55 protein-coding genes and 3 pseudogenes (1 of these 58 cut by a window edge) are annotated in these 55771 nt (G+C 59.1%); 32 read left to right on the top strand and 26 right to left on the bottom strand.

Annotated features, from left to right (window positions below):
* The 8 genes from AC2FNU_RS05220 to AC2FNU_RS05185 all read left to right on the top strand — a co-directional run.
* Positions 1–220: the 3' portion of a TRAP transporter small permease gene (locus AC2FNU_RS05220; RefSeq protein ID WP_496785701.1), read on the top strand. 251 nt of this gene lie to the left of the window's left edge; 220 of the gene's 471 nt are visible here — the last part of the coding sequence; its start codon lies beyond the left edge, outside the window; the stop codon is at positions 218–220.
* Entirely contained in the window at positions 220–1497 is a 1278-nt protein-coding gene (locus tag AC2FNU_RS05215) for a TRAP transporter large permease (protein ID WP_496785680.1), read from the top strand. Before AC2FNU_RS05220 ends, AC2FNU_RS05215 begins: the two co-directional genes overlap by 1 nt.
* Positions 1498–1522: 25 nt before the next feature.
* Complete coding sequence (locus AC2FNU_RS05210) at positions 1523–2488, top strand: TRAP transporter substrate-binding protein (protein WP_496785678.1); 966 nt, start codon at positions 1523–1525, stop codon at positions 2486–2488.
* Positions 2489–2564: 76 nt separating this feature from the next.
* Positions 2565–3764 (top strand): CaiB/BaiF CoA transferase family protein, encoded by a 1200-nt coding sequence (locus AC2FNU_RS05205; RefSeq protein ID WP_496785676.1) that lies wholly within the window; start codon positions 2565–2567, stop codon positions 3762–3764.
* Entirely contained in the window at positions 3764–4618 is an 855-nt protein-coding gene (locus AC2FNU_RS05200; RefSeq protein ID WP_496785674.1) for an HpcH/HpaI aldolase/citrate lyase family protein, read from the top strand. The genes AC2FNU_RS05205 and AC2FNU_RS05200 overlap by 1 nt, the downstream gene beginning before the upstream one ends.
* 9 nt (positions 4619–4627) lie before the next feature.
* Positions 4628–5335 (top strand): GntR family transcriptional regulator, encoded by a 708-nt coding sequence (locus tag AC2FNU_RS05195; RefSeq protein WP_496785672.1) that lies wholly within the window; start codon positions 4628–4630, stop codon positions 5333–5335.
* A gap of 10 nt (positions 5336–5345) precedes the next feature.
* Positions 5346–7637 carry a molybdopterin-dependent oxidoreductase gene (locus AC2FNU_RS05190; RefSeq protein WP_496785670.1) on the top strand — a complete coding sequence of 764 codons (2292 nt, stop codon included), beginning with the start codon at positions 5346–5348 and terminating at the stop codon, positions 7635–7637.
* A 199-nt stretch (positions 7638–7836) separates the two neighbouring features.
* Complete coding sequence (locus tag AC2FNU_RS05185; RefSeq protein ID WP_496785668.1) at positions 7837–8583, top strand: hypothetical protein; 747 nt, start codon at positions 7837–7839, stop codon at positions 8581–8583.
* Positions 8584–8701: 118 nt separating this feature from the next.
* Here the strand turns inward: AC2FNU_RS05185 and AC2FNU_RS05180 are convergent, their stop codons facing one another.
* From AC2FNU_RS05180 to AC2FNU_RS05170, 3 genes are all read right to left on the bottom strand, one after another.
* Positions 8702–8929 carry a hypothetical protein gene (locus tag AC2FNU_RS05180; protein WP_496785666.1) on the bottom strand — a complete coding sequence of 76 codons (228 nt, stop codon included), beginning with the start codon at positions 8927–8929 and terminating at the stop codon, positions 8702–8704.
* 168 nt (positions 8930–9097) lie between these two features.
* A complete protein-coding gene (locus AC2FNU_RS05175; RefSeq protein ID WP_093994222.1) occupies positions 9098–9355 on the bottom strand; it encodes a helix-turn-helix domain-containing protein in 258 nt (85 codons plus the stop codon).
* Positions 9356–9479: 124 nt separating this feature from the next.
* Positions 9480–9740 (bottom strand): hypothetical protein, encoded by a 261-nt coding sequence (locus AC2FNU_RS05170; RefSeq protein WP_496785699.1) that lies wholly within the window; start codon positions 9738–9740, stop codon positions 9480–9482.
* A gap of 203 nt (positions 9741–9943) precedes the next feature.
* Between AC2FNU_RS05170 and AC2FNU_RS05165 the strand changes: the two genes are divergently transcribed.
* Genes AC2FNU_RS05165 through AC2FNU_RS05095 form a run of 15 tightly spaced genes read left to right on the top strand, consistent with a single transcriptional unit; the run spans position 9944 to position 21426 of the window.
* A complete protein-coding gene (locus AC2FNU_RS05165) occupies positions 9944–10297 on the top strand; it encodes a hypothetical protein (RefSeq protein WP_496785664.1) in 354 nt (117 codons plus the stop codon).
* A 43-nt stretch (positions 10298–10340) separates the two neighbouring features.
* Positions 10341–10955: a lytic transglycosylase domain-containing protein gene (locus AC2FNU_RS05160; RefSeq protein ID WP_496785663.1), complete on the top strand. Its 615-nt coding sequence runs from the start codon at positions 10341–10343 to the stop codon at positions 10953–10955.
* Positions 10952–11245 (top strand): TrbC/VirB2 family protein, encoded by a 294-nt coding sequence (locus AC2FNU_RS05155; protein ID WP_496785661.1) that lies wholly within the window; start codon positions 10952–10954, stop codon positions 11243–11245. The genes AC2FNU_RS05160 and AC2FNU_RS05155 overlap by 4 nt, the downstream gene beginning before the upstream one ends.
* A complete protein-coding gene (locus tag AC2FNU_RS05150; protein WP_008327373.1) occupies positions 11238–11516 on the top strand; it encodes a VirB3 family type IV secretion system protein in 279 nt (92 codons plus the stop codon). Before AC2FNU_RS05155 ends, AC2FNU_RS05150 begins: the two co-directional genes overlap by 8 nt.
* The gene (locus AC2FNU_RS05145; protein WP_496785658.1) at positions 11506–13881 is read left to right on the top strand and encodes a VirB4 family type IV secretion/conjugal transfer ATPase; all 2376 of its coding nucleotides are present in this window, start codon (positions 11506–11508) and stop codon (positions 13879–13881) included. Before AC2FNU_RS05150 ends, AC2FNU_RS05145 begins: the two co-directional genes overlap by 11 nt.
* Complete coding sequence (locus AC2FNU_RS05140) at positions 13878–14045, top strand: hypothetical protein (RefSeq protein ID WP_496785655.1); 168 nt, start codon at positions 13878–13880, stop codon at positions 14043–14045. Before AC2FNU_RS05145 ends, AC2FNU_RS05140 begins: the two co-directional genes overlap by 4 nt.
* Positions 14035–15189 (top strand): lytic transglycosylase domain-containing protein, encoded by a 1155-nt coding sequence (locus tag AC2FNU_RS05135; RefSeq protein WP_496785652.1) that lies wholly within the window; start codon positions 14035–14037, stop codon positions 15187–15189. Before AC2FNU_RS05140 ends, AC2FNU_RS05135 begins: the two co-directional genes overlap by 11 nt.
* Positions 15189–15998, top strand: coding sequence for a type IV secretion system protein (locus AC2FNU_RS05130; RefSeq protein WP_496785697.1), 810 nt, complete (start codon positions 15189–15191; stop codon positions 15996–15998). The genes AC2FNU_RS05135 and AC2FNU_RS05130 overlap by 1 nt, the downstream gene beginning before the upstream one ends.
* Before the next feature lie 16 nt (positions 15999–16014).
* Positions 16015–16668 carry a VirB8 family type IV secretion system protein gene (locus tag AC2FNU_RS05125; protein WP_496785650.1) on the top strand — a complete coding sequence of 218 codons (654 nt, stop codon included), beginning with the start codon at positions 16015–16017 and terminating at the stop codon, positions 16666–16668.
* Positions 16669–16673: 5 nt separating this feature from the next.
* The gene (locus AC2FNU_RS05120) at positions 16674–17369 is read left to right on the top strand and encodes a TrbG/VirB9 family P-type conjugative transfer protein (RefSeq protein ID WP_496785695.1); all 696 of its coding nucleotides are present in this window, start codon (positions 16674–16676) and stop codon (positions 17367–17369) included.
* Complete coding sequence (locus AC2FNU_RS05115; RefSeq protein ID WP_496785648.1) at positions 17366–18745, top strand: TraB/TrbI/VirB10 family type IV secretion system protein; 1380 nt, start codon at positions 17366–17368, stop codon at positions 18743–18745. The genes AC2FNU_RS05120 and AC2FNU_RS05115 overlap by 4 nt, the downstream gene beginning before the upstream one ends.
* Before the next feature lie 4 nt (positions 18746–18749).
* Positions 18750–19736 carry an ATPase, T2SS/T4P/T4SS family gene (locus tag AC2FNU_RS05110; RefSeq protein ID WP_496785647.1) on the top strand — a complete coding sequence of 329 codons (987 nt, stop codon included), beginning with the start codon at positions 18750–18752 and terminating at the stop codon, positions 19734–19736.
* Positions 19733–19927, top strand: a complete 195-nt coding sequence (locus tag AC2FNU_RS05105) for a DUF4177 domain-containing protein (RefSeq protein ID WP_496785645.1) — start codon at positions 19733–19735, stop codon at positions 19925–19927. Before AC2FNU_RS05110 ends, AC2FNU_RS05105 begins: the two co-directional genes overlap by 4 nt.
* On the top strand, positions 19924–20337 hold the full coding sequence (locus tag AC2FNU_RS05100; RefSeq protein ID WP_496785642.1) for a hypothetical protein: 414 nt from the start codon (positions 19924–19926) through the stop codon (positions 20335–20337). The genes AC2FNU_RS05105 and AC2FNU_RS05100 overlap by 4 nt, the downstream gene beginning before the upstream one ends.
* A 12-nt stretch (positions 20338–20349) precedes the next feature.
* On the top strand, positions 20350–21426 hold the full coding sequence (locus AC2FNU_RS05095) for a TrbL/VirB6 family protein (RefSeq protein ID WP_496785638.1): 1077 nt from the start codon (positions 20350–20352) through the stop codon (positions 21424–21426).
* Between the two features lie 56 nt (positions 21427–21482).
* Here the strand turns inward: AC2FNU_RS05095 and AC2FNU_RS05090 are convergent, their stop codons facing one another.
* The 10 genes from AC2FNU_RS05090 to AC2FNU_RS05045 all read right to left on the bottom strand — a co-directional run bounded on the left by AC2FNU_RS05090 (position 21483) and on the right by AC2FNU_RS05045 (position 37440).
* Positions 21483–23486, bottom strand: a complete 2004-nt coding sequence (locus tag AC2FNU_RS05090) for an ATP-binding protein (protein WP_496785636.1) — start codon at positions 23484–23486, stop codon at positions 21483–21485.
* Positions 23483–27568: an Eco57I restriction-modification methylase domain-containing protein gene (locus tag AC2FNU_RS05085; protein WP_496785633.1), complete on the bottom strand. Its 4086-nt coding sequence runs from the start codon at positions 27566–27568 to the stop codon at positions 23483–23485. The genes AC2FNU_RS05090 and AC2FNU_RS05085 overlap by 4 nt, the downstream gene beginning before the upstream one ends.
* 102 nt (positions 27569–27670) lie before the next feature.
* The gene (locus AC2FNU_RS05080; RefSeq protein WP_496785693.1) at positions 27671–29674 is read right to left on the bottom strand and encodes a type IV secretory system conjugative DNA transfer family protein; all 2004 of its coding nucleotides are present in this window, start codon (positions 29672–29674) and stop codon (positions 27671–27673) included.
* Between the two features lie 8 nt (positions 29675–29682).
* The gene (locus AC2FNU_RS05075) at positions 29683–32016 is read right to left on the bottom strand and encodes a relaxase/mobilization nuclease domain-containing protein (RefSeq protein WP_496785629.1); all 2334 of its coding nucleotides are present in this window, start codon (positions 32014–32016) and stop codon (positions 29683–29685) included.
* Positions 32003–32596: a transposase gene (locus tag AC2FNU_RS05070; protein ID WP_496785626.1), complete on the bottom strand. Its 594-nt coding sequence runs from the start codon at positions 32594–32596 to the stop codon at positions 32003–32005. The genes AC2FNU_RS05075 and AC2FNU_RS05070 overlap by 14 nt, the downstream gene beginning before the upstream one ends.
* Positions 32597–33158: 562 nt before the next feature.
* On the bottom strand, positions 33159–33365 hold the full coding sequence (locus AC2FNU_RS05065) for a hypothetical protein (protein ID WP_007120662.1): 207 nt from the start codon (positions 33363–33365) through the stop codon (positions 33159–33161).
* A gap of 201 nt (positions 33366–33566) precedes the next feature.
* Complete coding sequence (locus AC2FNU_RS05060; RefSeq protein ID WP_496785619.1) at positions 33567–33749, bottom strand: hypothetical protein; 183 nt, start codon at positions 33747–33749, stop codon at positions 33567–33569.
* 111 nt (positions 33750–33860) lie between these two features.
* Positions 33861–34877, bottom strand: coding sequence for a nucleotidyltransferase family protein (locus AC2FNU_RS05055; RefSeq protein WP_496785614.1), 1017 nt, complete (start codon positions 34875–34877; stop codon positions 33861–33863).
* Between the two features lie 133 nt (positions 34878–35010).
* Positions 35011–35940, bottom strand: coding sequence for a DUF2493 domain-containing protein (locus AC2FNU_RS05050; protein WP_496785612.1), 930 nt, complete (start codon positions 35938–35940; stop codon positions 35011–35013).
* Positions 35941–36498: 558 nt separating this feature from the next.
* Complete coding sequence (locus tag AC2FNU_RS05045; protein ID WP_496785610.1) at positions 36499–37440, bottom strand: ImmA/IrrE family metallo-endopeptidase; 942 nt, start codon at positions 37438–37440, stop codon at positions 36499–36501.
* Positions 37441–37571: 131 nt separating this feature from the next.
* Here AC2FNU_RS05045 and AC2FNU_RS05040 point away from each other — a divergent pair, with 131 nt between their 5' ends.
* Both AC2FNU_RS05040 and AC2FNU_RS05035 read left to right on the top strand, forming a co-directional pair.
* Complete coding sequence (locus AC2FNU_RS05040) at positions 37572–38456, top strand: hypothetical protein (RefSeq protein ID WP_496785607.1); 885 nt, start codon at positions 37572–37574, stop codon at positions 38454–38456.
* Between the two features lie 14 nt (positions 38457–38470).
* A complete protein-coding gene (locus tag AC2FNU_RS05035) occupies positions 38471–38686 on the top strand; it encodes a hypothetical protein (protein WP_496785603.1) in 216 nt (71 codons plus the stop codon).
* Between the two features lie 286 nt (positions 38687–38972).
* Here the strand turns inward: AC2FNU_RS05035 and AC2FNU_RS05030 are convergent, their stop codons facing one another.
* The 6 genes and pseudogenes from AC2FNU_RS05030 to AC2FNU_RS05005 form a co-directional block, all read right to left on the bottom strand.
* Positions 38973–39701: a DUF736 family protein gene (locus tag AC2FNU_RS05030; protein ID WP_496785602.1), complete on the bottom strand. Its 729-nt coding sequence runs from the start codon at positions 39699–39701 to the stop codon at positions 38973–38975.
* 124 nt (positions 39702–39825) lie between these two features.
* Positions 39826–40131: a hypothetical protein gene (locus AC2FNU_RS05025; protein ID WP_496785600.1), complete on the bottom strand. Its 306-nt coding sequence runs from the start codon at positions 40129–40131 to the stop codon at positions 39826–39828.
* A complete protein-coding gene (locus AC2FNU_RS05020; RefSeq protein ID WP_496785598.1) occupies positions 40128–40793 on the bottom strand; it encodes a DUF6927 domain-containing protein in 666 nt (221 codons plus the stop codon). Before AC2FNU_RS05020 ends, AC2FNU_RS05025 begins: the two co-directional genes overlap by 4 nt.
* Entirely contained in the window at positions 40793–41386 is a 594-nt protein-coding gene (locus AC2FNU_RS05015; protein WP_496785597.1) for a regulator, read from the bottom strand. The genes AC2FNU_RS05020 and AC2FNU_RS05015 overlap by 1 nt, the downstream gene beginning before the upstream one ends.
* Before the next feature lie 74 nt (positions 41387–41460).
* On the bottom strand, positions 41461–43443 hold the full coding sequence (locus tag AC2FNU_RS05010) for a ParB/RepB/Spo0J family partition protein (protein WP_496785596.1): 1983 nt from the start codon (positions 43441–43443) through the stop codon (positions 41461–41463).
* Positions 43444–43598: 155 nt separating this feature from the next.
* Positions 43599–43703: pseudogene (locus AC2FNU_RS05005) on the bottom strand (DUF3768 domain-containing protein); the annotation flags it as partial.
* 66 nt (positions 43704–43769) lie between these two features.
* Between AC2FNU_RS05005 and AC2FNU_RS05000 the strand changes: the two are divergent.
* Positions 43770–44909, top strand: coding sequence for an IS110 family RNA-guided transposase (locus AC2FNU_RS05000; protein WP_496785593.1), 1140 nt, complete (start codon positions 43770–43772; stop codon positions 44907–44909).
* A 335-nt stretch (positions 44910–45244) separates the two neighbouring features.
* Here AC2FNU_RS05000 and AC2FNU_RS04995 read toward each other — a convergent pair.
* Both AC2FNU_RS04995 and AC2FNU_RS04990 read right to left on the bottom strand, forming a co-directional pair.
* Positions 45245–45541, bottom strand: a pseudogene (locus AC2FNU_RS04995) (DUF3768 domain-containing protein); the annotation flags it as partial.
* Positions 45542–45610: 69 nt separating this feature from the next.
* The gene (locus tag AC2FNU_RS04990) at positions 45611–46549 is read right to left on the bottom strand and encodes an ArdC family protein (protein WP_496785589.1); all 939 of its coding nucleotides are present in this window, start codon (positions 46547–46549) and stop codon (positions 45611–45613) included.
* A gap of 470 nt (positions 46550–47019) precedes the next feature.
* Between AC2FNU_RS04990 and AC2FNU_RS04985 the strand changes: the two genes are divergently transcribed.
* The gene (locus AC2FNU_RS04985) at positions 47020–47370 is read left to right on the top strand and encodes an MbcA/ParS/Xre antitoxin family protein (RefSeq protein ID WP_496785584.1); all 351 of its coding nucleotides are present in this window, start codon (positions 47020–47022) and stop codon (positions 47368–47370) included.
* Complete coding sequence (locus AC2FNU_RS04980) at positions 47370–47903, top strand: RES family NAD+ phosphorylase (RefSeq protein WP_496785581.1); 534 nt, start codon at positions 47370–47372, stop codon at positions 47901–47903. Before AC2FNU_RS04985 ends, AC2FNU_RS04980 begins: the two co-directional genes overlap by 1 nt.
* A 153-nt stretch (positions 47904–48056) precedes the next feature.
* Here AC2FNU_RS04980 and repC read toward each other — a convergent pair whose 3' ends face one another.
* The 4 genes from repC to AC2FNU_RS04960 form a co-directional block, all read right to left on the bottom strand.
* Entirely contained in the window at positions 48057–49112 is a 1056-nt protein-coding gene (repC, locus tag AC2FNU_RS04975) for a plasmid replication protein RepC (RefSeq protein ID WP_496785579.1), read from the bottom strand.
* A 238-nt stretch (positions 49113–49350) separates the two neighbouring features.
* Positions 49351–50319 carry a plasmid partitioning protein RepB gene (gene repB, locus AC2FNU_RS04970; protein WP_496785577.1) on the bottom strand — a complete coding sequence of 323 codons (969 nt, stop codon included), beginning with the start codon at positions 50317–50319 and terminating at the stop codon, positions 49351–49353.
* On the bottom strand, positions 50319–51518 hold the full coding sequence (repA, locus tag AC2FNU_RS04965; RefSeq protein ID WP_496785576.1) for a plasmid partitioning protein RepA: 1200 nt from the start codon (positions 51516–51518) through the stop codon (positions 50319–50321). Before repA ends, repB begins: the two co-directional genes overlap by 1 nt.
* 342 nt (positions 51519–51860) lie before the next feature.
* Entirely contained in the window at positions 51861–52769 is a 909-nt protein-coding gene (locus AC2FNU_RS04960) for a recombinase family protein (RefSeq protein WP_496785575.1), read from the bottom strand.
* A gap of 125 nt (positions 52770–52894) precedes the next feature.
* Between AC2FNU_RS04960 and AC2FNU_RS04955 the strand changes: the two genes are divergently transcribed.
* Together AC2FNU_RS04955 and AC2FNU_RS04950 are read left to right on the top strand one after the other, a co-directional pair.
* On the top strand, positions 52895–53152 hold the full coding sequence (locus AC2FNU_RS04955; RefSeq protein WP_496785573.1) for a type II toxin-antitoxin system ParD family antitoxin: 258 nt from the start codon (positions 52895–52897) through the stop codon (positions 53150–53152).
* A complete protein-coding gene (locus AC2FNU_RS04950; protein WP_496785571.1) occupies positions 53149–53484 on the top strand; it encodes a type II toxin-antitoxin system RelE/ParE family toxin in 336 nt (111 codons plus the stop codon). The genes AC2FNU_RS04955 and AC2FNU_RS04950 overlap by 4 nt, the downstream gene beginning before the upstream one ends.
* Before the next feature lie 6 nt (positions 53485–53490).
* On the opposite strand, the pseudogene AC2FNU_RS04945 reads toward AC2FNU_RS04950, so the two are convergent.
* A pseudogene (locus AC2FNU_RS04945) lies at positions 53491–53931 on the bottom strand (tyrosine-type recombinase/integrase); the annotation flags it as partial.
* Positions 53932–54013: 82 nt separating this feature from the next.
* On the opposite strand from AC2FNU_RS04945, the gene AC2FNU_RS04940 reads away from it, so the two are divergent.
* Positions 54014–55447 carry an ISKra4 family transposase gene (locus tag AC2FNU_RS04940; RefSeq protein WP_496785569.1) on the top strand — a complete coding sequence of 478 codons (1434 nt, stop codon included), beginning with the start codon at positions 54014–54016 and terminating at the stop codon, positions 55445–55447.
* Positions 55448–55471: 24 nt separating this feature from the next.
* Complete coding sequence (locus tag AC2FNU_RS04935; RefSeq protein ID WP_496785692.1) at positions 55472–55693, top strand: TnsB C-terminal domain-containing protein; 222 nt, start codon at positions 55472–55474, stop codon at positions 55691–55693.
* The last annotated feature ends 78 nt before the right edge of the window (positions 55694–55771 follow it).

Raw genomic sequence — 55771 nt, 5'->3', positions numbered from 1 at the left:
ACGGGTCGGCGCCGCGCTTATCCGCCTGGCGCTGGTAATTATTTTTGCTGGCATCCTTCTGGTCTACGGTTATCAAATGGCGATCCTCGGGCTGAAGAAGAACGTGGTCGGCCTCGATATTCCTCAGGGCCTGATCCAGGCGGTTGTGCCGATTTCAGCAGCGGGCATGCTGCTTTTCACCATCGAGCTTTTCGTCAAACGCGACTGGGGCCGTTTCTGATGGAGCTTTGGGTTCTCTTCGGCGTTCTGGTTTTCACGCTTTTCATCGGGCTGCCGCTGCCATTTTCCATGGGGATCGCCTCTGTGGCCGCGATCATGGTTATGGATCTGAACATTCCGCTGACAATCATCCCGCAACGGATGGTGGCGGGGATCGACAACTTTGCGTTCATGGCGATCCCGTTCTTCCTGCTGGTCGGCGAATTGATGAACACGTCCGGCATCACTCAGAGAATCATCAACCTGTCCAATGCGCTGGTAGGGCACATTGCGGGCGGGCTTGCGCAGGTGAACGTCGTCTCCTCCATGTTCTTTGGCGGGATGTCAGGGTCGTCCACGGCTGATACTGCCTCCATCGGGTCGATCCTCATCCCGGCCATGAAGAAGGAAGGCTATGACGCGGATTTCTCGGTTGCACTTACAGCGACGTCATCCTGTTGCGGACCGCTGATCCCGCCGTCCATCGGCATGATCCTGTATGGCGTGATCGCCAATGTGTCGGTGACAAAAATGTTTCTGGCGGGCTATTTGCCGGGTCTGATGCTGGGTCTTGGTCTCCTTCTGACCAGCTATGTTATCTCCAAGCGCCGGGGGTATCCGACACATCCGCGCGCGACCTTGCCTCAAATTTTCACCGCGTTCACCCAAAGCGTCTGGGCCGCCGCATTGCCGTTCCTGATTATCGGCGGGCTGCTCAGCGGTATCTTCTCTGTGACAGAGGCAGCCTGCGTTGCGGTTGTCTACACGCTTTTCGTCGGACTTGTCGTTTATCGCGAACTCAGGTTTACCGACCTGCCGCGCGTCTTCATGATCGCAACGGTGAAATGTGGGACAATGATGTCCGTTGCCGCCGCCGCATTGATTTTTGCTTGGGTTCTGACCGTGATGGAAGTGCCCCAGGCGCTCGCCGCTGCGATTCTGACGGTGTCCGACAACAAGTATGTCATCCTGATGCTTCTGAACGTGTTCTTTCTGATCATCGGCACGTTCATGGAGCCAAAGGCCTCGATGTTGATCCTGTTGCCAGTCCTGCTGCCGGTTATCCCCCAGTTCGACATCGATCTGATCCATTTCGGCATCATTTTCATCTTTAACGCATTGATCGGACTGATCACCCCGCCGGTCGGGCTAGTCCTGAACCTTGCGGCAAAGATCGGCGGGGTCAGCATCGACAAAGCGTCCATCGCGGCCCTGCCTTTTCTGGGTACGATGCTGCTGATCCTGATGGTCATCACCTATATGCCGGCGCTCATCCTGTGGCTGCCCGGCATGCTTTGAACGTTCAATACTAGGGAGGAAAACTATGAAACACGTTCTCAACTTCGCTGCCGGTGCTGCCATTGCGGCCTTGACGGCGCTGCCCGCTCTGGCGGAAACGAAACTGAAACTGGCGCATGTCGCCGACCCATCGCATCCGGTGAATGCCGCAGCATTAACCTTTGCCCGGGTGGCAGCAGACCTTTCGGATGGCGACATTCAGGTCAGCGTGTTTCCCAACAGCCAGCTTGGCAAGGCGTCTGAGGCGATGGAAGGGATCCAGCTTGGCACGGTAGATATCTCGATTGATGCGCTTGGCGCACTGTCTGCCTATCACCCGGCGGCTGGCATCGACAGCATGCCTTATGCTTTCAACGATGGTGACCATTACATGGCAGTTTGGGACGGACCCGTCGGCAAGGAAATCAAAGAGGTTTTCGCCTCGGAAACCAACTTCCGCATTATGGGTCATATGTTCCGGGGCACGCGTGAGCTGACCTCTAATGTCGAGGTGCGTTCGATGGAAGACCTTGCGGGTCTGAAGATGCGTGTGACCCCAATCAAGGAACGGCTGGAAACGTGGAAGGCCTTCGGGGCGGCACCAACGCCCATGGCATGGTCAGAAGTGTTTACTTCGCTTCAGCAGGGCGTGATCGACGCCCAGGAAAACCCGGTGGCGGTCGCGCTGTCCCAAAAGCTGTATGAGGTGCAGAAATACCTGATCCTGACCTCGCACATGGCCAACGGCTTCACTTTCATCATGAATGAAGAGAAATTCCAGGCCATGACGATGCAAAACCAACTGGCCCTGCGGGGTGCCGCGCTCGCCGCTGCGGCCGAGTTCAGCGCCAAGGTTGAAGCTGACCGCGAGACGACAATTGCCAAACTTAAGGACCTTGGCATGGAAGTGATCGAGATCGACCAGGCGCCATTCCGCGAGAAGGCCGTTGAGGTTGTGGCGCTCTTCCCGGAATTGGCACCCTGGTACGAAAAACTCCAGGCTGCACAGTAAACGCTGGAAGAGGACGCCGCATCTTGGCGCGGCGTCCGACCCTGCCACCTGAACGAACAGCATGGAGACATTCGCAATGGCGGAATATCAACCGGATGCGACAGGCGCGCTCAATGGTGTGCGCGTGGTAGACATGACGCGGCTGGCGGCGGGCAACATGCTGACCCACATGCTGGCCGATTTCGGTGCCGAGGTGATCAAGATCGAACGACCTGGTGTCGGAGATGACCTGCGCAGGTTCGGCAAGGCGGAGGTCTGGTGGAAGGAATACGCCCGATCCAAGAAGAGCCTGTCGCTCAACATCAAATCCGATGAGGGCAAAGAGCTTTTTCTGGCTCTTATCGACACAGCGGATGTGCTGGTTGAGAATTTCGTACCCGGTACTCTCGAAAAATGGGGGCTTGGTCCGGATGTCCTCATGACGCGAAGGCCAGAGCTTGTCGTCGTTCGGCTTTCGGGATGGGGCCAGACCGGACCCTACGCCCACAAACCGGGCTTCGGCACCCTGATCGAAGGGCTGTCCGGCTTTGCTGCTATGACCGGTTTTGCGGATCGCCCGCCGTTGCTTCCGCCACTGGCTCTGGCTGATATGGTTGCCGGCACGGCGGGTTTCGGGGCCGTCACGACAGCGCTCTATGCCCGACTGAACGGCAAGGCACAGGGGCAGATCATCGACCTGTCGCTCTTTGAACCGCTCTTCAGCGTATTGGGACCTTGGGTTGCAAACTACGCCGTAACCGGCAAGGTGCCCCTGCGCGAAGGCAACCGGAGCGAGGTCGCAGCGCCGCGCAACGTTTATACCACGTCTGACGGGCGCTATCTAGCGCTTTCGGCCTCTATGCAATCCATGTGGGAAAAGCTCGCCACTGCAATCGGTCGAGGGGACCTCATCGACGACCCGCGCTACCTGACCAATCTGGACCGTGTGAAACATGCCGATGATCTTGATCACATCATCGGTCAGTTCATCGCTGAGAAATCGCTTGACGATAACATGACGTTTTTTGAAGCTGCCGGCTTAACAGTCGGCCCGATCTGCGACCCATCGCAACTGGTCGATCACGAATACATCCGCGGACGCGGCGTAATCGAAGACTACCCAGATCCCGATTTCGGTACTGTCCCCCTGCACACACCCTTCCCACGGCTGAGCAAGACGCCCGGTACCGTGCGTGCGCCCGCGCCCGTGATCGGCCAGCATAACGATGAATTCATCGCCGAGTTGAAACTGTCGGAGAAAGGCCTGGACTGGCTCAAGAAGGCGGGGGTTGCCTGATGTGGCGGGCAGCGCTGTTTATTCCGGCGACCGAGCCGCGATTCCTTGAAAAAGCGGCGGAGCGCGGTGCAGATGCCATCGTTCTTGACCTGGAAGCAAGCGTTGTCGCGGCCCGGAAGACAGAGGCGCGCGAAGCGCTTGAACGGGCCGTCGCGGTGCTGGAAGGCAAAGGCTTGGATATCCTGGTGCGCATCAACATGGGCTGGCGATCGCCCTTTCTCGACATCGAGGCGGCGACGCTGGACAGTGTCGCGGCCATTCTGGTGCCCGACGTGCGCGACGCCACTATTCTAAGGGCCATCGCCGGCCATTTGAACGAGCTGGAAGTCGAGCGCGGGCGCGCCGCCCCGCCCATTGGCCTTGTTCCCCTGATCGAAAGTGCCGAGGGCGTCGAGAACGCTATCGACATCTGCCGGGCTCCCCGCGTCTGCGCGACAGCCCTCGGCATCGAGGATTTCCTGGCGGACATGGCGGCTTTGCCAGATCCCGCGCTCTTGGATAACTTTGCGATGCGCGTGGCATCCGCTGCGCGCGCGGCGGGTATAAGCCCGCTGGGTGTTCCGGAAAGCCTTGCCAATCTGAGCGATCTGGACCGATTTGCCGATGCCGTGGCGCGCGCTAGACGATATGGGTTCGAAGGCGGTTTTGCCGTGCATCCCAAACAGGTCGACGCCCTGAATGCAGGTTTTGCGCCCACGGACGACGAAATCGCCGAGGCCCGCAAGATCATCGAGGCCTCGGACCGCTCGGATGCGGCGGGGATCGGCGCTTTTCAGATGGGTGGCCGCATGATTGACCTGCCGATCGTGCTGCGCGCCAAACGCTTGTTGGAAAAAGCAGAACAAAGCGACTAGTTTATGGCCATGACAGAGATGAAACTGGACGTCCCACGTTCAACCCCGTTACAGGATGCCCCCAAGGCGTCGATGAAGGCGATTGCCTACGACGCGCTCAAAGGCAAAATCCTGACAAATGTCTTTGCCGCCGGTGATTTTATCGACGACGTAGCGGAAGCTGCTGGACTGGGCATGAGCAAGACGCCGGTGCGTGAGGCTTTGCTTTTGCTTGAGGCTGAAGGCCTGGTGGAAGTTCTGCCGCGTCGCGGTATCCGCGTGGTTCCCATCTCTTTGCGGGACATGGAAGAAATCTATCAACTTCTGACAGCGCTGGAGGTGGCCGCCGTCGAAATGATCGTTGCACGCAAACTGTCGCGGGCCCAATTGCGGCCATTAACAGAGGCCTGCGCGGCGATGAGAGACGCGCTTGAAACGGATGCCGGCAATGAGGCTGACGAGGCATTTCACCGCAACATCCTGATCCTTTCCGGCAATCGGCATTTGACCGAAACGGGTTTGCGATACCGTGAAAGGGTTCAGCGCGGGCATCTGATCGCCATGCGCCTGCTGGACAAACCAAGCCTTGAGCTGTCCGCAAAGCGCCACGAAGAATTTGTCGCGTGCTTGCTGTCGGATACGCCCGAAAACGCAGTTGGGCTTCATCGCAAACAGCGGTTTAGGGGAGGGGAACGCGTGCTGGACATCCTTCGAAGTTCCGGGTTGAAGGCCCTGTAGGTGCGCTGAGATGCGATATACCGCAGCGCATTGGGGAACCTATGAAATCCAGGGGCGGGGCGATGACCAACGGCTACACCCTGTTACTGGTGATCCCAACCCATCTGTCATTGGACGCGGCTGGCTGAGTGGTGCTTTTGACCCGAATGTGCGGGTATACAACCCCTCTGTTCGCAAGGGATGGTTGGAGAAACGCGACAGAAACCGCTGGGGCGATGACGCGTTTGTCGAGGTTTCCTGGGATATTGCCCTAGACCTTGTGGCCGATGAACTGAAACGGGCGCGGCGCGACTACGGCAATCAGGCGATCTTCGCGGGTTCCTATGGCTGGGCTAGTGCCGGTCGGTTTCATCACGCTCAATCACAGCTCCGCAGGTTCATGAACCTGATCGGCGGCTACACCGGCGCACGCACGACCTATTCCCATGCCGCCGCGGAAGTCCTGTTTCCATACATCACCGGGTTCTCGAATTCTCAGCTACAAGAGCAGATGACATCCTGGCCAGAGATTGCGGACCACTGCGAGTTGATGCTCTGCTTTGGCGGCATCTCCGGGCGGACAGCACAAATTGCCTCTGCCGGAACCAGTGCGCATGAGGTGGAATCCGAACTCGGTCGAGCTCTTGCAAATGGTATGAAAGTCATCGGCGTTTCACCGGACAAGCGCGACTTTGAGGACATGCCCGGAACCCGCTGGGTCCCGATCCGTCCGGGGACGGATGTCGCGTTCATGTTGGCGGTCGCCTACGAGATCTATGCTGCTGGCCAGCATGATACAGCCTTTCTGGAGCGTTATACAGCGGGGTGGCAGACGTTCGAGGCCTATCTGACCGGAACGTCGGACGGGCAACCGAAATCCGCCGATTGGGCCGCACCCATCACGGATGTAGAGGCCAAGGTAATTCGTGAAATCGCCGCGCAGTTGCCGGTACGTCGAACCATGGTGTCGCTGCCCTGGGGGCTTCAGAGAGCCCACCACGGAGAGCAGCCCATCTGGATGGCATTGAGCCTCGCAGCGATGCTGGGACAGATCGGTCAACCGGGAACCGGCTTCGGATTTGGGTATGGCTCGGTTACACCGGTTGGGCGCGCCGCGCGTTTTCTTTCATGGCCTTCGGTGCCGCAGGGCCAAAACCCGGTAAACGATGTGATCCCGGTCGCGCGCATCGCAGACGCGCTGCTACACCCCGGCGACCCTTATACCTTTGACGGCGGTACCCATATCTATCCTGATCTAAAGCTGGTTTACTGGGCCGGTGGCAACCCGTTCCACCACCATCAGGATCTGTTCCGCCTCGAAAGTGCCTGGCAGCGACCCGAAACAATCATCGTGCACGAGCACAGTTGGACAGCGACCGCGCGGCGGGCAGATATCGTCCTGCCGGCCACCACGCCATTAGAACGTAGCGACATCATGATGAACCGGCGCGATCCGGCGCTGGTCTACATGTCGCCCTTGCGCGCGCCATTGGGCGAGGCGCAGGACGATCATGAGATTTTCGCCTCTCTCGCCGATCGTTTTGACCTGAGAGACAGATTTATCGACGGACGTAGTCAGCAAGAGTGGTTGCGCTGGCTTTGGTCCAGCGCAGAAGGGGTCGCCAGGGATGCAGGATTTGATCTGCCCGGATTCGAAGCCTTTCGTGAAACCGGGATTTTCCTTGTTCCCAAGGGCACCGGACGTCGCGTTTTGTTCGAAGACTATGTTTCGGACCCGGATAGCAATCCCCTGAATACTCAAAGCGGTCGGTTGCAGATCGCCTCGCCCGAAATCGCGGCAATGGGTCTGCCGGACTGCCCCGGACACCCGGTGTGGCGTTCACCGGTTGAGGGTGCCGAAGATGTTGGGCGCGGTATGCTCCACCTCATTTCACCGCAACCGCGTTCGCGCCTCCATGGACAGCTAGATACCGGCGCAACGTCCCGTTCGGCCAAGATCGCAGGCCGCGAAGCCTGCCGGCTCCATCCGGCAACCGCCCGGCGCTTGGGGATTGCTGACGGGGATATTGTGCTTCTCGAAAATTCACGCGGTGCCTGTCTTGCGGGTGCTTTTCTGGATGATTGCCTCCGCGAGGATTGCGTCAGTCTGCCCACAGGTGCCTGGTTTGATCCGCAGGACGTGGCAGGCCGCCGGATTGATGTACACGGCAATCCGAACGTCCTGACAATTGATCTTGGCGCTTCTGGCCTTTCGCAAGGGAACATAGCGCACACCGCAACGGTCAATGTCAGTCGATTTCGTGGGCCATCGATTGACAAAAGTGTTCACATGCGGCCAAAAACCGCAAGACCCGACAACTGATCAGCACGACCTTGCCACATTCGTCAATTAAGTATGCTAATGGGATACACCCCAAGATATTTGCCGTACAACGGACTCTCGCATTCCGGCGAAAGCAATCTCTTAGTTTAACATAAACTTCATTATGCGCCGACATACTTAGTGTTGTGATAGTATATTATCGTATGTATGCTGAACTCTATCACAGAGGGCCCTCAGTATGCACCATCTACTCAAGAAACTCCTCCCCTCGGTCGCAGTCGCTTTGACTGTGACAAGTTCTTCGCTGCCGATGCCCGCCCGCGCGCAGACATACCCGATCGATTGCGCGATCCTCCTGTGCCTGTCTGGTGGCTGGCCTGCTTCCGTGCCATGCGCCAGAGCCCGCGCCGAATTCATCCGACGCATTACGCCTTGGCCGGTGGAACCCCCGCTTCAAATCTGGCGCTGTCCTATGGGCGCGTCCTTTGAGACAGCTCCAGCAGCAAACAGTGCTGACCGCATCTTTGAAGCGTTCTTCCAGAGCAACAGCACTGGACCGCGACAATCCTTTACAGCGCACGATACCGCTGATCCATTTATGGCTGCTTGGCGCATTCCAGAAACACCTAGTGACTTCGTTCCTGCCGACCAGGCCCTTCGGCTCATTCAAGATCGCGCGGACATCGATATCAGCGGACCTGAGTTCAACTTCGTACGATCCATCCGAGTCTTCGATGTCCGGTATGCGCGACAGCATGAATCCGGACGTGACGGCGACTGCAACCGTAGCGCCACCGTGGTCCTCGGCACATACGGAACCCAAGGCGATTTCGCCTGGCAGAGGTCTTCCATCACCGCCCTACCCTCCGCCCATATCGGCCTCGAACGCTGGGGCCAGAATTGCCCCGGTATCTATCATCGATCCGTCTTCGTCGATTGGCGCGACTACGAGGGCAACTACGGCTTTGAGCAGGTGAACTACTGACCTGCCACCGCATTGGCTTGTCACGGAACTCGGCTTCTTTGACTTGTACGACGGCACCGCGTACCCGTCGCGGTCCACAAGCAAATTGGCATTTCGGCAAACACTGAGGGTTCTCACCTCACCCGCCCCCGTCTCTTCCGATCTGCGTGAGCGCGTCGAAGTCAATTTCCTGTTTCTGTTCCGCCGTGAGATCCGGCCGGATTTCCGACACCGGCTGGGGCCCGTGGACGTCCCACATCACCGCATGCCCGCCTGTACTCCAGCGATAAACCCAACCAACAATGCTGCACCCATCGGTCCCGATCAGATTGGCGATCGCGACGCCCTCACCTTTATCATCGTTCACTTTCTACTGACTTCCTGCACTATGGCGCTGAATTTGCGGCATGGTGTCACAAAGCGCTCACTCGCGCCGTAGGCCGCACGTGGTAGATGTTGGCTAACTGCTCTTCATTGAGGTAGCTGGTCTCACGCGGGGACATCCAAAGCGGAGCGTCCCAAAATTGCATTGTTTTCAAATCTTGTGGTCGGGCTCCGTGGCGGCTTCGACGATCGCCAGAACCTCCGATAAGTCGAAGCCAAGCGCCCGGGACAATACGATGAACTCGACAACGTCGATCCGTCGCTGGCCACTTTCAATGCGCGCCACGAGAGACTGATGACAGTCGAGCCTGTCCGCCAAGTCTTTCTGCCCCAGACCCGCGTGTTTTCGGGCCTCGACCAAAGACTGACAAAGGGCCAGATGCCCGGTACTCCAGATTGTTTTCGACACGCGTCACATACCTTTTGTGACGTCGCTAGCGGATGAAATCTGTTATCTAAAAAGTAGATATTTGAGGGTGTTATCGGCGTCTGGTTTCCGTCGGGTGCAATCCTGATGCACACCCAATCGCCCATCAATCCCCCACCAGTTCCAGAAACCGCCCGTAGTCCTGACTGACTTCGCGGGCTTCCTCAAAAGCCCGCGCACGCTCCTGCTCGAGGCAGCGGAAGTAGTCCTGAATGTCTGTGATGTAGACCTCAAAGTCCCGCCGGATGATGTCGGCATAATCCTTGGCCGCTTGCGAATCGCTTGGAACGAAAGGTCGAACCGGGACGAGGCAGGATTCGGCCTGGCTTGCGACCGGAGCGAGCATCAGAAAGGCCGCAGCCTGCATCGTCACCCATCGGCTCAACCGCAGGTTTCTGAAACCCCTATTTTCCTTGATAGACGCCAATGGCCGTGCCTAGAGTTTGAGTAACCGAGATACAGCCGTATCTGCCGCCTTATATCTTGCGGTTATTAATATACTATCGTAACTCTGGGCTTCAAGTGGGAATGCCCGGACGTTGCGCCCATTGAGAAAGCGTGAGCCGGGCCATGAACTGGGACATCGAAGCACCAAATGTGGTTACGGAAGCACGTTTCCGCGAACTCGTGGAAAGTGGCTATAGCGCTGAAATCCTGTGCCAGGAATCGGCACACAAGAAGGGCCCGAGTTATTACGGGGTCTGGATCATGCGTGTCGTGTCAGACGAGGGCGTGGAAAAGCTGTTGGTCACGGCCCGCACCCGGACAACCTATAACGACATCAAGATCCGCGAATTCAAAACCATCACCGGCGTGGTTTCCTTCCTCATCGGGATCGGCTTCTCCCATGCCGATGTGCCGCTCGAAGAAGGCCAGCGGACGACACACAAGCTGGCTGCGACGGACAGGGGCGGCAGCAAGTAGTCTCCTCCTTTTCTGGTATCTCGCGGGTCCAGCCACAGCCCAGATGGTTCTGGTCATGGAGAGCGATGGCTCTCTGAGCCCTTCTCGCTCTCAGGACAGCTTTGCCCGAAACTACAATGACGGCATCGGCCAGGGTTCGGCGTCAGATAATCTGTCGATCTTTGGTGAGCGAGATGCTGAGCCAGAAGACATCCAATTGGCAGCCCTGTCGCGGCCAGCTACCCTGCCCCGCGCCGATGTTCTGGCGGCCATAGAGGCCACGGCTCTTCGTTACGCCGGTCATCCTGCACTGCGCCGCGCTGATCTCTCAGTCCGAGACTGGCTGACCCTCTATCGCGCCAATATCGAGGTCGAGAGCGCCTACCGGCAGGATGCTGTCTCAAGCGCGGGCGCCATCGGCCTCGGTCAATTGATGCCTGCAACGGCGCGCGATCTCGGCGTTGACCCGCGCGATCCACTTCAAAACCTCGACGGCTCCGCCCGATACCTCGCGATGATGTTGGAGACGTTTGGCGATCCGCGGCTCGCGCTCGCGGCCTACAACGCCGGACCGGATGCGGTCCGCCAGTATGGCGGCATTCCCCCCTACCGAGAAACCCAGAACCACGTGGCCCGTGTGATGGCCGTCGTGGCCCGATTGGAAGGATCAAATTCATGAAGCACATTTGTAACCTGTTTATTGCCTCGCTCGCACTCTTCCTGCTCATTGCCGAACCGGCCCTCGCGCAAAGCATCGACCTCTCCCCGATCCAGAGCCTGCTGCAAGGCATCGTCGATGCGCTGACCGGCCCGCTTGGCGTCGTCATCGCCACGCTCGCCGTTCTGGGCGTCTTCCTCAGCTGGTTCTTCAACATTATCGATCTCCGCCAGGCGCTCTGGGTGCTTGTCGGCATCGCCGGTGTTGCCGCCGCTCCCACCATCGTTGCTGCGGTCTTTGCCGGTGGCTGAGCGCTCGCCCCTCTTTCTGGGCCTCGTGCGGCCGCCCAAGCTTCTGGGCCTGCCCATCATGTACGCGATGGTCTGGCTCTTCGGCTCGGTGCTCTTGTTCGTCTGGGTCCAGCACATCGCTGTACTGGGCGTGGCCGCCCTGCTCTATCCCGTGCTTTGGAAGGCGGCAGATTGGGATCCGCGCTTCATCGACGTGATGATGACGGCGCTGCAGGAGACACCGCCGACGCGCAACCGCTCGATCCATGGCGGGGACAGTTATGCACCCTAGTAGAGCCCTAGATGAAGCCGTCGATCTCCGGACTATGACGCCCGACTGGTATGCCCGCGAAACCCGCCTCGCGCATATGCTGCCCTATGTCAGCCTCGTCGATGACCGGACCGTACGGACGCGGGTCAACGAGCTCTTCCAGTGCATCCGGCTCGATGGGGTCAACAGCTACACCACGGATGATGCCTATCTCGACAAAGTGACCGCGCTCTTTGCCCGGATCATCGCGCAGCTTGGGCCGGAGTTCAGCTACTACGTCCACAAGGTCTCGAAGGCGATCAAGCCGGACCTCGAGCCCGTGCGCGAAGACAGTTTTGCAGGAGAAGTTGACCGTCTCTGGCGCAAAAAACTCGAATCCAGTGGGTTGCGTGACAAAACCTTGACGCTCACAGTCATTCACCGCCCGCCCCCTAAGAGCGTCCTGCCCTTCCTGAACCGCAGCGCACCGAATCGTCTCAAGGAAGCAACCGAGAAGCGCCTGCGCCGTCTGGGCGAAGCCGTGAACGTCTTTCTCTCCGGTCTGACGGAGCTGAACCCGCGTGTGCTCCAGGCCAAGAGTGGTGAGTTGATCGGCTTTCTGGGTGCCCTCAACACCGGCCAGGAATTGCCGCTCTATCCGGCGAACACCTACGGCTTCCTGTCCTTTAATGTCGCCAATACCAGGGTGACGTTTCAGGGGGATCACTTCGAGCTCTCCGAAGGCGTCGTGGGTCACCGTTTTGGGAAGAGCTTCACCATCGGAGAATACTCCGAGGCCACCTCCTGCACCATGTTCGACATGCTGAACCTGCCGGTCGACATGATCGTCACGCATTCCTTCACACCGATCAATTCCAACCTCATGGCGGGCCGCATAAAGCGACAAAAACGCCAGATGCAGGCCAGCCAGGACGCGGCCCTTTCGCTCATGGAAGCCCTCGATATCGCCGCCGATGATCTCGAAGCCAAGCGCCAGAGCTTCGGCGAGCACCACATGGTCGTGACGCTCTTCTGCGATACACTGGACGAGCTTCAAACGCTCAGCGCCGAGATCGTCAACGCCGCCGCTGCCGAAGGCGTGAAAATGATCGGCGAGCGGGTCGCGGCAAAGGCGCATTATATGAGCCAGCATCCCGGCAATCAACGGAAACGCGTCCGTGCGAGCGCGATCACCAATCGCAACTTCGCGGATTTCGCGGCGTTTCATCGGACCCAGCTCGGCAAGCCTGCTGAGAAAACCCCCTGGGGCAAAGTCATCACCTATCTGCCCACGCCTGAGCAGAGCGCCTACCGGTTTTCTTATCACGAACAAGGATCGCCCGACAAAGAACCCACCAGCGGGCATACCCTGATCATGGGACGGCCCGGCTCAGGCAAATCAGTCCTCTCAGCCTTTCTAATGACGCAAGCCCGACGAGCAGGGGCGCGGATCTTCGTCTTCGATTACCGTCTCGGCATGGAGATGGCGGTCCGCGCTAATGGCGGGCGCTACGCGTCTTTGAAAGCCGGCCAACCCACCGGTCTTAACCCGCTCTGGACAGAAACCGATAGTCGCGGCACCGCCTGGCTCTCGGACTGGCTCACCACCCTGCTCTATCGCGCCGACAAGCCGCTCACGCCAGCGCAGACCAACCGCATCCAAGAAGTCGTGCGCCAGAACGCGCAGGCCTCGAACCCCGCCTTGCGGAACTGGCGAGATTTCGCGTCGCTCTTTGTGTCGACCGATGATGGCGGCGATTTGCACCAGCGATTGCTCGAATGGACCGAAGAGGGCCGCTACGGCTGGATCTTCGGACCGACACTGGAAGACACCTTCTCGCTGGAAGGCGACGTGGTTGGCTTCGATCTCACCGGTATTCTCGATAGCGAGGCCGAGAAGGAACGGATGGCCGTTCTTTCCTATCTCTTCCGCAGGGTCGAGCGCGAGATCGAGGACCGCCGCCCCACAATCATCGTGATCGACGAGGCCTGGAAGGCGCTCGACAACGCGTATTTCGCAGAACGGCTATCGAACTGGCTGGTGACCGCGCGCAAGCAAAACACCGTCGCGGTGATGATGACCCAATACGCCAGTCAGCTCGAGCGCACCCGGACCGGCAAGACCATCGTCGAGGCCGTGCCCACGCAAATCCTTCTCCCGAACATCCGCGCCCATGCCGCCGATTACGCGATGCTGAACCTCTATGAGAAGGAACTCGACGTGCTTCTCAACACCGGCAGCGACAGCCGCCTTGCTCTTATCCGTGATGACCAGGGCTCCATCGTCGTTGATGCCGATCTCAGCGCTCTCGGGCCAAATCTCACCATCCTCGGCGGCATGGAAAAAGGCGAAGCGCTCGCCGGCACCGATTACCGCGACCGCCCCGACTTCTGGAGGCTTTCATGATCCGTATTTTGTTCCTTATCGCCACGCTCGGAGTGCTGGCCTCCTGCGCACGGTACCAGGAACCGCAGGCCAATTGCTTCACTTTCCTGGCCTCGACAGCCCCCGTCGCGCCGGATTGCAGCTTCACGCCGCTTGGCGCTCCGGAGGGTGAAGTTGAAGTCTAGGCTGCCTCATATCCTGGCCCTTTGCCTGCTGCCCGGCATCGCCTTTCCCCAAGGTGTGCCGACCACTGACAGCGGGCTGACCGCGCGCGATATCGTCGAAACAGGCGATCGCGAGGCCGACCTCGCAGTTCAGGCCGACAAGCTTGCTGTGCGTGAACTCATCGCCGAGATCGAACGCGAGCAACTAGCCACCCTGCAACGCATCCTTGATGCCCAGACAAGCTTTGGCGGGCAGGGCCTGCCAGCGATGGTCTCAGGACTGGAGAACGGCGGCGGCGATCCGGACCGTTCCGTCGAAGCCGTCTATGGAAGTGCCGAGGTCGACCCTAATCCCGGCGGCGCACAAATGTTCGGGGATGCAGCGAAAAACATCGAACAACTCATCATCCGCGTCGCCCAGGAAACCAGCGGGTTTGCGGGTGTAGGACGTGCAGGCCTTTCCTCCGTCCAATGGCGCGCCCTTCTGCAAGCACTCATCTGGCAGGAAAGCCGCTTTACCATCGGCGCGCGCTCACCCGTCGGGGCCTTTGGCCTCACCCAGATCATGCCCGGCACCGCCAGCGATCTCGGCATCAACCCGGAGTATTACGACAGCCCCTACCTGCAGGTGCACGGCGGCGCGCGCTATCTCGCAACGCAACTGAACACCTTCGACGGTAATATCATCAACGCGCTCGCGGCCTATAATGCCGGCCCCGGCCGGGTGTTCGAATATGGCGGCGTCCCACCCTTTGCCGAGACCCAGCATTACGTCGCGGTCATACCCGAACGCTACAACCTCTATTTGAGCCGCATCGGCGGGATCGAAGCGCTCGGCACGATCGATCCAGCGCTTTTGGCCAATGCGAACCTCTCGATCACGGGGCATGGCGCGGCTTTCTATGGCAACAACTCGGCCAGCACGATCCGGCAGGCCGCGCTACGTATTGCGGACATCGTCGGGCGGATTTCCGAAACCGACGATGTGCAAGAGAGTGTCGCGCTCAACACCTATGCCCGCGCCGAACTCGTGCGCCTCGTCGCCGCGCGCATCCGGCTTCAGGCCGCCCGCACCCGCGCGCTCTCCGCCGAGGAGCTGGCCCAGGCCAGCGCTCGTATGGCCGAAGGCGCCTTCATGGAATTCACGATCAGGGAGATTGAATGATGGGACATTTGCTCATGAAGACGGCCTTGGCCACGACACTTGGGATCGGTCTGCATCTCGGCACCTTCACCCCTGTCCTCGCACAAGGCGTGCCTGTCGTCGACACCCAGAACATTGCGCAAAATATCCAGCAGCTCCGGCAGATGATCGAGGACGAGATCCTGCAAAACGAGCAGCTGACGCAGCTTCGCGAACAGCTTGCGACACTCACGGACCAACTCGCGGAGCTGCAACGAACCTATGAGGCGCTCACCCGACTTGCCGAACTGCCGGAAATCATCCGCACCGAGATGGAAGACGAGTTGAATGGCCTGCTCGATCAGGAATTCGGAGACATCCTCGCCACCATCGAAGCCATCAAGACGGGTGATTTCTCTGGGTTGTCCGGCTCCGGCGCGGGCGAGATCGAAACCCAGATGGACCGGGTGCTTGCGGATCTCGGTTTTGACGATGACACGCTCTCCGAGATGGCGACCAGCGGCAATCCCGGGGCCAACCGTGTGGCGACGCAAGCCACGACCGGGGCGCTCGTCTCGGCCGCGGCCCAGAACAGTTATGAGGATGCAGGGCAATCGCTCGAGCGCGTCGACCGGCTCGTCGGGCTGATCGATGACATGGACGAACTCAAGGAAAGCATCGATCTCAACACGCGCGTGACGGCGGAACTGGCGATCGCGCTCGTGGCCATGTGGCAGCTCGAAGCCGTGCAAACCGTGGGCGACGGCACGGGCGGTGTGATCGATGCCGCCACCATCGCAGAGGAGCAGCGCTTCATGGACTTTACGCTGCCGGATCTGCGCGCAGATTAATTCAGGGGTGTGACGCGTGGTGAGTGAACAGGAAATCATCGAAGAAGAGCTGGTCTATGGTGCCCTGCGCCGCGAACGGCTCTGGCAACGCCTTGGGCTCATCGGTCTGATCTTCGGCATCCTCGGATGCCTGAGCGCGGCGGCTGTCGCGATCCTCGATGTCGATCCGCCACCCGTGGTCGTACCCTATGATCCCGCCACCGGCTTTGCCCTGCCCGAGGCTTCAGTGGGCGCGACTTCGGTCACAGCCAACCAGGCGATCATCGAGGCGGAGGTCTTTCGCTATGTGACCGATCGCGAGGTCTACAATCAGCTCGATAACGATCTGCGCATCCGCAGCGTTCTGCGCCGCTCTGACGGGGCCGCCGAGAGCGGGCTGCGCCAGATCTGGAACAGCGCCAATGAGAACTACCCACCGACAGTTTACGGCCCCAATGCCCGGCTCGATGTGGAAATTCTCAGCATCAACCGGATCGGCACCAACCGCGCCACGGTCCGCCTGCGCAAGCGCCTGACGTCCATCAATGGGGTTCAGACCGGGCTCTTCACCGCCACGCTGCTTTTCGAGTTCCGCCCGGAAACCCGCCGCTCAATCGACGAGGTCTGGACCAACCCCTTCGGCTTCACGGTCCTCGAATATTCCATCCGCTCCGACAGATTGGAGAACTGATCTTGTTGCTCGTACGAATTGCAGTTGTTGTCCTTATCGTTTTGCTGCCGGGTTTGGTCGCAGCCGAAGCCATCCCGCGCGGTGGGCCCAATGACAATCGGGTGCGGCTGGCCACCTACCAGGAAGGCCAAGTCTATCGTCTGAATGTCTCGCTCACCCACGTCACCACCATCGAGTTCGGCGAGGGCGAAAGCATCCGCTCAATCATCGCAGGCGACATGGAAGGGTTTGAGATCGACGGTGTCCCGGGTGGCCAAGCCTTCGCGATCAAGCCCGTCGCGCGCGGCGTGCATACCAATGTGACCGTCTATACCAACCGCCGCAGCTACTACTTCAACGTCCAGGAAACCCGCAGCCCGACCTTTTACGTGATCCAGTTCCGCTACCCCGAGGACAATACACGTCCGACGCGTGCCATCGCCGCCCAAGCGCCGAACTACAATTACGGTGCCAGCGCGCGCACCGAGTTCACCCCGACCCGCGTCTGGGATGACGGAACCTTCACGTATTTCGAATTTCCGCGGAACGCACCGGTGCCAGCGATCTTCCGTCACGCCAATGGCCGGGAACGGACAGTCAACACGCAAGCCACCGAGGACGGCGTGATCCGGGTTTCAGGCGTGAACCGGCAATGGGTGCTGCGGATCGGGGAAGAGGCGGTCTGTATCGAGGCCACACCACCTGCGGGGGTAGGCTCTTGAGCGATACTGGAAACGCAGAACTTGAGAAACGCCTCGCTGCCCTCGAACAAGGCAAGGGCGCAAGTTCGCCCCCTGCCCCACGGCGCTCACCGCTGCTCGCTTTGGTCGTCGTCCTCGTGATCGGCGCGGGAGGTGCATTGCTCTATCTCCTTTCCCAACCCGAGGAAGAAGAAGCCCTGCCAACGGCCACACCGGACGTATTCCAAAACGAAGGCGACGGGTTCGGCGCCATCGAAACCCTGCCCCCGCGTGAGCCAGAGGTGGTTCTGGTCGCGCCGGAACCGGTGGAACCCAATGCAGAACTTCTCGCCCAGCTCGCAGCCCTTCAGGCCCAGATCGAGGAATTGCGCAACACCCCCGAGCCGGTGGTCCAGGAAGATACCGCAGCAGCCGACGCCATCGACGCGCTGACAGCCCAGATCGCGGCTCTGCAAACGGCGTCTGAAGCCGCGCAGCAACAGTTTCGCGATGAGCTCACAGCCCGGGATCGCCAGCTGGAGCAACTCCGCATGGACCTCGAACTTGCGCAGCTCGAAGCCAACCGCCCCCTTCCCGCACCCATCGGCCCTACCGAGGACGAGCTGCGCGCGCGGGAAGAGGAACGTCTCCGCCGCGAGGAAGAAGCAAGGCGGCTCGCGGAACTTGAACGCCGCGCGGCCGAGGAGCGTGCGTTTCAGGAGCGCCGCATCACCTCGCCCACCATCGCCTTTGGTGGCACCTCAGGCGCGAATGAGACGGCCCTGACCGAGCGCACTTTTGGCGAGGTGACGGATTTCGTGCTGAATGGCGCGCTGCCCACCACGGTCACGCAAGCTGAGGTCATCGCAAACCCGTCCAACACCATCATCCAGGGCACGATGATCCAAGCCGTCATGGAAACCGCCCTCGACAGCTCCCTGCCCGGCCAGACCCGGGCCGTGGTCTCCGAAGATGTCTACAGTTTCGATGGCTCGCGCCTCCTGATCCCGCGCGGCTCCCGTCTCATCGGGCGCTATCGCTCTGGCGTCGATATCGCGCAGCGCCGGGTCACCATCGCCTGGGACCGGATCATCCTGCCTGACAATCAAACCATCCAGATCAGCTCCTTCGGGGGTGATGAACTGGGCCGCTCCGGCGTGACCGGCTTTGTCGATACCCGCTTTGATGAGCGCTTTGGCTCGGCAGCGCTAATTTCTCTGATCTCCGCAGCGCCAAGTGCTGCAGCTGCAAACGTGCAGGACGAGACCACCGCGGATGTGCTCGAAGACGTGGGCGATGATCTCGCCGATGCCACGGACAGCGTGATCGGCGACTACCTCTCGATCGGCCCCGTTATCTATGTCGACCAGGGGGCCCGCGTCACGGTGATGGTCGACCGCGATCTGGAGATATTCTGAGCCCATGTCGCTGAGTTATCTCCAGACCTCGCTCGACCGGATTGACGCCGCCGCACGTGACGATGTCATCGAGATCTGCATCAACCCTGACGGCACCTGCTGGGGAGAATTCCAGGGCGATCACTTCATGCGAAAGCTGGATCAAAAGCTGAACGCAACAGAAGTGAAGGACCTCGGCAACCAGATCGCCTCTTCCGCAAACACCACGATGAGCAAAGACCGCCCGATCGTCTCGGTTTCAATCACCTACAAGGACCGTCCGATCCGGGCTCAGGTGATCACACCACCCGCCGTGCTAACGGCGATGTCGATCAGCCTTCGGTTCTTTTCAAGCCTGCCGCTCGACGGGATCGCGCTCGATTTCCTCTATGGCAAGGAACGCAAGCTAGAAGAACTCCGCCTCGAGAAAACCCGCGAACTGCGCGAAGTGGTGGCCGCGGGAGTGATCGACGATGCGCTGGCCTTTTGCGTCGACAACAAGCTTAACATGATCGTCTCGGGCGGCACCTCCACCGGCAAGACCGTCGCCGCGCGGAAGATCCTCTCTCATGTGCCATCAGAGGAACGCATCGTCACCATCGAGGAAGCCGCCGAGCTTCTGCCGACCCAGCCCAATGCCGTAACACTGATTGCCAATCGCGACGCGGAGTTCCAGACGGCCGATGTGCTGCTCACAGCAACGCTGCGGATGCGCCCCGACCGGATCATCCTCGGCGAGGTGCGCGGCAAGGAGGCCATGACCTTCCTCGAAGCCATCAACACGGGCCATGGCGGGTCCATGACCACCCTTCATGCCGAAACCCCGCAATTGGCCGTACAGCGTCTGGCCATCGCCGCGCTCAAGACCGAGATCCCGATGACCTATGCCGACATGATCCAATACATCGAGAATTCCATCGACGTGATCATCCAGGCCGGTCGCCACGACGGCAGGCGCGGCATCACCGAATTCTACCTCCCCGGCGCCAATGAGATCGGAGCTTCCCAATGAAGACCTTTGAATATGACATCCTCAGCTTCCCCATGACCCGAAAGACCAGCCTTTCCGATATGAAGAACACCCTGAATGCGAAAGGCGCAGATGGCTGGGAGGTCGTGTCGATCAGCTCGTCGGAATTCGCGAATGTCGGGCACACGGTCTTTCTGAAGCGCGAAACCACCACAACCGGAGCCACGGCATGAGGCTGACACGGCTAACCGTTGCTTTGACCGGGATGGCCCTGAGCCTACTGGCTGTCCCCGCCTTCGCCGAGCGCAATCTAGTGCCGACCCTTGATCACAGCTTCAACGTCTGTCCGGACCGGCCCGCTGAGCCCAGCTGGATGCAGGAAATCCCCCTGCGCCAAGCCTATCAGCGCGTGTTGGTCCAAGACATCTACCGCGCCCAAAACCTCGAGCGCATCGTCGAGAGCGGCAACTGCGATTGCGAGACCCGGTTCCCCTCTTGGGACGCGGCTGAGGGGGTGTTTCATGAGCGCTACGCCAGTGACGAACGTTGGAAAATGTTGGAAGCATCCGAGGCATATAACCGGCGCGCCAACGACGTTCGCCTTGAGGCCGAAGCCATCTGCAAAGCCGCGGGCAATTGGTAAGGCAGCCCCGCTATGAGCGTCGTCACCTACTTCGTTGAAACCTCCCAGGGCTATCTCGACACCGCCGCAGAAACCCAGTTCGGATCGGTTGCGGCAACGGTCGGAACACTTCTGGTTTTGGGCACTACGCTCGTGGTGATCCTCGTCTTCCTGAACATGATCTACCAGTACAAAGCGATGGATGGCCGCACGGCCTTCTGGCTCGCGGTCAAGATCGGACTGATCGGGATATTCTCCACTAATTGGGTGCAGTTCAACGCGCTTTCCGCCGCTATCCTGGATGGCATCGACAGTATTGCGGGCGCGCTTGTCGCCTCGGTCGGTGGCGGTACCCCCGGCCCTTCTGGGACCTTCGCGGAAGAATTCGACCGGCTGATCGCGGATCTAGGGGACTATCTGAACGCTGCCGGGTCCGAGCTGAACTGGATGGCTGGCGCCATGCTCGACATTGTCGGGGTCCTCTTGCTCTCGATCCTCGGCGGGCTGGCCGCCTTCATCCTCGTTGCCTCGCGCCTGATGATCGCACTTCTGATCGGGATTGCTCCGGTGATGATCTTCCTGACCCTTTTCGAGGTGACCAAAGATTACTTCGCGCGCTGGCTGTCGGCGCTGGTTTCCTTCGCGCTCTACCCCATCGTCGTCGCAGGTGTGTTCGCGACGATCACAGGTGTATCATCAGCACTCATTGGTGAACTTGGCGACCCGGAAGGGGCCTCAAATATAGGCGCACTCATCCCCTTCTTCATGATGGTCCTCATGGCCAAGGGCTTCATTATCGCAACGCCATTCATCGTCCGCGCAATCTCCGGCAACATCATGATGCCCGCCCTCTCCGGCGGTCTTGGAGGCGGTTACAGCTTCGCCCGCGCCGCAATGGGCAGCCAGCAGGCCTACAATCGCTACTTGATCGGCGGGGCAAGTGGGGTGGAATATGCAGCGCTAAGAGCGCGGCAATTCTTCGGAGTGCAGCAGATGCCAGTGCGGCAGGGGATGGGGCAGACAGGTCAGGCAGGTGGCACAGGGTCACCGGGGGCCGGGTCTCAAATGCTGGCGCAACTGGCGAGACTAGGAAGGTTGGGCCGGCGTTGAATTCTCTAGGGTAGGTGCTTGTTTGGGCAGTTCCCAAGTTCGAGAAACCTCAACATTCAGTTGATACCAAGTTTGTGGAAAAACACGCGATTCCGCATCTCGGCATCGCGCAGGACTTTGTCCCAACTCAAAACCTCCATGTAGAGATTGTTGTTGCCGAACCATTTGAACCATCCCCCGCCGTCCGGCATGGGAGTGAAGTCTTTTTCCATTTTCAGCCATTCTTTGACCTTCTCTGTGATTTCACACATAACGTAGCCATAAAATGGGGTGTTTTCAGCGACTTGAATTGGGCGTCCTTTCGGAGTCTTGAACTTCCCTTTTTTAATGCTGTTCACGTATCGAACGATCTGCTGGACCGGGTCTTCTTTCGACGACGGGTTCGCGAAATCATCGCGCCCAGGCTTTTTGAACTCGAAAACGGTGATCGGATTGCTCGCCTCGTTATCGCCCCGGAACAATACCGGCTTGTCGAACACGAGGATGTCAGGACGCTCAGACGTTCCTCCGTCCAAGGGTTTGTCTGAGTGCACAAAAAACGTGAAATTAAGGCGCTCGTCTATGATCCAGAGGTTGTGATCATCGTAGGCCGTGGCCGCGGAATCGCCTTTTCGAGGGAAGATGATGTCATGGACGGTGCCTTCGGATGGATACTTTTGTTCATCCGTGAGCTCAAAGCTTCTTCCGAAGAGAGTGAGCACATGCTTTCGTAGTGCAATATAGTGGATCAGGTCGTTTCGGCTGGTCCTTGATATCTGATCCAGTATCTTGGGCAGTCCATCTTTGAGCCCAGCTGCGTCCGTTTCACTGAGCATCTTATCAACTTGCTGCCTGATGGCGACTTCCTGAGAGAACTTCTCCCTCTGAAATACCGTCTCAATCTGTTCAGGCGTGGGATTGTAGGGCATGGACGACAGGTCGATGTCTTCCGCGATTGTCCGGTGCCAAGGCGCAGAATCTTCGACGTAGCTGCGCACCTGTGTGCGTTTTTTCTCCTGTCTCGCGGTGATTGTGTCACCAAGGGCGTCGCGTGCGATGTACGCTGCTGCCTGCTCGATTTCGGCCTGTGAGATAGGATGAAGCAGGTCTTCGCCTTTTGGGAAATCGAAACCGCCACGCTCGAGCGATACGTTGGCATCGAGATACGGGCCGAAGACATACGCCTTGACGATGTAGTTGCGATCCGGTTCTTCGCCTTCAGATGATCCCTCTTCAAAAAATTCATCAACGAATTCTGGCACGAAGCTATGGATTGCCGTGTCTGTGACCTCTCGGCGGTCTGCAACCAAGCTGATCTTGCTCTTCTGATTTCGCGGCGAGTAAAGCTTGAACACGCGAACTTGGAACGTCTGCTCTTTGTCCCCAGATCCCAGAACGATCCTACCATCTTGAAGCGGGATCTCCTTGATCATCGCAGCCAGCTGGTTGCTGACAAAATCGTTAAGGATGATCCGACCTGTTCCGTCTTCCTCGGAAATCCCGATCTCTGGACACTGATAGTCGGCGTCGATGAAGTACGGCAGAAGCCGCTCCACCAGTGTGCGAGCTATTGTCTTGACCTTCTTGTCGGGAAACGCTCGCTTGACCTTGCGCATGGTGACACGCGAACCGATGTCGCCGTCAGGGCATTCTTCAATGCTTTCATTGACAATGATGTCGGTTTGCTTGCCCATTTTGAAGACGCGCTTTTTCCGTCCCTCTTCGTGTTGGAAAACACTCTCGATAAGCAAGTCGTCGAAGTATTTCAAACAGGTGAAGCGTCCAAATCCCTTTCCGCCCTGCGCAATCTTGTGGTCGGAGTACAGGGTGTCGAATGAATCCCTGTTCTCGTCATTGAAGCCGATACCGTTGTCGATGACTGTGAAACTCTCAACGGGCGGCTGGCCGCCTTCAAGTTCCTGTTGGTTCGACCGTCTCACGAGGATATCGATGCGGCCTTTCTCGATGGATGTGGCTTCGATGGCCTGGATCGCGTTCACGATGGTTTCGACTAGCGGGGTGTAGACGTTTGTTCCGGATCGAATGTTCTCGACGGCGCGTTTGACGTTGACGTTGCTCATAGCCTGATCTCCGCGTCGGGGTTTCCGGCGGCGAGCGCGTTCATCCAGGCAAGACAAAGCTCGCGGCTTCGAAACTCACCGAAGGCGTCTTCCTCTTGTCGTTCAACGATCGGGAAGGTCGAGAAGACATAGCGGACATCGTCACGATCGGTGAGGCCGTATAGAATGAAGAACAGCGCGTCGAGCTTGGCGCGCAGCATTGCACGTCTGTTTTCATCCCAGCCAAACGGGGGGCGGACTGCCCCTGCATCATCGATGTGGCCCAGATCGCGCGCAAACGGTTCCATATCGTGGGAGGTGTAGGTCAGCTCCAATACGGTTTCACACACGATCTGCGACGCGGACTTGCTGCCAAATCGCGTCGATTGAAACTCTGCGGGTGGGATCATCGGAAGCTGTTCCAGAATGTACCAGCTTGCGTGGTTGCTCAGGATCTTGGTCCTGGCAACGAAGTCGACCATGGTGCTGTTAAGCGATGCCGCCAGTATGGCTTGGGCTTCTGCACGTTTTTTTGCGTCTTCGATTTCGATCCGCAAGATTGGAAGGGTGTGTCCGGCACCGAACGGCGGGATGATGCAGGAAATCAGGGACCGGGCATTCGTCGTGGATGTGACATCCTTAATCGCCAACTCAACGCGCAGGTCGCCGGGATCGAGTACAAAGTAGCGCGGTGCAATAACATGGTTCGGATCATGCCTTTGCTCGTCTGTGGTTGCGGCTCCCTGTCCGCTCCGATGGAGGTTCGCGTCGACAGTCGTAATGCCGGACGCGCGATGATCGAACGCTTGGACCATCTTGCCTTCGTAAAGCGGCACCCACGTTCCCTGTGAACTGCCCCAGACACCGCCGCTTTCTGGCCAAGCGCCTTCCTTTTCCTGCAGCTCCTTGGCGGTCCGAAACTGGTCCGAAGAGTTGGCCATGTCATACATGCGAACATATTTGACGGGCCAGGCTTTGACTTCATCGCCCGACGAGCGATCCACAAGCACCGGAAACCTGTCATAGATCTCAGTCGAGATTTCCCGGTCCCGGGTAGCTCGATAAACCGGTGCGGTCTTCGAGTTCGGATTGACGTGCTTGAAGTGATCGACACCCATGCTGAACACTTTGCGGGGGTCCTTCAGTTCGGCGATATCCCGAACAAAAGTAGCAAAGCGGCATTGATCGAAAGTCTTGTCCCCTCCCGAGAAGACAAGGACGCTGAGCTTGAAGCGGTAGTAGACGTCTGGGAAAAAGAGGGGTCCAGAGGCCCGCTTGTTGAAGAAGTCGAAATAGCAAGACGCGGCATGCCCTTCGATCAGCTGCGAAAAGAACTCCTGCGAGCTGGTTTCCGTGGCGATGCCAGATGGGATCAGCAGCCCGACGATGCCGCCAGGGGCGATTATCTTTCGCGCTCTTTCGACAAACAGTGAGTTGAAATTCGTGTCGCCACCGGAAAGGAGAGGGTAATCTCCTCCCTTTCTCGCCATCCGGCTGGTTGTTTCTGCGCGGGCATTCGCTTTCTCGAACTCCGATGCGAGTGGGTCGCCAGCTTTCTGCAGATCGGCGATCAGAGCTTTCCGGTCAGAGGCACGTTGAACCCTCGCTATCTCCGGACGGCGCGCGGCGAACCACTCGACTTGCTGAAGCTTGATCCTGTCCCAAGGTGGGTTGCCAACGATTGCGTCGAACCCACCATTCAGCAGGTCATCTTCCCAATCAGACCAGATTCCAGGGAAAGCAACTTGCCAATTAAGGAAGTTTTCTTCGGCAATCAAAGTTCGCGCTTCTTCGAGTATTTCAGCAAACCGTTGGTCGGCATCACGTTTGATCCGGGGATCGCGTTTGCCCATGGCAATGGCCAAAGGATCACCAAATTGCCCGTCGAAAAAGACTTTCAACGCGGCTTTTGCTGCCTTGTCTTTGACGCCGATCCATTCCAGCGCGTGGATAAATTTCAATAGAGCGTCGAGGGGCGCTGTCATCTCCTGCACCTCGGCAAACACGTCGGCCGAACGATGCGCCTCGGCGATTTCAGCGTCAGTCAGCCCTTCAACGATCTGCATCTTTGAGGCCGCCCGCAAAGCCCGTCTGATGGGCTCGTGCAGAAGGAGCGGTGTGCCGTATGTTTCAGCTTTGTCGATTCCGTTTTTGACCCATGAGCCGAAAAGGCTGTCCCCACACCGCAAATGGTGATCAAGGAAAGACAGCGGTGCGCCCACGGTGAAGGTGTGCAGCCACAGAGCCACCTTCGCGAGTTCGACCGCCATCGGGTTCTTATCGACGCCGTAGATGCAGCGCTTTAGGACCATCCGGCGAATGATGTGCCGGTCGTCGAGTTGCTCCTCGTCGATTGTCCAATTCCGTTCGTCTGCGTTGGCGAGGATGGTGTTGCGGATCGTATCGATCCTCTCGCCAAGCGGGGAAATGTAATCCCCCCATTCCTCGGGCGCATCGAGCTCGGCCTCTGCCATTGCTGCAATCACCTGATCGGCCATAAAGTCCACCAGACTTACGAGAAAATGGCCTGAGCCCATAGCCGGGTCACAGATTTTGAGGTCAAGAAGCGCGGTCGCGGGATCGAGGCGCTTAAGCTGCCCGATCTTGCGATGATCTGGCAGATCCCCATGCCCTAGCTCTTCGATCTTGTCTTTGAAGGCACGTTTTCGCTCTTCAACAAGCGGCTCAAGGGTCTCAGTGAGGATGAGCTGCACCAAGTCATCGGGCGTATAATAGCTGCCCGACCCCTTGCGCGCGAAAATGTTGGGCTGAACGGTTATGTCTTCGCCGTCGCGCGTCACCTCGTATTCGAGGAGCCGCTCATAGATCGAACCAAGCTGCTGCACCGAGAGGTTGCGATAGTTGATATATTTGCGCCCCTCCGGCGTGACCTCGAAGGAAAGTGCGTCGATCACACGGGCCATGACCGCATCGGGGATACGGATATTGGTTAGGATCGCATGGCGCTCCTGGTCAAACAGACCGCCATTGTAGGGCGGCAAGCCTATCGACGCGTCACCTTGATCGATCGCCAGGAATAGATCGGCCATCGCTCCCCAATAGCGCGCGGCCGTATCCGAGAAGACGTCGTTATTGTCTTTGCGTTCTTTGATATCAAGGCGCACCTTGTTGCGCAGCCCATAATCGTCATAGCGCGTGTCCTTGACCGGCAAGAGGTCGCGGTCTTCGGCATAGAGGATGAACAAGAGGCGATAGAGCAGGATCAGTGCGGCTTCGCGCACCTCTTGAAGATCACCTTCGGGCGCAGCCTTGACAATGGCGCGCACCAGATCGGGAAACACCTCCCCGAAAACCTTGTTTGAGAGGTCTTCGGCAACGCGCTCTTCGTAGAACTTGCCTTCTTCGAGGGCTTTTTCATGGAAGGTGCGCGGATCAGCACCTGCAGGCACGAATGCCTCGCGGCAAAACACAAGGTAGAAGACCTTCAGCCAGTGGCGGCGATCAGCCTCATTGAGCGCGAAAAGTCCGTCATTGTGCCCTGGCAAGTCCAGGATCGCGGCGATGTCGAGCTCGAAAAACTGCTCGGATACCGATCGCGCGCCCGAGAAATATAGCCGCCACTTCGAGCCGTTGGTCAGAATGCCCCAACGCAGTGCGCCATTGGTGACATCGTCGATGCGGCGCAAGTAGCGGAGCATCTGGGTTGATGGGGCGGTTTCTTCCCCGCGCCGGCCGGAGCGGCGATCGAGGGGACGTGCCCATCTCTTGGATTCGACCACAGCTTGGCCGAACTCGTAGCGTTTCCACTCTTCCGGAAAGCCGTTCGCTTTGGCCTTCGCCTCGGAGCTATCAAAGAGCAGACCATCGGGCACATCTTCGCGACCGCGCGGTGATAGATTTTGCTGGCGAAGGGATTGCGTCCAGCCGAGTGCTTCGAGGATTGGCCAGATCAGATCATCTTCGGTCTGACTTTCGTTGGGGGTCTGGGAAATCGGGAAGTTTTCAAAGACCGATCGAAGAGAAGCGCCGAACTGGTCGAGATCATCATCGCCAAGGGTGTTCCACTCCGAAACTCCCTGAATGGTTTCGGTCAGAAAGTCTGATGTAAATAGGCTGCCCTGGCTTGCGATTTCACTGCTCAAATCGAGATTTCCTCTTGTTTTTTGGTAAGGTATCAATTCCCGATAAGCGATGCAGCACAAATGTGAGGCAGGCAAACATCGAACAAGTCGCTGTTGAAGAGCCTATGGTTGCTCGACATGTCCAGCTTCCGACCGATTGGCCATCGTGGACCGAAGATCATCTAGGCCATCCAAAGCGGTTTGTAACTGCGCGTCAGTTTCCGCCTTTGCCAGACTATCAGACGGCTCGTCTCCCACAAAATCCATCTCCATCTGTCGCTGTTCCTCAGCGATGACGGCCTGAACAACTGGCGCGGTCTTCTTTGAGACGGCGTCGGGTTGGCCTGACGGTTGACCATCAGCGGCCTGGCGTGCTGCCTCAACATCGGCTTCGGGTCCGCTTGGTCCGTTCGATGGCGGTGTCATCGGCATGGCGCGCATACTCAGCGGTAGCGTGCCCTGTGCCCCATCTCCCCCCGGCTCCGGAAACGGCAACTCCCCCGTTTGCGCATCATGGATCGCCTTAAACAGCCGATCGTCGAAGTACTGGATCCGCTTTGCACGGACAGGCATCTGCGCATCGATCACCATGACGATCTCGTCGAGAGGCAGGCGGCGCACCTCATCTTCAGGGAGCAACGAACTTTCTTCGGTCCGTGTGGATTGGCTGCGGCCCTCAAAGGGGTTCTTGCCGATAGACTGCGAGCGCGTGACCACGGTCTTGGTGGTCTTGCCGACCGCCTTGCTCAGCTCCTCGACTGTCTTCTCATCAGACGGCGTCAGGTAGAGCTTTACGCCAGCATTACCCTGCAGAGCGCGGCGGGTATTTTCGCCATAGATTTCATCGAGGGCGGGGATCGTTTGCGTGACCACGGCCAAATGGCCGCGATAAGTCCGCAGGGTTTCGATGCTCTCGACCACGATGGGCATCTTGCCGAGGCGGTTGAACTCATCGAGCATGATCATCACCGGCCAGGGCTCGTCGGGCCCGGGGTCTTTTTCCTGCATGGCGGAGAGAAGATCGGAGAAGAAGAGGCGGATCAGTGGAGCGAGCGGTTTCACCATGAGGGGCTGGACCACGAGATAGACCGAAAAGGGCTTCTTGCGGATCGTCCGGAAATCAAAGTCCGAGACTGCCGTCGCTTCATCGATGGCCGGGTTCTGCCATTGATCGAGCCCCGAGGTCATCAGAAGCGAGACATAGGAGGTCAGCGTATCGTTGTTGGTCGAGGCCAGCCGGGTAAAGATCAATTTAGCGGCCCTGTTGTCGACCTCGTGACCCCGCGCGAAATACTCCTTCTGCTTGTTCCCGCCCGAGGCCGCGATGCGGTAGATCTCGCCCAAGGTCGGACGCTTGCGCTGGAAGGCCAACAGCCCTGCTGCCACGAAGAGATCGATCCCGCCTTTGAGGAGGCCCTGCACCCGGTCGTTGTCGCTTTGCAGGAAGAGCGTCGCCAGGAGCTGCAATTCCATTTGCTGGCGCGCGGGGTCCTTCAGTTGATAGATGCGCAGGAGCGGGTTGTAGCGATTTGTGCGCTTGCCCTCCCAATCGGTGGGGGCAAAGCGATAGACCTTATCGCCTTGGGCTGCACGGTGGCGGGCCGTGGCCTCGAAACACTCGCCCTTCACATCGAGCGTCACGGCGGAGCCTTGCCAGGTCAGCAGGTTCGGAATGACAAAGCCCGTGGTCTTGCCGCGGCCCGTGGGCGCCACAATCAGCGCATGGGGGAAAACCTTCGAGCAGATGTAATTGGCGCGAGAGCCCGGCGGCCCCAGCTTGCCGAGGATGAACCCGGTGCCGGGCGCCCCGAAGAACCCGTTGGCCTTCATCTCGCGCGCACTCTGCCAATGGGTCTGGCCAAAGCGTGTCAGGGCGGATCCCGACAGGGCGAGGCTCAGCATGAGGCCGGCGGCGGCGAAGCTGCCGATGATCAGGTGAATAAGTTGGGCGTCCTCCGGGCGGCGGTCCAGGATCGCCAGATAGTTTTGCGCGATATAGGCAAAGTCGATCTCGGCCCCGAAGCCGAGATCCTGGTAGGTCAGCACCGCCGAGGCGATCGTATAGCCCATGGCCCCGGTCACCAGCGTTACCAGCAAAACGCCGGTCGCGATCCGCGCTTTTCCCATGGCGGCGCTCAATGGACCTGGCCCCGCTCGGTCTCGCCATCCACGTCTGTCGCGCGGTGTTTTTCGTATTCGGCGTCGGCCAGATCATCGACCACCTGGCGCAAGGCTTCGGTGTTGGCCGTCGCTGCATCGGATTGCAGGTAGACCTTGGCGACATAAAGCCGGTCGAGACGGTCCTCGAGAACCTTTTCCAGTGCTTCGGCATCGCCGGATGTGAGCCGCTCAAGTTGACGGTTATCAAGCACCCGCGCGATCTCGCCGCGGAAGGCGTCCCGCTCCGCCTCGGTCTCGAAGGGCGCGGACAATTCCCCGGCCCGCTCATGGTCCAGAACACGCGCAATCTCGTCTGCAAGGCGGTCGGCACGGTCAGACTGCGGCGCAGTTTCACCGCGGGCTGCGAGGAGTGCGTCGCGCGTGCCAGACCCGAGCCCGTCGCGCATCTCGGTTTCGCGGCGGACCTGATTGATGGCCTCCATGTCGCGGATCTCGGCGACGGCCGCATAGGTCGCGCCAAGCCCGCGGGCGAGGTGGGACGGCATGTCCGGATATCGCGCGCGCAAATCATCTGCGACAGCATCTGCAACAGGCGTGCGGACATCGCGTGCCTCCATGATCCGGTCGACCTCGCGGGTGATCTCGCTGGCGCGGGCCGCATCGGTGATGGTCTCCCTGTAGGGCTCAGTCCGGTCGATCACATCACCAGGGCGTGCGAGCAGGTCCGGGTGTGCCTCGAGATACGCGCGCTGCTCCATCTCGATCCGGCGCTCTGCCCGTGAGACCACCTCCCAATCCCGGTCCTCGATCTGCACCGTTGTCAGACCCTCGGCGCGCATCTCCTGACGGATTGTCCCTTCCATCGCCCGCACTGCGTCCTCCTGATAGTGGAACCGCTCGCTGATCGGTTCCGCTTCCATGATGCCATCCCGGCGCAGCACCTGTTCCCGTTCCAGAAGCGTGCCAAGCTCGACATGCACATCGTTGAGAATGTCGCGCGCCTGTTCCAAATCGGCACGGCGTTCGAGGTTCAGATCGCGCGCCTCAGCCACCTTGGAGAGATCATCTGCGATCCATTGATGCTCAAGCGCTGCATTTGACGCCCCGGTCTCGATCCGGGCCACCACTTCCGATGTGCTGATCCCGGTGCCCCGCAGCGCCGCGTCAATGCGCGCTCTCAGGTCGGGCTCGGCCAAACGCTCAAGCTGGTTGGTGTCGATGTTCGCCTCGGAATAGATCCCACCATCCGAGGGTGTCTCTGACAGCGTGGATGATCGCAAACCGAGAGGCTGCATGTGCTGGACCTGCGCCTGTATCTCGATGAGGCGTTTTTCCAGCACTGGACGTTCCGCATCGGGCTTCTCGGCAATCATGCCCTGCACCCGCGCCAGCTTCTCCGCATAGAGGCTTCTCAGATCCTCGAAGCTTTGATCCTCGGCCATATAGACATCTCCTGTTCGGTCCACCTGCCCGCCCCGCACCAGCACCTCGCCCGCGCGGAAGAGGGCTGCGGCAATATCCTCGCGGGCCTCGCGCGAAGCCTCCGCGGCAAGCGAATGGTAGACGGTTCTGGTGTTGGCGATCTCCGCGAGCGTCCGGGTCAGGTCCTGCCCCACGCGTTCCCGCTCGCGGGGTGCGCGCCCCTCTTCTTTCGCCGCATAGACCTCGCGGGTCCGGGCGGGGTAATGCACAACCCCGCGATCCACCCGGCGCGTGGCCTCCAGGCGCACACCATACTTCTCCGCCTCCTCGACCATGGCGAGGCGGAAATAGTCATAGTTGAACCGATGGTTGCGCCCGAGGAAGAAGAACTCACCTTCCTGCGAGCGGCGGTTCAGCACCAGATGCGCATGGGGATGATCGCGGTCCTCATGCACCGCGATGATGTAGTCGAAATGCCCCGCATCCGTCTGGAAGAACCGCTCAGCCACATCCGTCGCGATGTCGCGCACATCCTCGCCCCGCGTGCCGATGGGGAAGGACATGAGCATGTGAGTGGTCTGACCAAGCTTGGGTTTGAAGCCCGCATCCCACCGCTTGGCAAAGCGCTCGGTGAGGTCCTTTATGTCCTTCGCCTCGAGCTTCGTCTTGCCATCGAGGAACCCGCTACTGTCCACGATATGGGTGGACTTGGTGGTGAGGTAATCGAGCTGGTTCATCAGCTGCGATTTCGTATGCGTCCCCCCGCCCCGGATCGCCTTGAAGACCGCAGGGCGGTGCCCCGCCGCCGCGCGTACAAGCTGGCTCTGCTTGGCGACATGCAGCCCCTGCATCGAGCCCCTAATGCGGCTCCAGCCATCCCAGAAGACCTCGCCCGTGACGGCATGGACGGCATCATTCAGCCGCATGGGCAAACTCCCTCAGCGCGGCCGTGGCCTGCAGCTGCATCGCGTCCCGACGGCGGCGCAGAAGCAGATCGATCTCGTCAGCAGAATCCAGAATGAACCGCGCCAACCCGCGCATCTGGGCAAGGCGCAATTCGGTGAACTCGGCACTCGTGCCCCCCACGGCCCCCTGCCCCCGCCGGTTGGCCTGCGTCATCTGCTTGGCGATTTGCGTGACCCCATTGCCGACCTCGTGCAGTGAAGCGCGGTAGCGCGCCATCTCTGCTGCCATCTGCGCGTCCGGAACGAACACCCCGCCTGCCGCCTGAATGAGCCGCCGCAGCCCCTCGGCCCGGCTGTTGATCCCCGCCTTCTCCAACACCGCGTCGAGCGCCGCGAGCTCCGCCGCCGTGACCTTCACACTGACCGCCGAGACCGGGATCGCGGCATCCATCTGACGCTCGGCATCGGCCTTCAGAACGTAGCGCACCGCCCGCGATGTGACCTCGAAACGCTCAGCCAGCTCAGATGTCGACACACCCTCCGCGGCCTCGCGGACGATCTGCATCTTCTCGATCTCTGTCAGGCGTTTTGTTCGGGACATGCGGAAGAAAGACCCCCTATTTCCTGCCACCTTCCACCAAGGCTGACCCCACCTTACGATAATATAACAAACTGTCAATTATATACTTACGTCGCATTCAACCTCAGGCAGCCTTGGTGTCCGCTTCCCCCGCGTCCCGCAGGGGCGCGGGCCTGCCCCCTCGCCATCAAGAAACCCACTTGTCACATGGGCCCCCGTCCCCAGCACCGCCCGAGGTCTGGCCGAACACGCATGTGTTCGGACGGAACCGCGGGCGGGCGCAAACCCCACCGACAGGGCGGACAGGCAGGGTCAAGGAGGGCCAGATTTGGCTCCGCCAAATCTCTGCCGCAAAAACCGGGAGGCCCTGGCCGATAGGTTTTTGCGGATGGTCCCCTTGAGGCTGACTGGCCGGTCTGTCGCGGCCTGATCATTCCGAGCGACGATCGTCCTTTGAGCGCGCAGCGACCGGCACCAAGAGCAGGTCGCTGTAGGCGATCACCCGCGCCGGTGACGGCATCCCTGGAACAGGGATCGGGCCGCCCCAAGATCGTCCTGGGGCGGCCCATCCTCGTCAGGGGATTTAGTCCTGGGGATCCTTCGCGCTCGGCGGAAACATCACCAGCTCCGAGACCGCGACCGGGAAGTCGAGCTTGAGGCTGAAGAACTCCGATCCATCCCCGTTGCGGGTGTTGCGGAACATCGCACCCACGCGTTGAAAGCGGGTGCGCTCCTGGCCATCGGTATCGGTGAACTTGACGGGGACGGTGGCGACGTAGTGGTTGGTCATTTGGGTTACTCCTTGTTGCGATGAGGATCACCCAGCACGGGGGCAAGAGGACCGGTCGCAAGCGCAAATGCGGAGGGTCCGCGGCCCTGCCGTGGAAGCCGTATTTGTGCTTGCCGGAGCGAAGCGCAGGGCACGATTGGGCCGACCCCGTGCGATCCACATCAATGAGCAAAAAAGGAGTGACCCGGATGCCCCTTGCCATCACGCAGTCGCCACCATCCGCGTCCACGTCCTGCCGAACCTGGCCGGGGTGCTGATGACGCCCGCCCGCGTGGATGCGATGTTCCGAAACACCACCCGAGGGTTGTGCAGGTCTTCTGCCTCAAGCGCGTCGTCGCCATCGCCCTTGTCTAGAGCTGTCGTAGATTCGCATGACGCGCGCATAGCCTACCACCAGACCCGATGCGGATGGGCCTAGTGTCGACGGCTCGATGGAATGGGGATGACGGTGCTGGCCGCTGCAGGCCACCGATTAATGCGATTATGTTGCCGCGATCACGCGCCCAAGCTGTCGAGCATCACCATGGTCTCAGGCATCCGCTTCAGTGAGTTCCCAATATGCTCCCGCCAGCGCGGCCCAACCTCCATTGCGGTGGCATAGGCCCGAGCCAGATCATCGGGCCGGTCCTCGGCCATCGCTTCGATAAGGAAAGCCGCCTGCTCGCGGTCCTTCGCGGATTTCAGGCTCCCTGCCCCATCGCGGCGCCGGTCGGCAATGATCAGTTTGTGGACTGCATAACGCTCCGGGCGGGGCACCTGCACCAGAACGCCGGATCTATAGATCGCCGCCGCGTGGATCGGCTCAGCGATCAGGAAGTTGAGATAGTTCAATCCTTGGGCGTTCACGCCCAATGCTGGCAGATCACGGATGGTCTCATCTCCGAACGCCGGTGTGAGAAACTCGACCAACTGGCCGCTGCCACCCTGGGCCCATCGCCATGTCCGACCTTGGTCAAGAGCTGGCAGAGGATCAAATTTGAGCGCTGAGAACGTCTCGGCAAGACCCGGGTCGACCTGATCCTGCAACGCAACGCTGAGCTTCTCGAACTGCGCGATGTCGATGTCGCCAGTATTGGCCATACCGCCAATTGGCAGACGGATACCAAGCTCGCCTTCATAGAGGCGAAATGCATTGGTTCCGACGATGGTGCCACCCAAACGGAAGGTTCCGGCTGCGGCCATGGCCGACAGGATGGAACCGGTCGCCCGGTCGGTCGGTGTCATGCCTTCCGCCCGCAAAAGTCGAACGAGCCGCGACCGTTCCGCCTGCCGATCTTTGGCCGTTGCGCGGAGCTCTTCGATCCGGTCGATGCGCGCGCGCGTCTCGTCGCTGTCTTCGCCGATATAGGTGAACTGCATCTCGGTTCCGACGCGTCGCGCGGCGTACCAATAGGCCTTGTTGCCGCGTTCCTTGAGCGTGGGCTTGCCTTCGATCCCGGACAAGGCGTCGTCCTTCAGGAGACGCACCAGATCGGTATAGGCGCTCATCGCGATGCTGCTGAGGGGTGTCATGCCAATCATTTCCAATTTTTGCTTGGCACGCATATACCTATCAAAACATAAAATTGCTAGGCAAAAGGAACTGAGGGCACCTACACATCCCTGAGAAACCACGAAAGGGCCGCCCGAAGGCGACCCTCTATGTTCACGTCTCCGCGGTCTTCTTCGCCGGGTCGGCAACCCGCATGACCGTCAGGCCTTTCGCTTCCGCCTTCTGCCCGAGGTTCAGCGCGACTCCGTTGCCTCCAAAGAGCACAACCCCCGTCGCCGCGAACTTGTCGTCCAGCATTTCGTCATTGCATTTGAACGGTGCCGCCCGCCCGTGCGCGGACCAGCGCGGATCGAAGCGCGCCTGCGCTATCCCGCGTGCCCGGGCCCACCGAGCCGCGATCATCTCCGCCCCGTGCTTGCCACCCTTGTGGCAGAGGAAGATCTCCTGGTTCCGGTTCTGCTTGATCCGTTCGCGAACCTTGTCGAGCGTGTTGAAGATCACATCGACATCGGTCCAGTCGGTGGCACCCGAGACGATCAGAGGCACCCCCTCGACTTTCGATTTCTCGGCGGTTTCACGGTCGTGCTGCTCCAGCAGTTGCCGCGCCTCGAAAACCGCGCCTGTCTCTTGCGCCCGGACGCTTGCGCGCGACCCGGATGCCGGGATGAAGGCGTGGCCCGTCTCGATCTCGTAGCATTCCGCCGCTGCCTCGCTCATCACCTCGATGGCCCCGACGATCTCGCGCAGCTGCAGAAAGCGCGCCTGCGCCTCTTCGAGCGCGGTCTCGGCGATCTCCGATCCATCGTGGGATTTTGCCAGCGCGCCGATCTTGTCGGCGGTGCGGTCGACCTCCTTGCCAAGCGCCACCTTGCGGCGCTGCAGGATCGTCGCGAACCCGTGCGCGAGTGGTTCGATTTCTGCCTCCAGCCCGGTCGCGCGCAGCGGACCGAGCAGAGCCTCGAAACTCTCGCGGATGATGTGGTCGGTCAGGATGTGATCTTCCGGGATAGGCAACTGTGCGTCCTTCTCGGTCAGTCCGAAAAGCTCAATGGTCTCGTAGGTGTTTGCGGTGTCGTAAGCCATGTCTGGTCTCCAGTATTCAGTTGAGGAGCCACCACGTGAGTGTGGGGGCATGGCCGAATGCCTGGTTTCCGAATCTGCCCGGGTCAGGGACGGCGCAGCCGCCGGCTTGCCGGGCGCAAAAGTTTTCTGCGCGCAGCAGACGACACATGCGCGCGCTCACGCTCGGGACTGTCCCGGGTCAAAGGCCCTGCCCTTGCCGAAAAGTTTTGCGATCCTTGACGCGGGCTGATTTGGGGGCCATCCGGAGGATATGCTTCCACGCTCATGTGTGTGTGTTTTGAGGATAGGTTTGCCCGACCTGAGCAGGCAAACGGACCGACCGGACGCGTGAGACGGATGCAGCGGCGGGATCGTTTTGCCCCGCAAAACAGACCAGAGCGCAATCCGGCGGAGCGGCCGGGGAGGGACGTGCTCGCGAGGCGGGCAAACCGGGATGCCGGGTGCAACGCCGCGGTGAGGCCGCATGGCCGAATGCGCGACGGACCGAAGGGCCGTTCTCCCCTGCGACACGCGCAGCCGAGCGGGGGAAGCCAGTTGACTGGAGACGCTCGGGTCCTTCTAATCGTTCAGGCCTACAGCCCGATTTTTGTAGGTACGCCACAGCCCCAAGCGTTTGATGCGATACTCGACCAGTTCTGGGGAAGTGCCGAACCAAGCGGCAATCTCAGCGGCAGACTTCCCTGCAGTGACCTTGGATCTGACTTCGGTTTCAGGGAGCATGGTCGCGGAGGCGAGATAGAACGCATCGTGTTCCTCAGTGCTATCGTAAGTCCGACCGAACGCATCGGCGACCTTTGCAATCCGGGTCAGTTTGTGTCCGAGGAGGATGTGCCAACACTCTTCAAGATATGTAACTTTCTGACGTTCCGGAGTGTGGCTATCGTTTCGCAAGATTGCCCATCTATCCTCTGCGATATCGAGAGGAACGCTCATGGCTGACCACTCGCGGCCGCCTGGTCCGAGCAAGAACTTGGCGCATTCGGCACCGAGGCCTTGAACATCAGTGACAGTGTAAACATCCACGCCATCAATTCGAATATTCAGCGCGTCGAGGGGCGCATCTAAGGCAACCTCCAAGTCGTCCCGCAGTCCATTGGCCATTTCTTCCATTTCGGATTTCGACAGTGCGACTGACCCAGCCAACTCAGAGTCGGTTTCGGCGAAGTCCTCGCTGACAGGGATCGCGTTGCTACTGTTTCGCACCAGTTGTTGTGCCGCCTGCAAAAGGCAGTGCACGGTTTTGGACTGGACGTTCTTCGCTGCGCGGAAGTGAACCAATGCCACGCTGTCGAAGGATAAACCAGCATCTTGGGCATCCGGACCGAGCCACTCGATGATCCGAATCGTAGAATTGTTATCTGGTTCACCTTCGCCGCGCTCAATCCGAGCCAGCGAAGAAAAGCTGATACCAACGCGCTCAGATAGAGCCCTGATGCTAAGCCCTTCAGATTCGCGCTTTTTCTTCAGCGCTTTGATCAAAGCCTGCTTGTCTGTTTTCATAAGTTAATGCCGTGCTAATCGCACGCCTTGACACGGCGCGCAGTCCTCCCATAGTGTGCTTTTAACACAGAGTCGCACAACATCAAGTGTTCGGGCCCCGGTCCGAGGGCTTTTGGAAAGAGGCGGTAGGAATGAGGAAGAGCATCGAAGACGATCTGAAGGCCATCGGCTTGGGCCTTGATGCTGGCATCCTGCCGACCGTGTTCAATCGGGGGGTCATTCGGCCCGAAAGCTCCTCGGTTGTCTTGAAACCTTCGGGCCAGGAGAACGCCGATGCAAGGCAACAATCGACACGACCCGCAACCCGACCGTGGGAACGGCCCGCCAGAGGGCAAGGGACGTCCGGACAATCCGGGGCGTCCGATTCCGGAGCACCGTTCATCCAGTCAGGACTACGGCTTCGCTATGCGGAAGGTGTAGGGGAATGCCGGGATGCTTACCCGGATCTCCTCTCCTTTCCCCAAGAGAAGCAAATGTGGCTCTTCACTGAGAGCGATCTGATCGAAGGTTTCGGTCGGAGAGCCGCATTTGCCGTCCAACTACCCTATACCAACAAGAAGCCGGTTCGAGCCTGGGGATTCTGGACAACCGCGGTGAGCAAGTCTTGGATCGGGCCGCGGCACACGAATTTTCCAGACGGTTCGATTTGCGCATTTGAACCGAGGGACCGCACGTGGGTACCGGGCCAGTCACTGATCACTTTGCTTGATCTCTACAGCTTGTGGGCGGTGCGGCATCTGTATCTCGAGAAATACGGAAAATGGCCGGGTCGACAATCGGTTCCCATTGCAGCCGAACGACTGCTCGAGCTCGGTGATGACGAATCTTGTGGATGTGAACATCCGCTCGGAACTTATGCCCGGTGTTGCAAGCCAACTGATCAAGAGAACGTCACTGGCTCCGACCTGCTGAATTTCGCGATGAACGCCAGAAGGCCCCCCGCGGAGGTCATTCGCTTTGTATGGAAACCAACCAGCCCTCCAAATCGAAGGGGACTGACAACACGCCAGACTTGAGAAGGAGAATTCAGATGGCAGGCAAAGGTAAGGGCGGGAGCTACCGCAGTGCGAAATCAGGGCGCTACGTGTCCAAGACCTATGGGAAATCGCATCCGCGCACGACCGTGAAAGAAGCGCCCGGCAAGAGCGGGGCCACCGGCGGTAGTTATCGCAGCGCCATCACCGGTCGCTTCGTCACCGCGAAACATGGCAAGGCCAACCCAGGCACGACCGTTAGAGAAAAGTGACAATCCTCAAATTTCGGGAAATCACGGCGAGTGGTAGCGCTGAACAAACCGTCTTGAACCCAATTATCGTGGTTTGGTCTGACTGGTTCGGATATGTCAATATGGAGGTTGCTTCGGACAAACGATCTTTGGTTTCAGAGCAAATGCGGTGTTTCGCAGCTTGTCGAGGCACATGGTCCGGTCCCGGATGTCTTCGCGTTTCTCTCATCAACTCCAGCACAGAGAAAGGGGAACCGTGGTCCCACGGCTCCCCTTTCTGTTCAGACCGTCTAATCTCGCGCGTTGATCACGCGACCAGCGACAGCCCCGCGCCCGCGTCCTGCGGCTGCTCACCGCTGTCGATGAACGGGATGATCGAGAAGGTCTGCCCGCCGCGCTGTTCTTCGTTCTGCACGGCGTTGACGCGCAGGTCGCCATCGGGCGTGTTGATCAGCAGCGACAGGTAGTCATTGCCCGTGCGGCTGCTCTTCGCCATCCAGGCCGAACCGACGCGGATCGGCGTTCCCCGGGGCGAGCTGACCTCGATCCGGTAATCGGGGTGGGTCTCCTCCGTTTTGTAGTTGTTCTCGATCAGCATGAACTCCAGATCGAACATCATGTTGGCGATGTAGCCGGCGAAGGCGTTGTCGGCGTCCATCGCCGTCAACTCGCCCGAGATCGAGCCGGACTTCATGATGCCGTTCGAGACCAGCGGGATGATCTCAAATTCACCGCTCTTGGCCGCGCGCGCTTCCTTTGTCTGCACGGCATTGATGCGGAACGGACCAAGACCGACATCGATCTGCATCGAGATGTAGGGGTTGCCGCTGGTATTGCCGGTCTCGTTCCAGGCCGTGCCGATGCGCACCTTGCGGCCTGATTTGTTCACCGCCGTCACGTCAAAATCCGGGCTGCGCTCGGACATCTTCGGGCGGGTTTCGAGCTGGATGGCGATGTCGAAACGCGTCGAATGAATCATGCCGGTGTACTCGGCGGCTGCGGTCTCGACATTGCGGGTGAGGATTCCTGCGAACATGGGATGGTTCCTTTTGGATTGTCCGGTGCCTGACGTCCTTGCCAGCGCATCCGGGATTGCTTTTTCGACCCCTCCTGGGATCACAAACCAGAAAGCACGCTTTCCTTTCTTCCCAACCTTCAGATCAGCGCTGCCGCCTGAGTGGTTGTACCAGCTCCCCGCCCTGTACGACGCCCCTCCCCTGCCCGTCTGGCCTCAGATGGCTGTGTTGGCTCTTCTCGTCGCCCTCTTCCGATTCCGCGATGAAGAACTCTGCCTCATCCCCGTTCAGCCGCTGCCCGCTGCGGTCGGTCAGCCCGATGGTGCTGCCGTTCGGCTCAAACGTGATCAGGTACTGGCCGAGGCTATCTTTGTGTACGCGGTAGCCGGTATTGGCCCAGTGCACGGTCTGGCCAGCATCAATGGCGGCTCTAATCTCTTCGAGTGTCATGATCTCATCCGACTCCTCCCCGCGAGATACTCCGCCAGCAAAGGACTGGCCTCGCCCTTCGCGGAGCTGAGCAGCTCCGAGCCGGAAAGCGTCGCTTTCGACAGGCGTACGAGCCCGCCGGTTTCCTCGATGCGGTAGCAGCGGCGTTTTTGCCGCCCGCGTCTGTAGTGCGTCGCGGTGACGATCTGGCAGGTGCTGCCATCGGTGAGCGTCACAGGTGCGGCGAGCTTGATCTTGTCGCCTTCCTCGTAGTTCGGGATCGAAGCCCATTCCCGGCAGCGCTGGCGCCATGCATGGGCGTAGCTGTCCGGGTCTTTCAGGTCGGAGAGTAGGGCCAACAGTCTCAGTGGCGCGCGGGATTCGACCGGTCCCGCGCTTTCCTCCATGTCCTTGTAGCCCCAGCAGCCGTCATCGTATCGGGTGAGGAAGACAGCCCCGAAAGTGATGGAGCCATCCGCATCGGTCACATAGGTCGCTTCCTCGACAGGGGTGCCGTCGAGATTGGCGACCCTTGCCGCCGCATACCAGGTGGAGCCGACCTTACAGGCCTTGACCAGTTCGGTTTTGCGCCTGTCGCCCTCGAAAGTGCAGAGCCGGGCAATCTCCGCTTTCTCATCCGCATAGGTCTGGACGCGGCGATCGGTATAGAAGAGCCAACCCATCACGCCGCCCTCCGGTCATCGATTTCCATCAGCGCATCGAGCGGCACGCGGTAGGGCTGCATCGCGTCGAAATCCTCGCAATTGCCGCAGTTCTGCACGATCGCGAAGGTGTCGCAGGCATCCTTGAGGATGACCCGGAAGGTGCCGCCAAAACCCGAGGGCACCTCGTAGGTTCCGCCGATGAGATAGTCCGAGGCCCGGCGCACGAAGACGCGGATGCTGTGGCCATCGGTAGCGAGCCGGATGGCCCCCCGCCCCCGGTCGATGAGCACCTGCACATCATCGAGGATGTCAGTGTAGAACTGACCGGTCAGATCGCGAAACGCCATGCGGCGCTGCGCCATCCAGTCGCTGTCGCGAAACGGGTTCATGCCGTCGGCGAAGGCGAAGGAGGGATCGGCCTGCTCGGTGGTAACGATGCGGGTGGTCGTGCCGTCGATGCCGTTCGAGCGCAGATGCACACCATTGCCGACGATGAGGATCAGGGCGGGCCTGTCCACGGGCCCGTTCCAGTTGGGCAGGAAGGTCTTGCAGGCGCGCGCATGAGCGATCTGCGCCGCAACTGCGGAGGCAGAGAACTTGAGAATAGCCATGGGGATATCTTTCCGTTGGGTGTGGGAGGGGCGACCCGCGCGGGCGGCTTGGCTCGCGCGGGTCGCGTGAGGGCTCAGGCCGCTTGCGCGAACTCGCTGTCAGGCTCCGGAGTTTCCGCGGTGTGCTTCGCCTCATCACAGGCGCCACCCGCGGTCTGCATCATCGGCGGGCACCAGGCGGCCACGGCAGCGCGCTGTGCGTCCGTGAGTGTGGCGAAGGGCTCGGCGAAGAGCTTGTCGCAGAAGGTGACGATCTCCTTCTTACTCGAAGAGGCCAGCGTCACCGCCTCCTGGGCGAGGCCCAGATCCTCGCCGAGGATTTTCAGGAGCCAGGCCTTCTTAAAGCGATTGAAGAGCGCCGCGTTCGGTGTCCAGTGGGCGCGAATGTCAGGCATGATCTCGATCTCGAACGCATGTATCAGGCTGTCGCGCCGCGGGTCCCGTGCAAAGCAGGACTGCGTGGTGCTGGCCGTGGCATAGGCGACGAGCTTGGCCTTCTCACAAGCATTGAGCGCGCGAAACGCCGCGAACTGATCGGCGGGCGCGCGGGTGTCATCGAGCCACGAGAGGTCGAGCGCATCATGCGCCGCGGCCACCTGCTCGAGCGAGGTCTCGTCGATCTCGTCCATCTTGGCGTGGTTGCGGTATTCCTTGCGGGCATCGATCTTGATCGCCTGCGTGACGCTCATGCCGTGACCCAGAACGTCACTCACCAGTTTGAAGAGCGTCAGATCGAGCGTAGCCTCGGGGTGCAGCGCCATCGCGGCGCCAAGGGCCATAGCCCGCTCGGTCTTGAGGTCCTCAGCCAATGAGGCCGTGTAGGTGATTTCGCCGGCGTCCGGGGCCTCTTCCCCGGTCGGGTTGGCCGAGGAGCCGCGCGCGCCCTCCTCTTTGACGGTATCCTCGGGGCGCACGAGACCCACATGGAGGGTCACCTGGCCACTCGACCATGAGGCGATCACGCCTGCGCGGGCAAGGTCCTCGGCGCTGTAGGCTTCCTGCAGGTCGCGGGCTTCCTCTTCCAAGGCGTCCACGCGGTCGTAGAGCGCATTGTAGGCATCGTCTTCGAGCCCCTCATCCTCCATCTCGAGTTGCAGTTTCTCAAGCTGGGCGGCAATCTCGTCGATGCGTTTCTGGGCAGCCTCATCCGGTTCGATCGGGCCGGGATAGACGCGGCCGTAGTCGGCCATGGTCGCATAATCATAGCGCAGCATTGCATCCGACCAGGCAAAGCCAAGTTTTGCGCGGGCCTGCTCAGCGGCAGCCCCGAGTTTCTCGAGCAGGATGGTCTCGACCAGCGCCGCATCCTCGAGCACCGAATGCTCCTCCAGAAGATCGGCCGCGACAGCGCCGCCGCGGGCCTCGTAGTCCGCGCGCACGAAAGCCCCGATATCATCGCTGACCTGCACACCGCGGGATTTGAGCGCCTGACGGACAGTATAGGCCTGCAGGTAGCTGTCTTCCTTGGTCAGCGCCTCGAAGACCTCCTTCTGCACCTCCTGGCTCGGGTGCTCAGCGAAAGCCTTCATTGTGTCGAGCGTGATCGCCTTACCCCTGGCCGCGGCACGGATATCGGGGTGGACAAGGCCGTAGCGCAACCGGCCTTTCACGGCGGCCACCGTGGTGCCGAAGGTCTTGGCGATGGTCTCGGGCGTCTGACCGTCGACTTCCATCATCCGCGCGAAAGCCTCGAACTCGTCTATGGCATTCATCGGCGCTTGCGTGATGTTCTCGGCGAGCGACAGAGCCGTGGTGACGTCGCAATCCTCGGGCACGAGGCGGCAGTCGACCTTGGTTTTCGCGGTGAACCCCTTGGCGGCCTTGTCCGCGACCAGCTCCTTGAGCGCGGCATGGCGCCGGCCTCCGGCGAGGACAGCGTATTTGCCGTCAAGCTTCTGGACCAAGAGCGGCTGCAGGAGGCCCAGAACAGCAACGCTGGCTTTGAGATGCGCGATGTTTTCGGGATCATAGGTTTCCGGCGAGTTGCTGCGCACATTGGCGGGGTGAGCTGTCAGATCGCCGATGGCGACGGAGACGGGTTTGAAGCTTGCGGTCATGGGATATCCTTCTCGATGGATTAGATGCGGCCCGCGCATTCAGATGCGCGGTCAATCCCCAAGGACGGGGATCACAACGACAAAAGGCCCACTCTCCCTTTGAGGGGTCAGTGGGCCTTCATTTCTTGAGGTGTCAGGAGGGGATGTCCCCTCCCCTACCAGTCGCGCGCCAGCATGATGGTCAACACGCGCATGGTGGTGGCGGGGTTTTCCGGGGTCTCGGCCCCGTAGCGGAAGTCGGAATCCGCTTCATAGAAGTTTCCATGCAGGAGGTCGCGCTGACCGGATAGGTTAGGCGCAAATTCAAACAACGGGAGACTTCCAAGATGATGACGCCTACCATTGCGGCTACCTGCTTTGTCGCCATTGATCTGAGCAAATCGAAATGGCTTGTTGCGCTTGATGCGCCGCATTTGGCCAAGATCAAATCTGTTCGCTTGGACGGGTTTGATACGCCGGGACTGATCGATCTGGTTCGAACGACGGTCGCGGAGGCGATGGAGCTTTGCGGGCCTGACCAGCGACCGATTGTTTGCTTTGAAACTGGGTACGATGGTTTCTGGCTGCAAAGGCTGCTGTCCAACGAAGGGATCGAAACCTTGGTTGTGGATCCGACAAGCTTTCTGGTGAACCGGAAAGCGCGCCGGGTTAAAACAGATCGCGTCGATGCCGAAGGCATGGTCGTTCTGCTCAAGAACTATTGTTCCGGTGATCGAAAGGCGTTCCGCACGGTGCGTGTTCCAACCGTTGCCGAAGAAGATGCCAAGCGCTTCCACAGAGAACGCAAAAGGCTGATGAGCGAGCGCACCGGCCACATCAATCGCATTCGCGCCCTTCTCGCCTTGCAAGGCGTCCGACACATCAATCCGGCGATGGTTACATGGCGCAAAAGGTTGGAAGAGCTCGAAACAGCTGATGGCCGCCCCTTCCCACGTCAGCTCATGCGCGAGATTGTCCGTTCCTTCGAACGCTTGGAACTGGCGAACCACATGATCAAGACTCTGGCAGAGGAACGCGACGAAGCCCTTGCAACGGAACATGAGCGGTTCCCAGAACATGAAAAGGCCGTACTGCTCGAAGGACTTCGCGGTGTCGGACGGCACAGTGCGATGCTTTTGTCCGCGGAGGTGTTTGGGCGAGAGTTTAAGAACAGGCGACACTTGTCCTCCTACCTCGGCCTGACGCCCAGCCCCTATTCCAGCGGTGACGTCGAACGAAGCCAGGGTATCAGCAAGGCGGGAAACCGACCGGCGCGAACTCTCGGGATCGAACTGGCGTGGTGCTGGTTGCGGTATCAACCACAAAGCGCCCTTGCACGCTGGTTCCGGAAATACACTGCTGAACGCCCAGGAGTCAGAAAGAAAGTCGCCATCGTCGCTCTTGCCCGGAAGCTGATCGTGGCCTTGTGGAGATACGTGGAAACGGGACTTGTCCCGTCTGGCGCGGTTCTGAAGGCGGAGGTGTAAAACGGGACACTGAAACTTCAGAACAACGCGCAACGCCGGATGGTTGAGTGACCGAGAAGATTGATGGTCTTCACAAACCCTGTAGAAGTTTGGTCCCAACCAAGGCGGCTCTATTCCGGGAACGTGAACGGAAATTTGGTTCGGGCGGCACGCCCACCGTATGCAAGTCGATGCCACTGGAGTGCGCATATTCGAGGAGCCAAACCAGCGTTGCAAAGGAAGAAAAGGACTTGAAAATGTAATTTCCTCATGCAAGTCGATGCCACTGGAGTGCGCATATTCGAGGAGCCAAACCAGCGTTGCAAAGGAAGAAAAGGACTTGAAAATGTAATTTCCTCATGCAGATCGATTTTCCAGAACACGGTCTCGCCCCGGATCTCGACCGCCCCGAAATCATGCCAGCCTTCGGGATCGTTCTCGGGTGCGAACACGTCGAACTCTCCTGCGGCTTTCACCGCCGCGGCCATGAAGCCGTCTCCTGCCTCCATCAGCGAGCGGGTCACATGCATGCGGCCCTGAATGGGCTGTTCGGGCGCGATCCCGAGGCAAGCCAGCTTGCGGAAGGCGTCATTCTGGGCGGCGATCAAGGCGGCGTCCGGGCGATCTGTCTGGGGCTGTGCGGTGGTGGTCATGGGTTTATCCTTTGAGAGTTTTGAAACACCCTCCTCAAAGCCTGCTTTCCCTTTACTGGCACAAACCGCTCAAGCGGCCTGGGCGCCCTCCCCTGCCCTACCCGCCTCCGACCGTGCGATCAGGTAGTCGCAGGCGCGCTGCGCGTCGGCCGCGTGCTTGAAGATCGCATTCTTGTCAGAGCGCAGAACGCGTAGCCAATTGTAGAGATACGCCGCGTTCATCTCGAGCGTATGGGCCGTAAAGCCGAGCGTCTGGCCAAGGAACACCGAGGTCAGCTCGGCGACGATCTCTTCGCGCGCGTAAGAGGTGTTGCCGAACTTCGAGAGCCCGAAATCACGGTTCAGCCGATGGCGCGCCTTGGTGGCATGGGCCAGCTCATGGGCCCAGACCCCGTAGAAATTCCGCGGGTTCTCGAACCGCGCGATCGACGGCATGAAGACCTTATCCACGGGCGGCAGATAGTAGGCTTCCGTCCCTGTGAAGACGGTCGTGATGTCAATGGCGTCGAAAAACGCCTGCATATGCGGGATGGGCTTAGACGGCGGATGTTCAGGCACTGGCTCGGGGTCCGGATAGAAGCTCTCGGGCAAGCCCTCGATCTGACAGGCATTGAACACGCGGTAGGATTTCTGGAAGCGGAAGATGCGGGCTTCCTCAGAGCTATCATCGCCGTCGCTACGGTCGTCCTCATCGGCGGCGTCCTTCCGGCTTTGGCCATAGTAGACAACGACAGACGACTTCTCGCCCTTGCGAACCTTTGCGTCCAACGCATTGGCCTGCGGAAGTGTCATCCAGAAGGGCGAGCTGTGGCCCGCCATCACGGTGCGCATAGTCAGCAGGAAGTTGTTCACGCCTTGGTAGGGTTCACCGCCCACGCGCAGTGGGCGCGAGCTGCCACCTGCGGTCCATGGCTTGCGCCATGGAAGGACGCCACGCTCGATGATGCGGATGATTTCGTTCGTGATGACCTCGGAGGCATCAAATTTGGGCGTGCGGGATCGGGCCATGGCTGGCGTCCTTTCGAGTTTTGGTGAGAAAGACAGACCGGAATCCGGCCTGGACCCGACTGAGGGACCCCCAAGGGCCCTCATCCGTCAGTCACTAAACCCGAAGGACACTTTCCCTTTCCACCGGCCAATTTGACCGAGATAACTGCCGAGGGTCCGACACCACCACGGTTCCCAGTGACTTCATGCAGTAAGTGCCGGTTGGGGTCCAAATTCGGCAAGCCACATCGGCAACTCCGGCCTGACCGCAGCGGTCTTTATCGTATTATCAATACCTTACCTGATGTTTTGGATCGGCAAAGAACGCGCCTACTACGACTTTCGTGGACCAAAAATCAGGATTTGCTTCGTTCAGAGCAATGCCGCGCTGCGGATAAGAATGCGAAATGAAGGCGCAGCACTTCCTGTCAGCTTGAAATTCAGCGATGTTGCCGCTATATACCGTCAGAATAGCCGAAGGATGACAAAACATGCATATTGCTAACTTTGCTGAAGGCGGACAGTTCGAGCCCCGAAAGATCGCGGCAGTGCTACGCACATCAGCAGAAGAGATCGCCTTGACCGTTGGTCTCGGCAAGGACGCCCTTCAACGGCGGGCGCGGATCGGCTCTGACAAAACGCAGCGCCGTTTGCGTGAATTGGTCGAGGTGCTCAACAAGGTCGAACCGCGCTTTGGCTCGGAACTAATGGCCTATGCATGGTACCGGTCAGAACCCCTACCCGGCTTTGATGGCCGTACAGCCATGCAGCTTGTGCAGGAAGGCAAAGCGCAGCAAGTTCTGGAATATATCGATGCAGTCGATGCGGGCGTCTTTGCCTGATGCCCCTGAAAGATGGATGCTACACAGGACCACTCTATCGCGCCCTGAACCCGGTCTATGCGCGTGAACCTCTGTCCGGACGAGGCGCTGAACTCTATGGAGGGCGGTTTAACGCCAAGGGCACCCCTGCTCTCTACACTTCGCTGGATCCCGCGACCGCTCTTAGAGAAGCCAACCAGGTCGGCAGCCTGCAACCCACTATCCTGGTGTCCTACAAGGCCGACCTTGGGCCTATTTTCGATACCCGCGATCAGGACAGGCTCGAACGGTATGGGATGACAGCGTCAATGCTTGCCGATCCTGCATGGCGCATGAAAATGCTCGAAGGGCAATCAGTTCCGACGCAGGATTTAGCACGCGCCCTCATAGCGGATCGGTTTGCGGGGCTTCTGATCCAAAGCTTTGCGAAGGGTGCGTCATCATCGGACTTCAACATCGTGTTGTGGGTCTGGACGGACAATAAGGGTTCTTTGGCAGTGGTGGATGATGAAGAGCGATTGTCACGCATGGGAACTGTGAGACTTGGTGCCTGATCTGTCCACCGCGGTGGACATCGGCCGGTCGGAGGAATGCGGAATGACCGTGCAGTATCGCCCTAGTGATTTTCGACTTCGTGGCGTTGATGAGCGTGGAGAGACCGCGCGTCATTGGACCATTTGCCGGTCAGGCGTCCACCGCGGTGGACGCTAGGCGGATTGCATACCAGTTTTAGACAGACGCTTGATTAAAGCCACTGGATCAAATTGGTCTTGACGTTGGCCCAAGGTGATACTGTGAAAATACGCTCCAAAGTCCCTGATGCGTTTTCCAAGTTCTAGCATGATGAAGATCGCGCATGACGCTTTCTGAGCTCCTACTGCATCCTTGGCTTTCTCGAATGTTTCTGGGTGAATGCCCATCATGGGTGCAAGTGTTCGAGCATGGTTTTCAATGTCCAACCAGTCTCTAAGTCTCTCTGTGGAGAACGATGTCGCTTGATTGCAGACTGAGGTCAGCAAGTCTGGTTTCAGAGCTTCATTGCCTATGTTGCTATCTAAATCTTTTTTTTCTTCTTCAGACTTAGATTGGTGCCGGACAGTTTGTCCGTCATTGGCGGACAATTCCACAGTTTCTGGTGGGTCATCTGGGGTATACAAACTCTGGCATTCGCTGTCCGTGTCGGCGAGCAGCGCGTGGTATTCGGGGAGGCTCAGCTTCCTGCGTAGAGCTTTCCGTGCGTGGTTAATGAGTGTGTTGCTGGGATCATGCTCTTCCAAATGGGCGAGCTTTGTAAGGATCTGTTTGCGGACAAATATCCCATCCCGCCGGTTATTTTCCATCTCATGTGCGATGGCGATAAGCTCGCTCGCACGTTGGAGGAGGGGGGCTAGAGACAGTCCATAGCTGACGCATTGACCGCCGGATGAGCGAACGCGGTAGCGCTTTCGGTTCGAGCTGTCATTGCGCTCGATGAAACCGAGTTCAACGAAACGGTTGATGTGTCTGCGGAGGGTCCGTTCGTCGATTCCGCCGACGCGCTGGCAAATCGAGTTGTTGGACGCGAAAACCGTTTCGCCATGGCCTGGTTTCAAGAAACTGAGCATTGCTTGAAGTGTTTGGATATGGCCAGGGCGCAGACCGAACACGCTGCGTGCATCTCTCAGTGCCCTGAAGATGGTCCAAATGTCGGTTTCAGCCGCAGGAATTGGACCGCGTGATGCATCAGCGCCAGCGGTTCCGATCGATAGTTTTGTAAATGCCATGGTTTGTTCACGACGACCGTTTGGCCCACAACTTCCGAGTCTCTTCCCAAAATTTCACTCAGGAAAAGGCAATAAAAATCCGTCCACCGAATCGGTGACTCTTGACCGGTTTGCTGGAGGTTGCTACATCATGAGTGCTAATCGAATGATGAGGGCTCTCCAGGGGAAACTTTGGGGGGCTCTTTTCTTTCTGGTCTTCGCTTTTCTCCTCTGCTCGCGTTACTCTGTGTGGCTTGGGTTAGGACCCAGAGCCGCTCTCATTCCGCCACTGGTCGAAGAGCTGCAAAAGCGTTGCCTCCGCGCGCTCTTCGATCCATTGGCCGAATTCAGGGTGATCCTTCTTGGCGATCTTGATGGCGATCGTTTTCTGATCGACTGTCAGCGTTCCCACAGAGCTACCGTCCGCATCTTTGACGACGGACGTTAGGCTGCCGTTGGCTTGTTTCTTGTCGTTACGCGCCTTGTTGGAGCAAGCCGAGTAGACTGCATGAAACTTTTCCGCGCTCGGAGTTTCGTCGGGCAGCGCTGCAATCACCTCTTTGGCCGTGTTCACCAGATCTATCTTTTTCGAGAAAGCGGCCAGGTCACCCCACTGCCGTCGTCCGATGCCATGTGCTGGCCCTATTAGCTGTACAAGCCCTTCTGGCAGTTGCTCTATAACGACGCGATGGTTGGACACGCCCTGCCGTGTCAAGCCGAGAGCATCCTGAATGACGTTTGGTTTGTAACCTGATTCCTGCATCTCTTTGATAAAAATAGATTTCTCAATGAAAGACGGGTCTAGTCGGAGGTTGTTCTCTTGGCCCTGTGCGATCAGAGAAGCGTCGTCATCCAAGGTCCGAACGATCGCCTTGACCGTTCCGCCAACCATGCGGATCGCTGCAAGCCTGCGTCGTCCGTAGATGATGCGGTATCTGTCCGGTTGCGCTGATGGACGGACCATAATTGGTACTTGTTGCCCATGCTTGCGAATGCTTTCGGCCAACTCATCAATGCTGGAATCCTCCAGCACCAACCGATCGCGCAGGCCATCCATATCAATCTGGTCGGGTTCGATGTCACGGATCGAATTCGCGGTAATCTCGCGCAAAGAGTCGCGCAATCCGCCAACAGAACCTGGCAGTTTTGCTGCCTTTGATGGGGTAGGGGAGGGGGCCGCGCTCTCCTTCTCGTCCTTTGGTGGCTGATTGAAGATGTTTCGGGCCATCAGCGACGCCCCCATGCCATTTGGATTGTCTGTTCCAACTCATCGCCAACGCCGTTCACGCTGGTCAAAGCGCGATCAATCGTTTTTCTGATGAATTGGCTAGGATCAACTTCGTAGACGGTTTGCTGGGTCATACCAGCGTCCGAGATTGCCGTAGATTTCAACATTGGTTCAGTCATGACTTGTCCGGCCAAGATCGATCTCAGGTAGCCCGCCATTTGCGTCTGGGGCCCGTCCGACGGTTCGTATCTCGTGATCAAGAACTTTACGAAGTCCCAGGTAACGCGCCGGCCAATGGCTTCTTCCACGGCCTTGACCGTTTCCGAAGCAAGTTTCAGGAACTGGCTCATGGAAGCGATGTCGAGCATGCCGGGTACCACGGTTACCAAAAGCCCCGTCGAGGCTGCCAACGCCGTAAGGGTCAAAAAACCAAGTTGAGGTGGGCAGTCGATTAGGACGATGTCGTAATTCGCCTCTACTTCCTCAAGCGCTAAGGCGAGACGCTCCGCAAATATGGGCTGCACCCGGCGAGCAAGGGCGTTTGCCGTCTCGGTTTCGTATTCCGAGAGCATTAGACCCGCTGGGACCATATCGAGCTTGTGGAAGTAGGTTTTTTGGACGACGGCTGAGAGCGGAACTTGTTCCTCATATCTCAGGGCATCATAGATTGTGCCGCCTTCGGCGAACTCGAGCTCGGGCCGAAAGCCGAAAAAGGTGGTCAGGCTTGCCTGCGGATCGAGATCCAAGACCAACACTCTGTAGCCTCGCAAGGCGTACCGTTGTGCAAGATGGATCGTTGCTGTCGTTTTTGACGATCCGCCTTTGAAATTGACGACAGATATCACCTGGAGACGATCGCCATCGCGTCGACCAGGGCGGTAGCTTTCTGCGTTCTTTCCAGTGCGCACCAGAATATCGCGCAACTCATCAATCTCTTGCGCTGTGTAGAACCGGTGCCCGCGGTTGTCTGTATGCACTTCCGGGAAGCTGCCGTCCTTGTGCCGGTTGCGTAGGTTAGATGTGCTTACGCGCAGGAGGCTGGCAACCTCGGTAGAACTGAAACGGCGTAGGGACTTTCGCTCCTCGGGCTCGAAAGCGATCTTCATCTGGCGATCCAAAGACTCAGCCAGATTGTCGGCAAATGCTCCGATGTCGGAAGAGCCTATGCCTTGCACGTATCCAACGTTACGATCATCCATATCCTGCCGCCTACTCTCGGCCTCTGTTGAGGCTCTTAGTCATTCTGACGGTGTACAGCGTGTCTGACGCGTTTTGCCGTCAGAATGGGAATGCCACGATCCAGTGAGTCCGGCAAGAAGAATCTAGATGTAGTGTGAAAGTTATCCACAGCACCAATACGTTCATTCGCATCAGGATAGCCGCAAACTTTTGATTTTATTGCATTAAGCCGACACGATCGCACTTCAAGCCACCAATCCGACTTGTTTGGATGGTTTCAGCTAAACCCATGCACCCAATGGCACAATTGACCTTCTGACGGTGTCTGGAGCTATAGATTTAGTTGGATGAGCCCCTGCTAGTTACAGTCGGGAGTTAGCCGATTCTGATGAAATTAGACCAAGTCGCTCCGCTCGTTCGAGCAACATTTTGACCGACGACGGCTGCCAGCTCGTGCGACCTCGAGGGGTGCGCTCACGCATAGACTCAAGCCGGTCGCAGATTGCCTGCAGCGTGATGCTTGGATCCGCACCCTTAATGGCCGCCACGATGGCAGGCAGGCGGTCATCGGTTTCGCGCCGTCCGGCGCGGCCGAGCACTTCATCGGGCAGAAACCCGTCGCGCACATATGCCTTCACAGCGCGAAGCAGGCGGCTTTGGGTCCAACGCCGATCATAGGGCAGGGGGGCATTGATAATCCGCAGGACGTCTTCCCAAGCCATGTCGGGGCGCAGGCGGCGCACATGCGGCACCCAATCCTGCGCGGACTCGTTCAGGCGCTCCATGTAGCCGTCCTGTCGCGCCAGCCGCACCTTGCGCAGCGCGGCGGGGTCCTTGACGCGAAGCCCAGGGTTGCCGCCTACGCGCCCTTTGGCGCGTGCCGAGGCAAGCCCGGCCTTGGTGCGCTCGCGGATCAGGGCACGCTCGAACTCGGCCGCAGCGCCCAGAACTTGCAGCGTGAATTTGCCCTGCGGGGATGAGGTGTCGATGGGGTCCTGCAGGGAGCGGAAGAAGGCCCCCTTGGCCTCCAGACGCTCAATCACTTCGAGAAGATGCGACAAGGACCGCGCAAGCCGGTCGATCCGAACGACGACCAGCGTATCGCCGCTCTGGACGCGTTCGAGCACGCGCGCAAGCACCGGACGCGCGCGATTGCCGCCGGAGGCTTGTTCTTCGAAGATTTCGGCGCAACCCACAGATTGAAGGGCCTCTGACTGGGGCAGGGGGGTCTGATCCTCTGTGGATACGCGTGCATAGCCTATCAAGGGCATGAAAACGGGCCGTTTGCAATTTAAGGTATCGCTAATAAACGACCGTTTGACGACGGCGATGCAAGGCTCCCGACATTGACGAAACTCTCCCATTGGCATATATTGCCAACAAGGAGACTGCCACCATGGTCACACGCAACGTCGTCCTAACAGAAACTCAAGACCAGTTAGTTCAGGCATTGGTCACGTCTGGCCGATACCAGAATGTGAGCGAGGCCATGCGGGCGGGTTTGCGGCTGCTTGAGCAGGAAGAGGCTCAGCTGGCCGGCATTCGGGGTGGCCTTTTGGAAGGTCTGCAGCAGGCGGAACGCGGCGATTTGGCCGAAGGGAGTGGGGCGGATGCAGTTCGTCGGGCTTTTGCGAGGGCACGGACGACATCATGAGCCGAACTTTCCGGCTCACCCGCCGTGCGGAAGAAAGCCTCGTTGAGATTGCCCGCTGGACCATTGAAACCTTCGGACCACGTCAGGCGGATATCTACGAGGCAGAACTGCTTTCCCGTTGCGATGCCATTGTAAGTGGCCAGGCACATAGCAGAAGCTGTTCAATCTTGGTCGAAAATGCCGAGGACCTGAGATACCTAAGGGCAGGGGAGCATTTCCTGGTGTTTGTGGATCGGCCTAAAGAAGTCATCATCGTCGATATTCTGCATTCCCGCAGCGATCTGCCGCGCCACATTGCGGCTTTGACAGCACTCAGAAGCAATGAAGGTTGATCCTATTCAAAGACCCGCGGCCCTGGTCAGGTTCACGCGGAAACGGTCCCGGCGGCGCTGGTAGCGACGGGTCATCTCGGCCGAGGCGTGCCCGAGCTGCTTCTGGACGTATCGCTCGTCGACTTCGGCCGATGAGGCGAGGCCCGCACGCAAGGAGTGGCCGGAGAAAAGTGCGAGGCGGTCTTTCTCGGGCAAGCCTGCACGAATGCCGGATTTCAGCACCGTTGCCTTGATGAGCCGGGCAACATGCTTGTCGTTTAACCGCTTTTCTGATGCTCGTTTGCCATCGCGTGAGGTGCCGACGAAGACCGGGCCGAAGTCGATCTTGGCAAAGTGCAGCCACTGTTCTAGCGCGTGCACGGGGCAGGTCTGGTCGGATGAGCCGCGGCCGATCTCGACCTCGCGCCAGCCTGTCTTCGCGTTGAGCGTCAGCACCGCGCCGTCGTCGGGGACCGTTCAAAACTCTGGGGTGAATCCGATCAGGTGATGTAATCTCCTTGCCCATAGATGGTTTTTTTTGGAGGTGAGAATGCATTGGCGCATCATTTTGGAAGCGGTTGACCCGACAGGGGACGAGTACAGCAAAGAGTTTTTGATCGACAAGGACTTCGACGGTCTGGCGGACGGGAATGTGGGCTGTTCAATCGATGATGGCAAAGCGATCATGAAACAAATTCAGAAGATCGTTATCGAACGCGAGCTGGATTTGTGGACCCGGTATTGCCGCGCGTGTCCAAGTTGCGACGGCCTGTTGCCCATCAAGGATTACCAATCACGAAAACTGCTCACCGTGCATGGAACAGTGTCGGTGAAGTTTCCCCGGCTCGTCGTTTGCCAGAAATGCCACCCAGCAATGTGCATGGCGTTTTCTCCGGTTGCGAATATCTGCCCAGACCGAGCTACCCCGGAACTGTTAGAACTGTCTGCAAAACTGGGTGCCAGGTTTTCCTACCGGGAGGCAGCAGATGTTCTGGCAACGTTTTTGCCCGATCAATCTGCGCGAAGCTTCACGACACTTCGCAATCGAACTTTGGCCATCGGAAAGCGGATCGAAGAAGCCGAAAGGCATCAGCACTGGTTCGAAGACCTGGACTATTCAGACAGAAAACAGCTTGAGCTTGCGCTTGTCGACGACCCGGCAAGTGAATTTATTTTCAATGTCGACACGGCGCATATTCCGCTGGTCAAGCGATATGGTGGCCGAACATTCGAAGCGGTTGTTGGCCATTGTGGACGCGGCGGAAGAGGCGATCCGCCGGGGCCAGTTTTTGCGTTTGAGGGTACACAGCCCAGAGAATTAATGGCGGTTGCAGCCTTGGCATTGAAGAGCCAAGGTTATGCAGATCAGGGCGAAATCACGGTCATTTCGGATGGCGCAGAATGCCTGAAGCGCCTGGCGGGCATGCTTCCGCAACCAGTGACCCACATCCTCGATTGGTTTCATATTTCAATGAAGATACAGCCGCTGGCCCAGCTCGCGGTAACGGCTTCGAAGCACCTATCGAACTTTGGAGACCATATCGAAAGGATAAAGTGGCGGTTGTGGAACGGACAAGCGGGCCGCTCGCTTTCTCTCATTGCAAGGGTTCGACGAGATTTGTCCAGAAACACTGTGCCAAGCATATGGGCATACCGCGCCGACAAATTGCTAAGAACTCTGCAGATCTACATAAGGCGAAACAAGAGTTCGGTGGTCAACTACGCTGAGCGGTACCGCTCAGGAAAGCGGATTGCAACCGCACCGGCAGAGGCGAGCGTCAACCGGCTGGTCGCCAAAAGATTTGTGAAAAAGCAACAAATGCGATGGTCCCGGACCGGAGCACATTACCTGCTGAAGGTTCGCGCATCCGTGTTGAATGGAGACCTGCCTGAACGAACGAAATATGAAGCGCCGAGGTCACCTTCTCCGGGCAACATTGCGAGCTTCATTAGCCCTACACCGCCTTTGCTCAAAGCAGCGTGACCCCACCGTTTTGAACGGTCCCCTCTGACTGTCGCGATCGACGTGAATACCCGTATGGTTCTGGGGTTCCACCTGTCGCTGGAGCCGCCTTCGCTTCTCTCGGTCGCGCTTTGCCTGACCCATGCGGTGATGGAGAAATCGCACTGGCTGGCGGCGCGCGGCATCAATACGGACTGGCCCGCGCATGGCATCCCCAGGGCGATCCACGTGGACAACGTCCTATGTCGGGAACTTTTGGCTGTTTAAGTCAGCAGGTCATGGGGCATCCGGCGAACCGGATGCCCTGTAATCGTTGCCCAGACGGGCTCTGCCGTCAAGAAATGA

The sequence above is a fragment of the Ruegeria sp. BHSB064 genome (genome assembly GCF_059613205.1).
This window is presented reverse-complemented; position numbering and strand designations above follow the sequence as displayed.

Excerpts from the sequence above, each read along its gene's own strand:
- AC2FNU_RS05215 (WP_496785680.1), top strand. The coding sequence starts at position 220 with ATGGAGCTTTGGGTTCTCTTCGGCGTTCTGGTTTTCACGCTTTTCATC.
- AC2FNU_RS05210 (WP_496785678.1), top strand. The coding sequence starts at position 1,523 with ATGAAACACGTTCTCAACTTCGCTGCCGGTGCTGCCATTGCGGCCTTG.
- AC2FNU_RS05205 (WP_496785676.1), top strand. The coding sequence starts at position 2,565 with ATGGCGGAATATCAACCGGATGCGACAGGCGCGCTCAATGGTGTGCGC.
- AC2FNU_RS05200 (WP_496785674.1), top strand. The coding sequence starts at position 3,764 with ATGTGGCGGGCAGCGCTGTTTATTCCGGCGACCGAGCCGCGATTCCTT.
- AC2FNU_RS05195 (WP_496785672.1), top strand. The coding sequence starts at position 4,628 with ATGACAGAGATGAAACTGGACGTCCCACGTTCAACCCCGTTACAGGAT.
- AC2FNU_RS05190 (WP_496785670.1), top strand. The coding sequence starts at position 5,346 with ATGCGATATACCGCAGCGCATTGGGGAACCTATGAAATCCAGGGGCGG.
- AC2FNU_RS05185 (WP_496785668.1), top strand. The coding sequence starts at position 7,837 with ATGCACCATCTACTCAAGAAACTCCTCCCCTCGGTCGCAGTCGCTTTG.
- AC2FNU_RS05170 (WP_496785699.1), bottom strand. The coding sequence starts at position 9,740 with ATGCAGGCTGCGGCCTTTCTGATGCTCGCTCCGGTCGCAAGCCAGGCC.
- AC2FNU_RS05165 (WP_496785664.1), top strand. The coding sequence starts at position 9,944 with ATGAACTGGGACATCGAAGCACCAAATGTGGTTACGGAAGCACGTTTC.
- AC2FNU_RS05160 (WP_496785663.1), top strand. The coding sequence starts at position 10,341 with ATGGTTCTGGTCATGGAGAGCGATGGCTCTCTGAGCCCTTCTCGCTCT.
- AC2FNU_RS05155 (WP_496785661.1), top strand. The coding sequence starts at position 10,952 with ATGAAGCACATTTGTAACCTGTTTATTGCCTCGCTCGCACTCTTCCTG.
- AC2FNU_RS05145 (WP_496785658.1), top strand. The coding sequence starts at position 11,506 with ATGCACCCTAGTAGAGCCCTAGATGAAGCCGTCGATCTCCGGACTATG.
- AC2FNU_RS05140 (WP_496785655.1), top strand. The coding sequence starts at position 13,878 with ATGATCCGTATTTTGTTCCTTATCGCCACGCTCGGAGTGCTGGCCTCC.
- AC2FNU_RS05130 (WP_496785697.1), top strand. The coding sequence starts at position 15,189 with ATGGGACATTTGCTCATGAAGACGGCCTTGGCCACGACACTTGGGATC.
- AC2FNU_RS05110 (WP_496785647.1), top strand. The coding sequence starts at position 18,750 with ATGTCGCTGAGTTATCTCCAGACCTCGCTCGACCGGATTGACGCCGCC.
- AC2FNU_RS05105 (WP_496785645.1), top strand. The coding sequence starts at position 19,733 with ATGAAGACCTTTGAATATGACATCCTCAGCTTCCCCATGACCCGAAAG.
- AC2FNU_RS05100 (WP_496785642.1), top strand. The coding sequence starts at position 19,924 with ATGAGGCTGACACGGCTAACCGTTGCTTTGACCGGGATGGCCCTGAGC.
- AC2FNU_RS05095 (WP_496785638.1), top strand. The coding sequence starts at position 20,350 with ATGAGCGTCGTCACCTACTTCGTTGAAACCTCCCAGGGCTATCTCGAC.
- AC2FNU_RS05090 (WP_496785636.1), bottom strand. The coding sequence starts at position 23,486 with ATGAGCAACGTCAACGTCAAACGCGCCGTCGAGAACATTCGATCCGGA.
- AC2FNU_RS05080 (WP_496785693.1), bottom strand. The coding sequence starts at position 29,674 with ATGGGAAAAGCGCGGATCGCGACCGGCGTTTTGCTGGTAACGCTGGTG.
- AC2FNU_RS05075 (WP_496785629.1), bottom strand. The coding sequence starts at position 32,016 with ATGCGGCTGAATGATGCCGTCCATGCCGTCACGGGCGAGGTCTTCTGG.
- AC2FNU_RS05070 (WP_496785626.1), bottom strand. The coding sequence starts at position 32,596 with ATGTCCCGAACAAAACGCCTGACAGAGATCGAGAAGATGCAGATCGTC.
- AC2FNU_RS05065 (WP_007120662.1), bottom strand. The coding sequence starts at position 33,365 with ATGACCAACCACTACGTCGCCACCGTCCCCGTCAAGTTCACCGATACC.
- AC2FNU_RS05060 (WP_496785619.1), bottom strand. The coding sequence starts at position 33,749 with ATGCGCGCGTCATGCGAATCTACGACAGCTCTAGACAAGGGCGATGGC.
- AC2FNU_RS05055 (WP_496785614.1), bottom strand. The coding sequence starts at position 34,877 with ATGACACCCCTCAGCAGCATCGCGATGAGCGCCTATACCGATCTGGTG.
- AC2FNU_RS05050 (WP_496785612.1), bottom strand. The coding sequence starts at position 35,940 with ATGGCTTACGACACCGCAAACACCTACGAGACCATTGAGCTTTTCGGA.
- AC2FNU_RS05045 (WP_496785610.1), bottom strand. The coding sequence starts at position 37,440 with ATGAAAACAGACAAGCAGGCTTTGATCAAAGCGCTGAAGAAAAAGCGC.
- AC2FNU_RS05040 (WP_496785607.1), top strand. The coding sequence starts at position 37,572 with ATGAGGAAGAGCATCGAAGACGATCTGAAGGCCATCGGCTTGGGCCTT.
- AC2FNU_RS05035 (WP_496785603.1), top strand. The coding sequence starts at position 38,471 with ATGGCAGGCAAAGGTAAGGGCGGGAGCTACCGCAGTGCGAAATCAGGG.
- AC2FNU_RS05030 (WP_496785602.1), bottom strand. The coding sequence starts at position 39,701 with ATGTTCGCAGGAATCCTCACCCGCAATGTCGAGACCGCAGCCGCCGAG.
- AC2FNU_RS05025 (WP_496785600.1), bottom strand. The coding sequence starts at position 40,131 with ATGACACTCGAAGAGATTAGAGCCGCCATTGATGCTGGCCAGACCGTG.
- AC2FNU_RS05020 (WP_496785598.1), bottom strand. The coding sequence starts at position 40,793 with ATGGGTTGGCTCTTCTATACCGATCGCCGCGTCCAGACCTATGCGGAT.
- AC2FNU_RS05015 (WP_496785597.1), bottom strand. The coding sequence starts at position 41,386 with ATGGCTATTCTCAAGTTCTCTGCCTCCGCAGTTGCGGCGCAGATCGCT.
- AC2FNU_RS05010 (WP_496785596.1), bottom strand. The coding sequence starts at position 43,443 with ATGACCGCAAGCTTCAAACCCGTCTCCGTCGCCATCGGCGATCTGACA.
- AC2FNU_RS05000 (WP_496785593.1), top strand. The coding sequence starts at position 43,770 with ATGATGACGCCTACCATTGCGGCTACCTGCTTTGTCGCCATTGATCTG.
- AC2FNU_RS04990 (WP_496785589.1), bottom strand. The coding sequence starts at position 46,549 with ATGGCCCGATCCCGCACGCCCAAATTTGATGCCTCCGAGGTCATCACG.
- AC2FNU_RS04985 (WP_496785584.1), top strand. The coding sequence starts at position 47,020 with ATGCATATTGCTAACTTTGCTGAAGGCGGACAGTTCGAGCCCCGAAAG.
- AC2FNU_RS04980 (WP_496785581.1), top strand. The coding sequence starts at position 47,370 with ATGCCCCTGAAAGATGGATGCTACACAGGACCACTCTATCGCGCCCTG.
- repC (WP_496785579.1), bottom strand. The coding sequence starts at position 49,112 with ATGGCATTTACAAAACTATCGATCGGAACCGCTGGCGCTGATGCATCA.
- repB (WP_496785577.1), bottom strand. The coding sequence starts at position 50,319 with ATGGCCCGAAACATCTTCAATCAGCCACCAAAGGACGAGAAGGAGAGC.
- repA (WP_496785576.1), bottom strand. The coding sequence starts at position 51,518 with ATGGATGATCGTAACGTTGGATACGTGCAAGGCATAGGCTCTTCCGAC.
- AC2FNU_RS04960 (WP_496785575.1), bottom strand. The coding sequence starts at position 52,769 with ATGCCCTTGATAGGCTATGCACGCGTATCCACAGAGGATCAGACCCCC.
- AC2FNU_RS04955 (WP_496785573.1), top strand. The coding sequence starts at position 52,895 with ATGGTCACACGCAACGTCGTCCTAACAGAAACTCAAGACCAGTTAGTT.
- AC2FNU_RS04950 (WP_496785571.1), top strand. The coding sequence starts at position 53,149 with ATGAGCCGAACTTTCCGGCTCACCCGCCGTGCGGAAGAAAGCCTCGTT.
- AC2FNU_RS04940 (WP_496785569.1), top strand. The coding sequence starts at position 54,014 with ATGCATTGGCGCATCATTTTGGAAGCGGTTGACCCGACAGGGGACGAG.